Source organism: Nocardiopsis sp. NRRL B-16309, assembly GCF_001279585.1.
Lineage (GTDB): Bacteria > Actinomycetota > Actinomycetes > Streptosporangiales > Streptosporangiaceae > Nocardiopsis.
On sequence record NZ_LGEC01000038.1, the window covers coordinates 1 to 57671 of the forward strand.

The 57671-nt window shown below is 68.5% G+C and carries 33 protein-coding genes and 2 pseudogenes (1 of these 35 running past the window's edge); 21 read left to right on the forward strand and 14 right to left on the reverse strand.

Features of this window, described 5'->3' with window-relative positions; translation table 11 throughout:
- Positions 1–15 precede the first annotated feature (15 nt).
- The 4 genes from ADL05_RS05600 to ADL05_RS05615 all read left to right on the forward strand — a co-directional run bounded on the left by ADL05_RS05600 (position 16) and on the right by ADL05_RS05615 (position 6221).
- Positions 16–1293, forward strand: coding sequence for a VWA domain-containing protein (locus ADL05_RS05600; RefSeq protein ID WP_053615794.1), 1278 nt, complete (start codon positions 16–18; stop codon positions 1291–1293).
- 6 nt (positions 1294–1299) lie between these two features.
- Entirely contained in the window at positions 1300–3006 is a 1707-nt protein-coding gene (locus ADL05_RS05605; RefSeq protein WP_053615795.1) for a hypothetical protein, read from the forward strand.
- Positions 3007–3020: 14 nt separating this feature from the next.
- On the forward strand, positions 3021–4373 hold the full coding sequence (locus tag ADL05_RS05610) for an MFS transporter (RefSeq protein ID WP_082376128.1): 1353 nt from the start codon (positions 3021–3023) through the stop codon (positions 4371–4373).
- Positions 4374–4499: 126 nt separating this feature from the next.
- Positions 4500–6221 (forward strand): hypothetical protein, encoded by a 1722-nt coding sequence (locus ADL05_RS05615; protein ID WP_053615796.1) that lies wholly within the window; start codon positions 4500–4502, stop codon positions 6219–6221.
- Positions 6222–6355: 134 nt separating this feature from the next.
- Here ADL05_RS05615 and ADL05_RS05620 read toward each other — a convergent pair whose 3' ends face one another.
- A complete protein-coding gene (locus ADL05_RS05620; protein ID WP_053615797.1) occupies positions 6356–6724 on the reverse strand; it encodes a helix-turn-helix domain-containing protein in 369 nt (122 codons plus the stop codon).
- Positions 6725–6821: 97 nt separating this feature from the next.
- Between ADL05_RS05620 and ADL05_RS05625 the strand changes: the two genes are divergently transcribed.
- Complete coding sequence (locus tag ADL05_RS05625) at positions 6822–7223, forward strand: nuclear transport factor 2 family protein (protein WP_053615798.1); 402 nt, start codon at positions 6822–6824, stop codon at positions 7221–7223.
- A gap of 157 nt (positions 7224–7380) precedes the next feature.
- On the opposite strand, the gene ADL05_RS05630 is transcribed toward ADL05_RS05625, so the two are convergent.
- Positions 7381–7953: a helix-turn-helix domain-containing protein gene (locus ADL05_RS05630; protein ID WP_053615864.1), complete on the reverse strand. Its 573-nt coding sequence runs from the start codon at positions 7951–7953 to the stop codon at positions 7381–7383.
- A gap of 191 nt (positions 7954–8144) precedes the next feature.
- Between ADL05_RS05630 and ADL05_RS05635 the strand changes: the two genes are divergently transcribed.
- The 3 genes from ADL05_RS05635 to ADL05_RS05645 all read left to right on the forward strand — a co-directional run bounded on the left by ADL05_RS05635 (position 8145) and on the right by ADL05_RS05645 (position 13422).
- Complete coding sequence (locus ADL05_RS05635; protein ID WP_053615865.1) at positions 8145–8777, forward strand: cyclopropane-fatty-acyl-phospholipid synthase family protein; 633 nt, start codon at positions 8145–8147, stop codon at positions 8775–8777.
- Positions 8778–8947: 170 nt separating this feature from the next.
- Complete coding sequence (locus ADL05_RS05640; RefSeq protein WP_231640616.1) at positions 8948–12661, forward strand: DEAD/DEAH box helicase; 3714 nt, start codon at positions 8948–8950, stop codon at positions 12659–12661.
- Positions 12658–13422 (forward strand): SWIM zinc finger family protein, encoded by a 765-nt coding sequence (locus tag ADL05_RS05645; protein WP_053615800.1) that lies wholly within the window; start codon positions 12658–12660, stop codon positions 13420–13422. Before ADL05_RS05640 ends, ADL05_RS05645 begins: the two co-directional genes overlap by 4 nt.
- A gap of 219 nt (positions 13423–13641) precedes the next feature.
- Here the strand turns inward: ADL05_RS05645 and ADL05_RS05650 are convergent, their stop codons facing one another.
- Together ADL05_RS05650 and ADL05_RS05655 are read right to left on the reverse strand one after the other, a co-directional pair.
- Entirely contained in the window at positions 13642–14787 is a 1146-nt protein-coding gene (locus tag ADL05_RS05650; protein WP_053615801.1) for a hypothetical protein, read from the reverse strand.
- 273 nt (positions 14788–15060) lie between these two features.
- Positions 15061–15612 carry a hypothetical protein gene (locus tag ADL05_RS05655; protein ID WP_053615802.1) on the reverse strand — a complete coding sequence of 184 codons (552 nt, stop codon included), beginning with the start codon at positions 15610–15612 and terminating at the stop codon, positions 15061–15063.
- Positions 15613–16108: 496 nt separating this feature from the next.
- Here ADL05_RS05655 and ADL05_RS05660 point away from each other — a divergent pair, with 496 nt between their 5' ends.
- From ADL05_RS05660 to ADL05_RS32240, 3 genes are all read left to right on the forward strand, one after another.
- Positions 16109–16519, forward strand: coding sequence for a hypothetical protein (locus ADL05_RS05660; RefSeq protein ID WP_053615866.1), 411 nt, complete (start codon positions 16109–16111; stop codon positions 16517–16519).
- Positions 16520–16691: 172 nt separating this feature from the next.
- Entirely contained in the window at positions 16692–17711 is a 1020-nt protein-coding gene (locus tag ADL05_RS05665) for an SEC-C metal-binding domain-containing protein (protein WP_053615803.1), read from the forward strand.
- A 491-nt stretch (positions 17712–18202) separates the two neighbouring features.
- Positions 18203–20725: an alpha-L-arabinofuranosidase C-terminal domain-containing protein gene (locus tag ADL05_RS32240; RefSeq protein WP_053615804.1), complete on the forward strand. Its 2523-nt coding sequence runs from the start codon at positions 18203–18205 to the stop codon at positions 20723–20725.
- Between the two features lie 258 nt (positions 20726–20983).
- On the opposite strand, the gene ADL05_RS05675 is transcribed toward ADL05_RS32240, so the two are convergent.
- Positions 20984–23083, reverse strand: a complete 2100-nt coding sequence (locus tag ADL05_RS05675) for a DUF262 and DUF1524 domain-containing protein (protein WP_053615805.1) — start codon at positions 23081–23083, stop codon at positions 20984–20986.
- A gap of 144 nt (positions 23084–23227) precedes the next feature.
- Positions 23228–23988, reverse strand: a pseudogene (locus tag ADL05_RS29390) (transposase family protein).
- A gap of 421 nt (positions 23989–24409) precedes the next feature.
- On the opposite strand from ADL05_RS29390, the gene ADL05_RS05685 reads away from it, so the two are divergent.
- Genes ADL05_RS05685 through ADL05_RS05695 form a run of 3 tightly spaced genes read left to right on the forward strand, consistent with a single transcriptional unit; the run spans position 24410 to position 29863 of the window.
- On the forward strand, positions 24410–26530 hold the full coding sequence (locus tag ADL05_RS05685) for an ATP-dependent endonuclease (RefSeq protein ID WP_197285697.1): 2121 nt from the start codon (positions 24410–24412) through the stop codon (positions 26528–26530).
- Complete coding sequence (locus ADL05_RS05690; protein ID WP_053615807.1) at positions 26527–28473, forward strand: UvrD-helicase domain-containing protein; 1947 nt, start codon at positions 26527–26529, stop codon at positions 28471–28473. Before ADL05_RS05685 ends, ADL05_RS05690 begins: the two co-directional genes overlap by 4 nt.
- A 4-nt stretch (positions 28474–28477) precedes the next feature.
- Positions 28478–29863 carry a Wadjet anti-phage system protein JetD domain-containing protein gene (locus ADL05_RS05695; RefSeq protein WP_197285699.1) on the forward strand — a complete coding sequence of 462 codons (1386 nt, stop codon included), beginning with the start codon at positions 28478–28480 and terminating at the stop codon, positions 29861–29863.
- Here ADL05_RS05695 and ADL05_RS05700 read toward each other — a convergent pair.
- From ADL05_RS05700 to ADL05_RS05725, 6 genes are all read right to left on the reverse strand, one after another.
- On the reverse strand, positions 29837–32914 hold the full coding sequence (locus tag ADL05_RS05700; RefSeq protein ID WP_053615809.1) for a hypothetical protein: 3078 nt from the start codon (positions 32912–32914) through the stop codon (positions 29837–29839). The genes ADL05_RS05695 and ADL05_RS05700 overlap by 27 nt on opposite strands.
- Positions 32911–33672 carry a GntR family transcriptional regulator gene (locus ADL05_RS05705; protein WP_053615810.1) on the reverse strand — a complete coding sequence of 254 codons (762 nt, stop codon included), beginning with the start codon at positions 33670–33672 and terminating at the stop codon, positions 32911–32913. The genes ADL05_RS05700 and ADL05_RS05705 overlap by 4 nt, the downstream gene beginning before the upstream one ends.
- On the reverse strand, positions 33669–34241 hold the full coding sequence (locus ADL05_RS05710; RefSeq protein ID WP_053615811.1) for a hypothetical protein: 573 nt from the start codon (positions 34239–34241) through the stop codon (positions 33669–33671). Before ADL05_RS05710 ends, ADL05_RS05705 begins: the two co-directional genes overlap by 4 nt.
- Positions 34238–35524 carry a hypothetical protein gene (locus ADL05_RS05715; protein ID WP_156365729.1) on the reverse strand — a complete coding sequence of 429 codons (1287 nt, stop codon included), beginning with the start codon at positions 35522–35524 and terminating at the stop codon, positions 34238–34240. The genes ADL05_RS05710 and ADL05_RS05715 overlap by 4 nt, the downstream gene beginning before the upstream one ends.
- 188 nt (positions 35525–35712) lie before the next feature.
- Positions 35713–35892, reverse strand: a complete 180-nt coding sequence (locus ADL05_RS05720) for a DUF397 domain-containing protein (protein ID WP_053615813.1) — start codon at positions 35890–35892, stop codon at positions 35713–35715.
- Positions 35889–36752, reverse strand: coding sequence for a helix-turn-helix transcriptional regulator (locus ADL05_RS05725; protein WP_053615814.1), 864 nt, complete (start codon positions 36750–36752; stop codon positions 35889–35891). The genes ADL05_RS05720 and ADL05_RS05725 overlap by 4 nt, the downstream gene beginning before the upstream one ends.
- 225 nt (positions 36753–36977) lie before the next feature.
- Here ADL05_RS05725 and ADL05_RS05730 point away from each other — a divergent pair.
- Together ADL05_RS05730 and ADL05_RS05735 are read left to right on the forward strand one after the other, a co-directional pair.
- Positions 36978–37539 (forward strand): annotated as a pseudogene (locus ADL05_RS05730) (ATP-binding protein).
- Between the two features lie 168 nt (positions 37540–37707).
- Positions 37708–38019, forward strand: a complete 312-nt coding sequence (locus ADL05_RS05735) for a hypothetical protein (protein WP_231640617.1) — start codon at positions 37708–37710, stop codon at positions 38017–38019.
- Positions 38020–38122: 103 nt separating this feature from the next.
- Here the strand turns inward: ADL05_RS05735 and ADL05_RS05740 are convergent, their stop codons facing one another.
- Complete coding sequence (locus ADL05_RS05740; RefSeq protein ID WP_082376133.1) at positions 38123–38551, reverse strand: hypothetical protein; 429 nt, start codon at positions 38549–38551, stop codon at positions 38123–38125.
- 220 nt (positions 38552–38771) lie between these two features.
- Here ADL05_RS05740 and ADL05_RS05745 point away from each other — a divergent pair, with 220 nt between their 5' ends.
- From ADL05_RS05745 to ADL05_RS05765, 5 genes are all read left to right on the forward strand, one after another.
- Positions 38772–39827 (forward strand): serine/threonine-protein kinase, encoded by a 1056-nt coding sequence (locus ADL05_RS05745; RefSeq protein WP_197285700.1) that lies wholly within the window; start codon positions 38772–38774, stop codon positions 39825–39827.
- Between the two features lie 243 nt (positions 39828–40070).
- A complete protein-coding gene (locus ADL05_RS05750; RefSeq protein ID WP_053615818.1) occupies positions 40071–42911 on the forward strand; it encodes a DEAD/DEAH box helicase in 2841 nt (946 codons plus the stop codon).
- Entirely contained in the window at positions 42911–47827 is a 4917-nt protein-coding gene (locus ADL05_RS05755) for a hypothetical protein (RefSeq protein ID WP_053615819.1), read from the forward strand. Before ADL05_RS05750 ends, ADL05_RS05755 begins: the two co-directional genes overlap by 1 nt.
- A gap of 2 nt (positions 47828–47829) precedes the next feature.
- Positions 47830–54501 carry a DEAD/DEAH box helicase gene (locus ADL05_RS32100; RefSeq protein WP_053615820.1) on the forward strand — a complete coding sequence of 2224 codons (6672 nt, stop codon included), beginning with the start codon at positions 47830–47832 and terminating at the stop codon, positions 54499–54501.
- Positions 54498–56894, forward strand: a complete 2397-nt coding sequence (locus ADL05_RS05765) for a UvrD-helicase domain-containing protein (protein WP_053615821.1) — start codon at positions 54498–54500, stop codon at positions 56892–56894. Before ADL05_RS32100 ends, ADL05_RS05765 begins: the two co-directional genes overlap by 4 nt.
- A gap of 380 nt (positions 56895–57274) precedes the next feature.
- Here the strand turns inward: ADL05_RS05765 and ADL05_RS05770 are convergent, their stop codons facing one another.
- On the reverse strand, positions 57275–57671 hold the end of the coding sequence (locus ADL05_RS05770) for an HNH endonuclease (RefSeq protein WP_053615868.1). Its footprint extends 575 nt past the window's final position; the window shows 397 of its 972 coding nt (coding positions 576–972); the start codon falls outside the window, past its right edge; the stop codon is at positions 57275–57277.

The window sequence follows — 57671 nt, forward strand, 5'->3', positions numbered from 1 at the left end:
CCCCCAAGGAGACGTATGTCCGCCGCCCCGCCCCCACCCGTCAGCCGTCTGGAGGTCCACCAGAACCCCTGTCTCCCCGAGGGCGCCCAGGACGTGCACGCCATCGCCACGGTCACCGTCGACGCACCGGCACCCGCCGCCTCCTCCCCGGCACAGGTCATCGTCATCGACCGTTCCTACTCCATGAACGGCGACAAGATCGCCCGCGCCCGCGAGGCCGCCGTGGCCGCCGTCGACGCCCTGCGCGACGGCAGCCGGTTCGCGGTGATCGCGGGCAACGGCCGAGCCGAGCAGATCTACCCGCTCCGGCCCGCCGCCCTGGCCGAGGCCACCACGTCCAGCCGGGACGCGGCCCGCGAGGCGATCCTGGCACTCAAACCCGACGGCGGCACCAACCTCGTTCCCTGGCTTGAGCTGGCCTCCGCCCTGCTCGCCACCGTCGGGCCCGGCGACGTCCGGCACACGACGATCCTCACCGACGGCCAGGGCAACCTCACCGACGCCGTCCTGCGCAGGTGCGCCGGGGCGTTCACCTGCGACTGCGTGGGCATCGGCGAGGACTGGAGCCCCGAGCAGCTGCGCCGGATCACCACCGCGCTCTCGGGCACCCGCCACTTCGTGGAGGACCTCGACGACCTGCCCGGCTTCTTCCGCCGCCAGGCCGAACAGACGCAGGACCGGGGCATGGCCGACCTGGCGCTGCTGGTCAGGGCGCCCGGCCAGGTCCGCGTCCGCAAGGTCACCCAGGTCTATCCGACCGAGCGCGAGCTGACCGCGCGGGACGGTGGCGGCGGCCCCGTCCATGAGTATCCGCTCGGATCGTGGGGCTCGGAGACCAGGGACTACCAGCTGTGGTTCCGTGTGCCGCCCCGGCAGCCCGGAGCCGAGATCCGCGTCGCGCAGGTCGTGCTCGTCTCGGGGGAGGGGCGGGAGCTGGCCCGGGGGCGCGTCCTCGCGCAGTGGACCGCCGACCTGGCGCAGGCCACGGCCGTGGACCCCAAGGTGGAGCACTACACCGGGCAGCTGGAGCAGAACGGGCTCATCAGGGAGGGCCTGGCCGCCCTGGAGACCGGACGGACCCGGGAGGCCACGGCCAAGCTGGGCCGGGCGCGCGAACTCGCGGTGGAGTCCGGGCGCGACGACCTGGTCACCGCCCTGGAGCGCGTCGTCGACCAGGACCCGGTGACGGGGACCGTCCGGCTGCGCTCGCGGATGAGCCGGGCCGACACGCTCAACCTCGACGTCGGCACGGACCGAACGACGCGGGAGATGACGCCGAGGAGAGGGGAGTAGGCCTCCATGGCGGCGATCTGCCCCGACGGGCACCCGACCGAGGACACCGAGTACTGCGAGGAATGCGGCCTGCGCGTCCCGACGCCGTCCGGAGCCCGGCCTCCCGGCGGTCCCGGAGACGGCCGCGTCCGCGGTTCGACCACGGGATCCGCCGGGGGCGAGAGGAGTGCGGGCGGCTCGGTGGGACCCGGGCCACGGCTCGGCCCCACACCGGCGGCCCCCGGGCCCGGACACGGGCCCGGCGGAGGAACGGCCGGTGGCCCGGTCCGGGCCGCCGAGGTCGCCGCTCTGATCGGCGACGCGCCCACCTCCGCCCACGTCGCCGCTCCGCGTGCCGGAGCCGGGCACGCCGGAGCCGCGCCCGCGCCGGCCGGCTCCCGCGCCGACCGCTCCGGAGCCGAGCACGTCCCCCCGCCCGGGGGAGCCCCCGCGGCGAACGCGGTCCCGCCCGACGACGACCCGGCCGACCTGCTCGAACCGCCCGCGCCCACCCTGCTGCTCACCCCGGGTCGCCGCCCGCGCCTGCGCGGCCCGTCCACGGTCGGCCGCCTGCGCCTGTTGGCCGCGGTGACCGTCGCGGCGCTCGTCCTGGCCTTCGGCGCGCTCGCCGTGGGCACCCGGGCCGCCCAGACCGCGATCGACGACACCGGCCAGGACATCGGCCCCCGGATCATCGCGACCGCCGACCTGCCCCGTGCGCTCGCCGAGACCGACGCCCACCTGGCGGCACTCGTCCTGCTCGGCGACGACCCCGACCACGCCGACGAGCGCGCCGCCGAACTGGAGGCCTACCAGGACAGCGGCGGAGCCGCCGCCGACCTCGTGCTGGGCGCCCACGACCTGGCCGTCGACGTCGAGGGCAGGCCCGAGCCCACGGCAGCGGCCACCGATCCCGCCGCGGCGGCGATCGAGGGCGAAGCGGCGGCACAGGACCCGGCGGACGCCCCCACGCCCACCGCAACACCCGAGGACGCGCACGGGGCCACCGCGCAGGCGATCGACCTCGCCCAGGCCTACGCCCGCTACCGGGAACTGGCCGGCCGGGCCCTGGCACTGTCGGAGTCCGCCACCTATCCGGCGGGCGAGGTCCCCTCCGACGTGGCCGCGGCCCGCGCCGAGGCCGCACGACACCTGCGCGAGGAGGTCCTGCCGTTGGCCGAGGCCGTCAGCCTCGACGCCACCCGCACCGCCTTCCACCGCACGAAGGACGCCCACGACACCGTCGCCACCGCGCGCGTGGCCGTCGCATTCGGCAGCGCGGCGGCCCTGGCCGCCCTGATCGCACTCCAGGTGTTCCTGGCCCGCCGCTTCCACCGCACCTTCAGCCCCGCCCTGCTCGTGGCCACCGCGGTCACCGCCATCTACACCTACACCGGGGTCACCGTCATGGCCACACAGACCGACGTCCTGACGCGGATGACCGCCGACGGGTTGGTCCCGGTGGCGACGCAGGCCGCCCTCCGCACCGAGGACACCGTCGAGGCCGCCGACAGCACCGACGCCCGCACCGGCGCGAGCGTGGGCGCCGGCTCGCTCGACCCGTACCAGGACGACCCGGCCGAGGCCGAGGAGGCCGCGGCCGTGTTCACCGCCTCGGTCGCCGCCGGGGACGCCGCCATCGGCGGCCTGGGCTTCCTCATCCCCGTCTCCATGCTGTCCATCGCCGTCGTGGTCGTCGTCGGCACCGCCCCCCGCCTGGCCGAGTACCGCTGAACCGGAGGACACCCATGAGCACCGACACCGGAACCCGCCGGGCCGGACGGCTGGGCCGATGGTTCAGCGGCCCCCGCCGCGCGATCATCGTCAGTTCGATCGGCACCTCCCTGGAGTGGTACGACTACTTCCTCTACGGCACGGCCGCCGTGTTCGTCTTCGGGCCGCTGTTCTTCCCCGAGTCCGACCCGGCCACCGGGCTGCTGCTGTCGCTGGCCACCTTCGGCGTCGGCTTCGCCTCCCGACCGGTCGGCGCGGTGCTGTTCGGGCACTTCGGCGACCGGATCGGCCGCCGGGACGTCCTGGCGGCGACCTTCCTCGTGATGGGCACCTCCACGTTCCTCATCGGGCTGCTGCCGGGGTACGCGAGCATCGGCGTGGTCGCGCCCGTCCTCCTGGTCCTGCTGCGCGTGGTCCAGGGGCTGAGCCTGGGCGGGCAGTGGGGCGGCGCCGTCCTCATGGCGATGGAACACGGCCCGCGGGAGCGGCGGGGCGTCACCTCCAGCTGGGTGCAGGTCGGGGTCCCCGTCGGCAACATCCTCTCGACCGGGCTGCTGGCGCTGGCCGCCGTCCTGCTGCCGAACGAGGCCTTCCTGGAGTGGGGATGGCGGATCCCGTTCCTGCTCTCGGGCGGGCTCGCCCTGATGGGCCTGTGGATCCGGCGCGGGCTGACCGAGTCCCCGGAGTTCGAGGCGATGGGCCGTCCGTCCCGCTCGCCGCTGCTGGAGGTCCTGCGCACCCACCCCCGCGCGCTCGGATCGGCCTTCCTGGCGCGCATCGGCAGCGACGTGGTGTTCTACGTCTTCACCTTCTACCTGCTCGCCTACCTCGACACGCAGCTCGGCATGGACCGCGGCGTGGGGTTGGCGGTCGTCGTGATCGCCTCGGCGGTACAGCTGCCGCTGCTGGTCCTCTACGGCCGCCTCTCCGACCGGTGGGGCAGGCGCCGCGTGTACGCGTTCGGCGCCATCGGCTCCGGCGTGTGGGTGTTCGTCTTCTTCCCGCTGCTGGACACCGGCGTGTTCTGGATCATCACCGCGGCCGTGGTCGGCGGGATCGTCTTCGAGGCCGCCATGTACGGACCGCAGGCCGCGTTCATCGCCGAACTCTTCGCGCCCCGCGTCCGCTACAGCGGTACCGGGCTGGGCTACCAGGTGGCGGGCGTCCCCAGCGGCGCGCTGGCGCCCATCGTGGCGATCGCGCTGTTCGACTGGTTCGGCACCGCCCAGGCCGTGGCCTGGTACGTCGCGGCGTCCGTGCTGGTGAGCCTGGTGGGCCTGGCCCTGTCACCGGGGCCCTGGCGGGGAACGCGGGCGCCCGCGGAGGAGGCTTCCGCACGGGGGCCGCTGACCGGGGCGGCGCCGTGACGCGCGGGCGGCGACGCGCCGTGACGGGACGCCGGTAGGCCGCCCCGCGTGGGGGTCCGCGCGATGACGGGGCGGAGGATCGCGCGATCCGCTGTGCACACGGGGTGACGGCCCTAGGGTGGTGCCATGGACCGTGTGGAAGCGCTGGACGCCCACCTGCGGAGCATGTCGACGGAGCGGGTCGCGCGTCTGGTCGCCACCCTGCCCGACACCGCGATCGACCTGCACTGCTGGAGCGCCGTCCTGGAGCGGATCGCCATCCTGGCCTACCGGCCGACCGTGGTCGAGCAGCTCAACCTGGCACAACAGCAGCTGCTCTACGCGATCGCCACCGTCGCCGAGGACCAGAACGGGCTCAGACGGCCCGCGCCGAACCCGGACCCGGGAGCGGGCACGGTCGAACTGGGGCCGGTCTCCCTGGACGCGGTCCTGGACCGGGTCGGGGCGAGGTCGCCCGGCCGGGTACGGGAGCGGGCCGAAGCCGAGCTCGACCGGCTGTCCGACCTGGCGATCATCTGGCCGGACGGCCGCGACCGCTTCCACCTGGCCGACGACTTCGCCGCGCAGTTCGGGTCCGAGCGCACCCCGCCGGACCTGCGCACGGTCGCCGAGGGGCTCGACACGGCCGACCTGCACCGCATGGCCAAGGCCCTGGGCCTGGACTCCGGCGCGGACCGGCACGTGCTGACCGCCGACATCGCGTCCCTGCTCACCGACGAGGCACGGGTCGACCTCCTGTTCGAAGAGGCACCCGCTGAGACGGCGCGCTTCGCGCACTTCCACGCCCTGCACAGCATGGTCGTGCGCGCTCCGGCGCCGGGGCACCGGCACGTGGACTGGCTGACCGAACGCGGCCTGATGGTCCCCGTCGGCGACCACGGCGTCATGGTCCCGCGCGAGGTCGCCCTCGTGCTCAGGGCGCGCTACCCGGCGCCGTTCTCCCCGGAGCCGCCGGTCCTGGTGGGCCAGGTGTCCGACCGGGAGTTCGAGCGGGGATCCGAACCGGGGGCCGCGGCCGGTGCGCGAGCGGTGGCGGCGCGGTCCCAGGAGGCGCTGGTGGCGCTGCTGGACGCCGACGACCACCTGGTGGCCGCCCTCCAGGTGTGGCCGCTCGTCCTGGGCGCCGACGGCGTCCAGGACCACCCCGCGCTGCGCAAGGAGCTGACGGCCGTCGGCACCCACCCGGACGTGGTCCGGGTGTGGGTCGAGGCGGGCGCCATCACCGGACTGCTCAGTGCGCGCAGCGGCGAGGTCGGCCTGTCCGCGCAGGCCGCCACCTGGGCGGTCCTGCCGCCGGAGTCGCGGATCGCGGCGCTGCTCCAGGCGTGGACACGGATGCCCGACACGGCGCTGTGGTGGCCCTCGCCCGAGGAGCCGCTGCCGAAGAAGCGCGCGGCCAGCGTCCGGCGGGCCCTCGCGCTGGCCCTGGGGGACGCGCCGGAGGGCGTGAGCCTGGGCGCGGTGTCGGAGAACCCGCAGTACCGGCGGGTGCTGGGCTGGGAGCCGCACGGGGCGCAGCGGTGGCTGGTGGACACCGTGCAGTGGCACCAGCCCTTCATCGGTGCGGACACCGACGCCACCGACCGCGTGCTCCGGGCGCTGCACGAGGCGGAACGGCTGGGATTGGTCGCCTACGGGACGCCGACGCTGCTCGGGCGCGCCCTGTCGGCGTGGTGCCGGGGCGCGGGGACCGAGGACGTGGCGGACGCGGCCTGGGCGGCGCTGCTCGGACGCGACCGTGTCGAGGAACCGCGGCCGAACGAGGAGAACGGCGCGGTGATGCAGGGGCCCGCCGAGTGCCGGGAGAGGGTCCTGGCCATGGAGGTCCACGCCCTACTGGGCACCTGAGCGGACCCGGCGGGCGTGAGCACCCGGTCGGGGCACCGGCCGCGGTGGGTTCGTAGGGCGTGTGCGTCGGCAGGGGTCCCACCGTCGGTGCGCCTGTCCGCGGCTACGGCCGGGTGTGTCCGCGGGCAGCGGAGTCAGCGACGGGCGTCGTAGGACTCGCGCGCCGTGAGGACCTCTTCGATGTGCTGCTCGGCCCAGTGCCCCAGCGCCCGCAGGGGCGACTGGAGCGTGTGTCCCAGCTCGGTCAGCTCGTATTCGACCCTGGGGGGCACCTCGGCGTAGGCGTACCGCGAGACGAGCCCGTCGCGTTCCAGGTCCCGCAGGGTGTCGGTGAGGACCTTCCCGCTGATTCCGTCGACCTTGGCGCGCAGGTCGCCGAAGCGCATTCTGCCTGCGCTGAGCGCGATCACCACCATGGCCGTCCACTTGTTGGCGATGCGGGCCAACGACGTGCGGGAGGGGCAGGTCGCCGTGAGCACATCGAAGGTCCGATCTTGTGACATGCGACACATCCGCCCATTGGTTACGTTGAGGTAACTGGTTACCAATGGTGAGTATAGGCGTCAGCAGGGAGAACTTCGACGCAGAGGAAGACCGACCATGGAATCCACCACACCGCTCGCCGTCGTCCGCCGGTACTTCGACGCCTTGGCAGCCCAGGACTTCGCCACGGTCGCCGCCGTGTTCGCCGACGACATCGTCTGGCACCAGCCCGGTGACAACCGGTTCTCCGGCACCCACCGCGGCAGCGCCGCGGTCAACGAGATGATCGGCGGCATGATGACCGCCAGCGAGGGGACGTTCGAGCTCTCGGTGACCGGGGAGCCCATGGCCAACGGCGCGCTGGTCGCGGCCCCCGTCCACTTCACGGGTAGGCGTGAGCACGCCCGGATGGCGATGGACGGCACCGACCTGCTGAGGATCGAGGGTGACAGGATCGCGGAGGTGTGGCTGTTCTCCGCCGACCCGCGGGCCGAGGACGCCTTCTGGGGCGTCAGCTGACCACTGACCCGCGCGGTCGTTGTCGCCCGTGACCAGGGAGCACGGGCGACAACGACCGCCACTGATGACGGCACGGCCGTGCTCGGCAGGTGCCGCCTTCGCCGGTCGGGCGGCCAGCCGTGTTCCTGCGAGCCGCGTCCCGTTGCGGGGGAGGGTGTCAGGTGGTGCGGGCCTTGAGATGGGCCCGTTCCCCCTGGCGCCCGAACAGGACGAGGAGTTCCACGGTCCGCTCGTCGTCCGGGCCGAGCCAGTGCGGCACGTGGGTGTCGAACTCGGCGGCCTCGCCGGGTTTCAGGACCACGGTCCGCTCGCCCAACAGCAGGCGCAGCCGGCCGGCGAGGACGTAGACCCACTCGAAACCCTCGTGGGTCTTGAGGTGGGGCTCGGCCTCGGGGCGGGGCGGAATGAGGAGCTTGTGGGCCTGGACGCCGCCGGGGCGGCTGAGCGGCACATAGGTCATGCCGTCGCGGGCGACCGGCTTGAGGTGGATGCGCGGATCCCCGGTGCGGGGTGCGCCGACCAGCTCGTCCAGGGGGACGGCGTAGACCTCGGCGAGGGGCAGCAGGACCTCCAGGGTCGGCTTGCGTGTGCCCCCTTCGAGCCGGGAGAGCGTGCTCTCGTTGATCCCGATGCGCTCGGCGAGGTCGGCCAGCGTCAGGCCGTGGCGGTGGCGCAGCTGCCGCAGACGCGGTCCGACCGCGGCGAGCCTGTCCTGCTTGTCGGTGCTCATGGGCACCAGCATGCTGAAACAGCATGAAGCTTTGCAAGTCCGGCAGTGGATGACGCAGGGTCGAACCAGCGGCCCGGGCTCGGGAGACACCGGCGTCCTCGTCCAGGGCCGCCGCGTCGACGCCGACGACTGGGCAGATGCCCGCACAGGCGCCGACGCCCTCCGACCACTCGCATCCGAAGGGCCCGACCATGGACAGCGCCAACGACTCCGCGACCTTCTGGGAGAAGCACTACGCCGGAACGGACGCGCGGTGGGGCACGAGACCCAACGTCGTCCTGACCGATCTGCTCGCCGACCTGGCCCCCGCCCCGGGAACAGCCCTGGATCTGGGCTGCGGACACGGCGGCGACGCACTCTGGCTCGCCGCCCAGGGCTGGGAGGTCACCGCGGTCGACGTGTCGCGGACGGCCCTCGACCGGGTGGACGCGGGCGCCGCGGCCACCGGCGTCACCGACCGGGTGCGCACCGAGCGGCACGACCTCGCCGCGACCTTCCCCGACGGCACCTACACGCTGGTCGCCGCCACCTACTTCCACACCCCGCTCACCATCCCCCGCGACCAGGTCCTGCGCCGGGCCGCCGCGGCGGTGGCCCCCGGCGGGCTGCTGACCGTGATCGAACACGCCTCCGTGGCCCCCTGGTCCTGGGAGGCCGGGAAGGACGTCCGATTCCCCACGCCCGACGGGGTCATCGCCTCGCTGGAATTGACCGGCGACTGGCACGTCGAGCGAGGCGAGGCGCCCCAGCGCACCGCGACCGGTCCTGGCGGGCGGACCGCGACCGTCACCGACAACGTCATCGCCGTCCGACGCATCCGCTGACAGGGCGCGGGGGAGGACGACCCGGCGGGGAGTGGCGGCGCCCTGGGCCGGTGGGTGCCGCGCGGAGCCGGATCGGGTCCTCGCGGACGCGGGGGGAGCGGGTGTCGGTGGCGGGGCGGGAGACCGGGGAACGGCCGCGCCGGTACCGGGGAGTCGGCACACTGGAGGGCGTGACTCAACGACGCCTGGTCGAGGGGTTCTGGTCCGGTGGCCGGCTCGTCCTGTGGGGCATGGACACCGCTCCGCCGGTGGCGGACCCCGATGCCGCCGCCCCGCCAGAACACCCCGGCCCGAAGGCCCGCCCCCACCCCTTCGCCCTGTCGGCCGACGACGTCCTGGCGCTCGCCGGTGTTCCCCGGGACGGAGCGGACGTGTCGGAGGCCGTCCTGCGGCTGCCGGGCGGCGGCGACCGCCCGGACCCGCCACCGGCTCTGTGTGCGCCGACGAGAGAACCGGACGCGTCGGAAGCGGCCGGTGATTCGGACGAGCCGACCGGGGCCGGGGAGCCGGACGAGCCGACGAACGGCAGGAACTCGGCCGGACCCGGGGTACAGGCACCGGGCGGGTTGGAAACGACCGCTGAGTCGGATGTGCCGGGACAGCTGTCGGGTGGGCCGGTGGCCGCGCCGAACGTGTCCGAGGAGCAGGAGCCGGGTCGACCGCGCGGAACCAGCGAGCCGGGCGGGTGTGAGCAAGAGGAGATGAGCGGGCCGCCTGAGGCCAGGCAGCCGGACGGGCCGACCGAGGCGCAGGCGGGGCAGGCCGAACCCGAGGCTCGGCCGGACATCGCCCTCCTGGGTTCCTGGACCGTTCCCACCGTGCGGCTGAACGGCGCCCAGGCCCTGGCGGTCCTGCGCCGGGCCCGGGACGCGCCGTGGGCGGGCCCCGGACTCACGGCCACGGTCCCCCTGCTGCGCGCGGCCGAGGGGTACGCGACCGCCGGGCGGGTCGTTCCCCAGACCGTGGAGGAGGCCGAGTGCCCGTCCGCGCCTCGCGGCGGTGCCGCCGCCCACGCCCGGTGGCGGCCGGTGCTGTCCCCAGACGGGGCCGCCTGGCTGCGGTCGTACGTGCGGAGCCTGCCCGCGTCGGCACGCGCCCACCACACGCCCGAGACCAGCGCGCGGTGGACGGGTGAGGCCGCCGCCACCGACATCCTCGGGGGACTGCGCCTGCTGGTCGACGCGCTCTGCCGCGAACGCCTCTCCGTCCGGGGCGCGGACGTCCCGGACGGGCACGGGATCCATCACCAGTGGTTGACCGCGCTGACCGCCGGGGCGTGCCTGTGCGGGGCGACGGGCACCGCGGGCCTGCACCGGCTCGACCGCTCGCTCCGCACCTGGTTCTCTCGGGTGGAGGAACACGTCGGCGGCCTGCATCTGGCGTTCCGCCTGGTCGAACCACCACCCGACCTGTTCGCCCACACGGCGGTCGACGTCTCGGATCGCGAAGAGGACACCGCCACCGACGAGGTCGCGCGGGCCCTGCCGCCCCGGTCGGCGCAAGTCCCGTACCCGGTGGAGCGGACCGGCGCCGACGTCGATGCGGGCCTCGACCCGGGCCTTGGCCCGGGTCACGATCCGGGCGTCGAGCCCGCCTATGAACCTGGCCTCGATCCGGTCCGCGATCCCGGTGTCGATCCTGAGTCCGAGCCTGCCTGGTGCCTGCACGTGTGGGTGCGCTCCACCGGCGATCCCTCCCTCATGCTGCCCCTGGACGAGGCACTGGCGGGTACCGAGATCCCTTGGCTGCCGCACGACGCCGCCTCCGTCATCGCCGCCGAACTCGACCGGGCCGCCCGCATCCACCCCGTCCTCAGCGGGCTGCGCGCCGGGACGCCGCCCGCACGCCTGGACATCTCCTTCGAGGACGTGCCCGCGTTCCTCACCCGGGGCGCGCCCGCCCTCGAAGGCGCCGGATTCCGCGTCCTGCTTCCGTCCTGGCTGGGCAAGGCCGAGATCAGCACGGCGGTCCGGCTGAGCGAACGCCACGGCGACCATCCGCATCCGGACCCGACCACCGACGGGGGCCTCACCCGCTCACTCGTCGACTTCGACCACCGGGTCGCCATCGGCGGCACGGAACTGACCCGTGAGGAACTCGACGCGCTGGTCCGGCTGAAGTCCCCGCTGGTGCGGATGCGGGGCGAATGGGTGCACGTGGACCCCGCGCGGCTGCGCCGTGCCGCCGAATGGGCACTCGCCCGTGGCGCCGGGACGGTACCGGTGGAGGAGGCCATGCGCATGCTCCTGCACCTGGGGGCCGACGCATCCGACACGGCCGGGACCACCGGCCCCACCGGCCCCTCCACCACCGATGCCCTCCTCGGCGCGACGCCCGCCGTCCACGCCGACGGCGACCTCGGCGCACTCCTCCAGGGACGGGCCGAAGAGGCCTTCACCCCCATGGCCGAACCGCCCGGACTCACGGCCCGACTGCGCCCCTACCAACGACGTGGTGCCGCCTGGCTGCGCTACCTCGACCGGCTCGGACTGGGCGCGGTCCTGGCCGACGACATGGGCCTGGGCAAGACCGTGCAGCTCCTGGCCCTGCTCGCCGACGAACGCGCGGAGGTCGGCCCCGACGGACAGCGGCCCGCACCGACCCTCCTCGTCTGCCCCACGACCCTGGTCGGCAACTGGCACAAGGAGGCCGAGCGCTTCACTCCCAAGCTCCGTGTGCACGTTCACCACGGCACCGCCCGCCCGCGCGGCGAAGCCCTCCGCGACCTCCTGGAGACCACCGACCTGGTCGTCACCACCTACGGTGTGGTCCGGCGCGACCGCGACGACCTCGCCGCCCAGACCTGGCGGCGGGTCGTGTGCGACGAGGCCCAGGCGATCAAGAACGCCCGCACCGACCAGTCCAGAGCCGTCCGCGCCATCCCCGCCACCGGACGCGTCGCCCTGACCGGCACCCCGGTGGAGAACCACCTCGGTGAACTCTGGTCGGTCATGGAGTTCGCCAACCCCGGCCTGCTCGGCCCGCGCGAGGCGTTCACCAGCGGAATCGCCGTGCACATCCAGACCCGCCCCGACTCCGAGCAGGGCCGTTCCGCCGCCGCTCGCCTGCGCAGGGTCACCGCGCCCTTCCTGCTGCGCCGGCTCAAGACCGACCCCGCCGTCATCACCGATCTGCCCGACAAGCAGGAGATGAAGGTGTGGTGCACGCTCACCCCCGAACAGGCGGCCCTGTACCGCGCCGTCGTCGAGGAGATGACCCGCAGCATCGGCGAAGCGACAGGCATCCAGCGCAAGGACCTGGTCCTCAAGACCATGACCCGGCTCAAACAGGTGTGCAACCACCCGGCCCACCTCCTCGGTGACGGCTCCCGCCTGCGCGGACGCTCCGGCAAGCTCACCCAGCTCGAACACCTGCTCGGCGAGATGGTTGGCGAGGGCGACAAGGCCCTGTGCTTCACCCAGTACACCGAGTTCGGCGAACGGCTCGCCCCCTACCTGCGCGAACGCCTGGACACCGAGGTCCTGTGGCTGCACGGAGGCGTGTCCCGGCGCCGACGCGGGGAACTCGTCGAGCGCTTCCAGGACTCCGACGAACCCGCGGTGTTCCTGCTCTCCCTCAAGGCCGCCGGGACCGGCCTCAACCTCACCGCCGCCAACCAGGTCGTCCACGTCGACCGCTGGTGGAACCCGGCCGTGGAGGACCAGGCCACCGACCGCGCCCACCGCATCGGGCAGCGGCGCACCGTCCAGGTCCGCAAGATGATCTGCATGGGGACCCTGGAGGAACGCGTCGACGCGATGATCGAACGCAAGAAGCAGCTCAGCGAGAGCGTCGTCGGCAGCGGAGAGCAGTGGCTCGGCGAACTCGGCATCGAGGAGCTGCGCGAGGTCATCCGGCTCGCGCCCGAGGCGGTCACCGGATGAGCGCCCACGACTGGATCGACGGCCGCGGGTGGGACCGGCGCTTCCTGGATCCGCTGCGCGAGACCGGCGACGGGACCCGGTTCGCGCGCGGGCGGGTCTACGCCGGCCAGGGGCGCGTCACGGCGGTGACGATCACCCCGGGCGCGGTGCGCGCCGTCGTGGGCGGAACACGGCCGTACACGGTGACCGTCCACCAGCCCACCGTGTCCCCGGAGGTCCTCGTGCGCGCCATGCGCGCGATCGGCGCCGACCCGTACCTGCGGGAGACGCTCCTGGCGGGCGAACCCGAGCACGAAGTGGAGGACATCCTCGACGTCCACGGCGTTGCCCTCTTCCCCGACCACCTCCACGACCTACGGATTCGGTGCACCTGCCCGGACCACGGCGACCCGTGCAAGCACGTCGCCGCGGTCCTGTTCACCCTGGCCGACACCTTCGGCCGAGACCCGCTCGCCCTGCTCAACTGGCGGGGCGCCGACGACCACGTCCTCGCCGCCCTGGCGGTCGACTCCGGGGACTCCGCCGACCCCGACGGCGCGGAACCAGGGGAGCCGGGTCCGCTGTCGGTGGACCTGGAACCGCTGGTGGAACTGTCCGCCGACTTCTGGACCGGGACAGCGCCGCCCCCGGTCCCGTCGGCCGCCGCCTACGATCCGCTCCCGCACTGGGACGCCGGCCCGCCCCCGGTCGTCGCCGCCCTGAGCCGCCTGTACACGGCGCTGGGGGAGGACCCGGATCCGCCGGGGGAGACGGGCTCGTAGGGAGCGGGCCGGTTCCGTCCAGAAGGGGGCGCGGGTCCGTTCGGGACCTGAAGGACCGCACGGGGCGACCCCGCGGGCAGCCCCGGTTCCGCCCAGGAGGGGCCGCGGGCCGGGGCATGAAGGACCGCACGGACCGATCTCGCGGGGCGAGCCGGATGCCCGGGGGAGACGGCGCTTCCCGGAACCCCGCGGGTGGACACCGGCCCGTCGGGCGGTACCTCAGGCCTGGGCTGACCCCCGACGCAGCCCGAACGGGACACCGAAGCCGGTCAGCCAGCCGCCCTCCTCCAACATCCGCAGCGCCTCCTGCGTGACCTCGTGGTCGGGCGCCGCCCGCGGCGGCCAACCGAAGTGCTCGGACACCATGCCCCAGCTCGGCCCGTGGCCGTGCTCGTCGCGGAAGGCGCCCACCCAGTCGGCGATCTTGGCCTCGCGGCCCTCCACCAGGGCCCGCGCGCGTTCGAGCACCGGCACGTCCTGCGGTGTGGTGGCGGGGGCGGTCATCGGAGGCGTGGGCGGCGGCACGGGCACGTGCGCCAGGGGGCGGGTGAGTTCGGTCAGGCGCGCGACGACGTTCCCGTCCGTCATCCGGAAGTCCTCGATCCAGCCCAGCTCCTCCCAACGCACCAGCAGGGACGTGAGTTCGTCCGTCCCCGAGATGCGGACCGCCGAGACGACCTTCTCCGCGGGCACGCTGATGTCGCCCTCGGGTGTGGCGTGGGCCGCGACGTACACGGCCGTCATCCGCATGCCGTTGGGCTTCTTGCGCATCTTCTTGTGGGACAGCGTGCGGCTCACCCAGCCCGAGGCACCCGAGCGGATGCCCTGGCCGACGCCCCACGGGTTGCCCTGGATGGTGGGCAGACCGCACTGGGCCGGTGCCATGGCCTGGGCCTCGACCGCCTCCTCCGGCGTGGTCCGCAACCACCCGGGCTCGACCAGCCGCCGGACGGAGTCGTGCGGATCCTCCAGACGCAGAATGCGGAAGTCCTGGGCGGTGAGGTTCGCGTACCCCCGGATCGCGCCGCGCAGCGCACACGTCAGCGCGAGCAGCCGACTGTCCGGTTCGTCGCCTGCGCCGTCGGCCGTCACCTTGTCCCAGATCCGGTGCAGTAGCTGCCATTGCAGGAAGGTGAACGGCGGAGTGCGGCGCTTCTTCGGTGCGTCGTCCTGGTCGGCCTCCTCCCGCGTTGCGCGATCGGCCTTCTTCTGCCCCCATCCGGGCGGGATGGAGATGCCCTGCTCCTTGCAGCGCGTGCACGCCATGGCCGCAGCCAGATCCTCGCCGGGCTTGTGGAACTGCAAAGGGGGGAGCGACGAGGACCGAGGGGCGGTCACATCGTCGGCTACGGAGTGTTGCGTCATGTCTTGGAGGATAGCGACGGCCGCCCCCGCCTGTCCGGAGTCCGGGCAATCCGTTCCGCGCACGATCGGAGGCGGGACCGACGCCGCGATCCATCATCCGGACCGTCGCGACGCCGCTCGCCCGAGCCGTGAGGGCGCTCCTGATCATGACCGGTTCGATGCCCGTGCTGGCCGACGCAGGGGCGGCTGCGGTCTCGGGTCGGCCGGCGGTGAGCTGGCACGAGCCACCACCATCGACGTCGGGCCGCGGGTCGGCGTCCTTCGCAGGCCAGGTCACCGGTCCTCCACCTCCACGGGTGTGACGAGCGAAGCGTGCACGAGCCGCACACGATCGCGGTCCCGGCCCGTCGCGATCCGGTAGGCGACCGCCACCCGAGTGCGGCCCAGCTTCGTGACCACGCCGGTGTAGCGACGCCGCTTGTACGGAAAGCTCACCCGCTGCCCCACCCACAACTCCCTGATCGCTTCACGTGACTCCACTCCCGGCACCGGCCCGCGTTCTCTTCCGTCCTCCTGGTTGCGGTTCCCCTCCGCCGACGCGGTCTGCGCAGCGTCGTCTCGCGCCTGCCGGGAGACGTGCTGCCCGCACTCCTCGGCCGACCGAGGAATCGTGAGGGCCTCATTCGCCGCACGGTGGCGCGCAGCGCTCGGATCATGGCCGTCGTCGGTGCCCGCATGGCGCGGGTCGTCCACGACCGGCCCGTCCAACGGAATCGGCCCGTCGTCGAACAAACCTCTTTCCAGTGCCAGCGTCCGCGCGTGCTCACGCGCCGAACGCTCCAGCCGGTCGCGGCGGGGATCGAAGGGAAAGGACGTGGTGATCACAGGCGCCTCCCAGCGGTCGCGTGACGACTTCCACTTCCATATTCCGTCAATCCCGCCGATCCTGCAGAGGGCCTGTGGACAACTCTGAACCGGACCGAACTTGTGCCCGGTCCGACTGCCCACGGACGTCCGGGATACCTCCATACCCCTGTGCACGCATGAGGACCTCTGCCGTCCTGGTACCGATGTCGATGTTGAAAATAAGGCAGTATGAGAGGAAAACGCATCTAGCGATGATCAGTCATGGCTAGATATATTGTGGGCGTTGCGGATGGATTTGTGGTGATCAAATAAGGTCGGTAGATCGACTTGTTCAGGTCTTGCCGCCAGGCGTGCGGTTCTTCTGGAAGAAGGCAATCTGCAGGTCGTTCGGAAGGGAGCCCAAGGTTCCCGAACGGGTTTGTCTCCACACTTGAGCGGCCTGGCCTGGTTCGGTCAACGGCGGGGGAAAGATGTCCCTTGTCGGAAGGAAGACGCGCGGGCGATCATGGCGGATATGGCTTCCAAGAAGAACACCAAGAGCCTTGCACGCTACTGGGGCCTGGCCATCATTCTGTTCGCCTTGTTCGGATGGTTCCTCCCCGAGGTGGGGCCGATGTGGATCGCCGTCGCCTCGGTGGTCTCCGTTCTCTACGTCTGTTTCCAGATGCCGTTGCCGTGCGGTGCCTGGAACCGTGACCGGACCCGTTGCCGCAACAACTCCTCCGGTTTCCTCCCCGGATGCCGAATCGAACAGCACCGGTGGCAGACGGCGAAACTGATGCTGGCCTCGGGCGGGTGGGAGGAGTTGCGCGCGAAGACTCTGGCCAGTTGGAAGAGAGCCCTGCCCGCCGTCGTCGCGGGGGCCACGATCGTCTCCGGGATAGCCGCGGTCGCCCAACTCGCTTTCGCCGTCGCGATCGCCTGAGCCGCGAGGCAGCGTCCTCGAGGTGAGTCGGCCTCTCCACCTGTGCCGGGTGGAGAGCCCGCCTGTGCTTCTTGGTCCGGGGCCGCCCTTGGCCCACCGCCTGAGATCCGTGTCTCGGTGGGGGATTCACCGAACGGCTCCCGGACAGGTGGGCGAGATCTAACCTGGGGCCATGAACGACCGCGACACCGCCCTGGCCCCGGGCCCGGACGACGCTGCCATGCTGTCCGCGCTTCGGGAGCTGAACCTGCCCGACCAGCTGCTGCAGGATCTGCTGGCCCAGGCGCCGGACCACGCGGGTGAGGCCCTCCTGGACTACGTCGGCGATCTCACGAGGGCGGGGCGCATCGACCAGGCCCGTCGAGTTCTGGAGGTTCTGCGGGCGTACCCGCCGGCCCCGGATGACCGTCAGTACGCATCGATCGAACTTGTCCGACTGCTACATCACAGCGGTGAGGAACAAGCGGTCGCCGAAGTGGAACGGATCACCGCCGAACTGCTCAGCCCAGGCGGATTGGGCGCGGGTCCGGCGGAGCTGCTCGCCGAGGATCTTGAGGCGAGGGGCGAGCTGGCCGATGCGCTGCGGTGTCTCAACCTCGCCTCCCGCGACCTCCTCGCCGAACCGCCGGAGGACCTGGAAGGCCTCGAAGCCCGATACCTCACCGCGCTCATCCGACGGTCGCGCGTGCGCGCGCAACTGGGCATGGAACTCGACGCACACGACGAGGTGGCCGTGGCATCGGCACGTCGGCTTCTCGCGGAGACGTACGGCGACGTCGGGGAGGGCGAGACCCGGACGGAGGGCTCTGAGCCGGACCGGTACGTGGAAGTGCTCTTCTCCCGGCAGGCCTTCGACGACGCCCGCACCAGGGGACTACTCCCTCACGAGGCCGCCGAACACGGCGCTGACGCCTACTATCGCGCAGCAGAACGAAACCTGCGCAAGCAGAGCAGCGAGCGTCCTGAGACACGGTGGAGCGTGGTGCTCCACGGCGTGGCGGAGATTGAGGCCTTCGCGGAACAAACGGGGATGGACACGGGGGACCGTGCCACCGCGTTGAGCTGGAGCGAAGCCGAGATCGCCGCGCACGACCCGCGACTCATGCCGTGGCCGCCCCAGCGCAACGAGGCATGCTGGTGCGGGTCGACCCGCAAGTACAAGAAGTGCTGCGGATCGCCGTCCAACCGCTGACCTTCTTCCCGGAGACGGACCGCATCACCAGCACCTAGAAGTCCTCCTCTGGAAAGACAGGCTTCACATCAGGTAGGGGGCAAGGTGTCCCGGACCCGTTGGAGGGTCGCTCCACTCCACTCCTCGCCCAACAGGCGCATTGCCGGAATCGAGTCCCCTTCGCCGGTGGTGATTCCCGCGCAGCCTAGTGCTTGCCCGGTGTCCGGCGCTGGCCGCAATCGGGTCCGTGCTTTCCGCAGAACACCCCTTGACACCCTCACGGCCGCGGGCTATATCTAGAAAAATGCCGCATCAGACCGAGACACATCCTCTTCGACGCAATATGTTAGCGCTAACATAACAATAAGGAATGCCAGTCAAGGGCCGCGCCATGTATGTGCCGGGTCCTCGACGAATGACGTCTCATTCCGCCAGTACCCCCTGTCCCCGCGACTCCACGCATCCCGCGACCGCCGACCGGACCCCGTCGGCGGCACACCCCCGGAGGAACATTGCGCGCGAACCGAAGGAGACCGGCACGTACCCTGTGCGCGCTGGTCACCGGCCTGCTGTGCGTCGTGACCACGGCGTCTCCCGCGTCGGCGGCGACCGACTACAGCATTGACATCGACCTCTCCGCGGACGGCCCGCGGATCAGCGACCAGATGTACGGCATCTTCATGGAGGACATCAACCACGCGGCCGACGGCGGCCTGTACGCCGAACTGGTGCAGAACCGCTCCTTCGAATACAGCACCGCGGACAACGAGAACTACACGTCCATGACCGCCTGGGAGGAGACCGGCTCCGGAAACACCAACGGTCAGGTGAGCGTGGTGAACAACGCCGGTCGGCTCAACGAGCGAAACCGCAACTACCTCCGGGTCGTTCTGCCCCGCGACGGCAGCGAATACGGTGTCGTGAACAGCGGTTATTCCACCGGAATTCCCGTCACGGAGGGGGAGGAGTACGACTTCTCGGTGTGGGTGAAGGCCCCGGGGCGCCCGGACCCGGTGACGGTGCGGCTGCACGACACCGCGGGCGAGCCACTGGCCGAGCCGCTGTCCCTGGACGTCCGGGGCGACTGGGCAGAGTACACCGGCACGCTGACCGCGACCGGCTCCAGCACCACCGGCCGACTCTCGGTCACCGGAAGCGGTGGCGGCGTGCTGGACCTGGACATGGTCTCCCTCTTTCCGCGCGAGACCTTCAACGGTCACGAGAACGGCCTGCGCGCGGACATCGCCGAGCAGATCGCCGCGCTGGAACCCGGCTTCGTCCGCTTCCCCGGCGGCTGCCTGGTCAACACCGGCAGCCACGAGGCCTACGAGGCGCCCGACTGGCCCCGCGAACGCTCCTTCCAGTGGAAGGACACGGTCGGACCGGTCGAGGAGCGCGCGACCAACCACAACTTCTGGGGCTACAACCAGTCCTACGGACTCGGCTACTACGAGTACTTCCAGTTCGCCGAGGACCTCGGCGCCATGCCGCTGCCGGTCGTGCCCGCCCTCGTCACCGGCTGCGGGGAGAACCGGGCCACCGACGATCCCGAGCTGCTGGAGCGCCACGTCCAGGACACCCTGGACCTCATCGAGTTCGCCAACGGTCCGGCCGACTCCGAGTGGGGCGGTGTGCGCGCCGAGATGGGCCACCCCGATCCGTTTGGTCTGACCCACGTCCAGGTCGGCAACGAGGAGAACCTGCCCGACGCCTTCTTCGAGCGGTTCCTGGAGTTCCGCGAGGCCATCGAGGCCGAGTACCCCGACATCACCGTGGTGAGCAACTCCGGCCCGGCCTCCGGCGGCACCGTCTTCGAGCGCGCCTGGGAGCTCAACCGCGAGCACGGCGTCGACATGGTCGACGAGCACTACTACAACTCACCCGCCTGGTTCCTGGCCAACAACGAGCGCTACGACTCCTACGACCGCGAGGGCCCCGACGTCTACCTGGGCGAGTTCGCCTCACAGGGCAACCAGTTCTCCAACGCCCTGGCCGAAGCCGCCTTCATGACGGGGCTGGAGCGCAACGCCGACGTGGTGCGGATGGCCTCCTACGCCCCGCTGCTGGCCGCGGACTGGTCCACCCAGTGGACCCCCGACATGATCTGGTTCGACAACAGCACCAGCTGGGGCTCGGCCAACTACGAGGTGCAGCGGCTCTTCTCGGCCAACACCGGTGACCAGGTCGTGCCCAGCACCGCCTCCGGCACCCCCGGCGTCGGCGGGCCGATCGCCGGCGCGGTGGGACTGTCCACCTGGAACACCAGCGCCGAGTACGACGACGTCCGCGTGACCTCCGCCGACGGCGAGACGCTGCTTCACGACGACTTCTCCTCCGGCGCCGACCAGTGGACCCACGTCACCGACGCCGGCAACTGGATCGTCGAGGACGGCGCCTACGTGCAGACCGACGTCTCCGGTGAGAACACCATGGTCACCGCCGGCGACCCGAAGTGGACCGACTACGATCTGGAGGTGACCGCCACCAAGCGGGAGGGCGCCGAGGGCTTCCTCGTCGGGTTCGGGGTCCAGGGCACCGGCGACTACTACTGGTGGAACCTGGGCGGGTGGAACAACACCCAGTCCGCGGTCGAGCGCGCCTCCGACGGCGCCAAGAGCACCATCGTCTCCGACGGCACGACCGTGGAGTCCGGCCGCGCCTACGACGTCCGCGTCCAGGTGCGCGACCGCGACGTCACCCTCTACCTCGACGACGAGGAATGGGGCCGCTTCACCGCACCGGAGCCCGAACCGTTCCGCCAGGTCGTCACCCGCGACGAGCAGACCGGCGAGCTCATCGTCAAGGTCGTCAACGCCCAGGACGAGGCGGCCCACACGTCGATCGACCTCGGCTCGACCCGGGTGGAGCCCACCGCCGAGCTGACCGTCCTGCAGGCCGACCCGGAAGCGGTGAACACCGCGACCGACCGGCCCGTCAGCCCGGAGACCTCCACCATCGACGGCGTGGGCAGTACGTTCGCCCACACCTTCCCGGCGCACTCGGTCACCTTCATGCGCCTCACGCCAGAGGAGTAGCCCGCGACGGCACCCCGCCCGCCGGGCGGCTGCACGAACGGGGTTGGCTCAGGTCCCACGCGGTCTCCAGGGCCTCTTCGATACTGTGCAGCCTGACCTTCTTCAGGAACCAGTCCGCGATGTGGCCGCTCCCGGGAACCTCTCGGGGAGCGGCCACACGAAGAGGGGGCACCTGCTCAGTCGAGAGGTTCGGGGGCCCCTGCCAGAGCCACGCCAGGGCGCTGGCCTCGGTCTCTGCGGCCTCGTGCCCCTCGTGTGCTATTCGCCGGTCTGGAACTCGTACGCCTGCCGCACCAGCCCCATGACCTGACCGAGATCGGTGTCCTCGTCCAGGTCGATCTGAACACTGCCGTTCCCCCACTTGCCCTTGCCTGTCACGTCCGTGGCCAGGCCCCGGTCATCGTGGAGCGTCTCGAAGGGCATGTTCAGGATCAGCCGCAACCGTTCGGTCTGAGGGATCACGTCGACGAAGTTGGTCTCGGTCTTGTAGGCGACGTAGTTCTTCAGGAACGTCTCACTGACAGCCTCATCGAGAGCGAGGACCTCACCCCTGAACTTCTCGAACAGGGCCTGTGGGGCGGGCCGGGAGAGGTTCGGGTGGTCATTGATCGTGTACGCCGACTCGGGGCGGGGCTCTGGCTGATTGAAGCCCGAGGGCAGTACGGGGCGAGGCCAGATCTCCAGCGCTCGGGCTGCCAACCGCTCGGCCCGCTGGACGATCGTTTCCTCGTTCCAGGTCTCCAGAGTCCCCAGCCCCTGGTTCAGCCGGAGCGGGCTCTCCCGGAAGCCGCCCTTCAAGTCTCGTTTCTTGGTGAACGGCAGGTCACCGTACTCGGAGTTGTAGCCGGTCAGCGTCAGATTGCCCAGGGTGTGCAGGCGGCGCGCCCGGACATTGGCCCAGTCGGGGCCGAGGTCGTCACGCCACCGCTGGGAGAGGTTCTCGTTCTGCGGCAGGATGTGCTCGATCGTGTAGTCCTCGACCGACACCTGTTCCTTGCGTCCGAAGTTCTCCAACCTCCGCAGGAGGTACGAGCGCCGCTTGAAGTTGTACATGTTGTCGCCGATCAGAGCGTCGGTGAACTGCTGGTCGGTGGGGAACAACCGGTAGCTCTTCAACCCCACCAGGTGTGCCTGGACGCTCTCGACGTACCTGGTCTTGTCGATCGACTTCGTGAATGTACTGAACGTTCTGTTGAGGGAGTTCGTCGGAATCCGGCAGGTGGCCCGGCGGAAGATGTAGGAGGTGACCATGTCGATGATGGAAAGCAGGCCCTCACGGTCCAGCCTGTCGTTCTTGTAGTCACCGTAGAGTTCCAGCAGCAGGGGGTAGACCACGTCCGCCTTGATCTCCCGCAGGTCCTGGAAGGCCTCGGCGAGTTCCTTGTCGCTCTCATGGCCCAGGGCCACGGCGCAGTACCACGACGCGTAGGATCGGAGCTCCTTGACAAGCGATTCGATCGTCTCGCCCTGCTCGCGCCGATTCCGTGAGTGTTCTTTGAAGGCCCCGTACACGTCTCCGAATCGGGGGATCTCCCCGGTCGCGACCGTGAGGTAGTGCCGGACGAAATCGTCGAACTGCTTCTCGTATGCGGCCTGGCCGAAGTCCGTCTCCATGGGACGCCAGTAGTTGTTGTACAGCATCTTCTGGGAGTTGGTCGGTAGCCCCATGAGCACGTAGTTGCGGATGAGGTCCGCCTGGGTCAGCTGCCGACCGGTCGAGTTCATGGACTCGAAGATCAGCTGTGGGTTGTCGTACGCGCGGTCCAAACGGATGTCGACGACCACCAGTTTGGCCAGCCCTCGGCAGACCGCCGCCAGGTCCTTGCCGGGTTTGGCCAGCTCCTGGCGGAACCTCGCGAAGTTCTGCTGAACCCTCTCCGAGGCATCGGTCGGCAGCTCGGTTCGACTGACGATGGCCCTCAGCGTCGTTTCGTCCTTCTTGCTGAGCAGGAGCTTGAAGTACTCGTCACTGCCTTCCTCCTCCTCGCTGTTCACGAGGTACCGGTGGCGCAGCTTCTTCGGTGAGAACTCCTTCCACGGTTCGCGTTCCCCTGCCGGGTACCCGTCCAGTACGTCGGCCAGCGCGGCGATCAGGAGGGTCACCGTCGTCAGCCGCTGCTGTCCGTCGATGACCAGGTTGGGCTCCTGCGTGGTCAGATTGGAGAGCCCCTTCTCCACGTGCACGATCGACCCGGTGAAATGGGAGTTCAGTTCCGCATCACGGCCCGCTCGTTCGATGTCGCCCATCAGCTGGTCGCACTCGTTTTCGGTCCAGGAGTAGGCGCGCTGGTAGATGGGGATCACGAACTGGCTGCCCTTCTCGAGCAGTCTGAGCAGCTGGGTCTCGGAGGCCTTCACAGCGTAGGGTGCCCTTCTGGTCGCTATCGGGTGGGATCCGCCTTCACTCTGCCACGGCCATGAGCGATACGGGAGGTGTATCAGAGTGCGAGCAGACCTGAAGGAGAAGCCTTCAAGATGGGGGAGTCGCGCACCGAGCCTTTTTCATCCTGTCTCGCGCAGCTGGAGTACGAGTACGGCCCCGGTGATCACGCCGGCGCGTTGTGGGCAACAGCGGAGCTTGCGCAGGAGGCGCCAGTTCTTCAGCTGAGCAATGGCCCTCTCGCCGGGGCTGCGGAACCGGGCGTGCTCGGAGTTGGCGTCCTTCTTCCATTGCGGCTTGCCCCGGCCCTTGAACGGGCAGAACACGATCTCGCTCAGACCGAGGTAGCCCTTGTCGGCCAACGCCACCCGGTCGGCGGCGGCGATGCGCTCGGCGACCCTCCACACGCGGGCGGCTCTGACATCGTGCACCGCGCCGGGCAGGGACCACGAGGTCCACAGCAGCGACCCGTCGGAAGCGGCCACGAACGTTCATTCCGTGGTGCCTGTGCTTGCCCGAGTAGAAGGGCCGGTCCGCAGCCAGCCGGTCGCACGCGATGAGCGTGCCGTCCAGGACCACGAAGGCGTGCCCGGCCCTGCGTGCCCGGGCGCAGCGCCTGTTGGAGGGCGGGTGCGCGGCGTGCGAGCAGGCCAGTGGTCTCGTGTACGTACCGCCAAGCGGTGGCTGTACCGACACCGAAGCCCGCCGCGACCTGATCGAACGTCTCGCCCTTGAACAGGTGCACCAGCACCAGGAGGGCCTGTTGGGCGGGGGAGAGCCTGCGCCAGGCGGAGCCGATCGCCATGCGGTGGCGGCGGATCACTCCGGCGGTGTAGTTCAGGGTTCGGCGTGACAGGGGCAGCGCAGCACGGTAGAACAGCATCAGAGCCCTTGGTGTGGCAGGTTTTCTTGGTCGTTAACCCACCTACCAGGGGCTTCTTGCTGTCAGGGGAGGTTCCGGATAGCTGGTGTGAGCCTGTGACCTGCGCCTTCAGGATGAAAAAGGCTCAGCGACCAGCTCGGCATGGAAGTTATGATCTGCTGCTCCCTGAATCTTTCGGCCGCTCGAGCGGCGGCCTCATGCGGGTCCGGAATTCGCTTAGGGTCGACGCTTGAGGTGGCCCATTGGTTTACTGGGGATGCTGAGAAATCTTGCTTTCAGGGATTTCCGAGATTGGTCGTGTGCTGATGAGGTCTGGGGTACGATCCTTGCCGACGGACCTGCGATCTTCTTTCCTTATTTGCCGCTCTCACGGCTGTGCTTCTTGTCTTGCTTGTCTTCGGTCTTCTCAGCAAGGATGCGTATGCGAATCAAGTCAGTTCGTGTAGAAAACTTCCGGAGGCTGCGTTCGGTCAAGGTGGATCTTGATCCCGATTCGACGGTCTTTGTTGGTGCGAACAACAGTGGGAAAACATCGATGACCCACGTTTTTCGTTTCTTCTTCGAGCGCCGGAAGAGTGACTTCACGTTCTACGACTTCAACTCCGGTTGCTGGGATCAGTTTCAGGGGGTGAAGGAGCTCGGCCAGGGCGAGGCGGAGAAGCTGCCGAAGATCCGCCTCGACCTTCTTTTGGAGGTCGACAGGCAGGATTGGTATCGAGTTGTCGAGTTGATGTCCTTCCATGACCTGTCCGAGGACATCGGCCGGGTGGCGCTCCGGTTGGAGTTCGCGCCGAGGCAGGACCTCGCCGAACGGTTTATGGTAGCTCGGAAGAACGCCCGGAAGGCCAGGGAACAGCAGCCCGAGAAGGAGAGGGCGCTCTTCGCTCCTTGGCCGGAGGATCTGCGTGATTATCTGGATCGGGAGCTGAATTCCGCTTACGAGTTCCGCTACCACGTGCTTGACCCAGATTCGTTCGACCGGGAGGGTTCGGTCTGTGCGGGATCCGATGCCACGGGAAGACTGGCTGACTCTTCGGCAGCGGCCAGGGAATTCGTTGACAGCCTGATCCATGTGGACATGGTTGATGCCCAGCGGTTCCTCTCTGATGATGAGACGTCCAAAGGTCGGGATCTGTCCCGGCATGTTCGCCGGTTCCTCGACTACTCGGCTTCGGAAGATATCGACCACGCCGCGCACCAGGCCCTGAAGGCTTCGGAGCAGCAGGCGGAGTCCTATCTCGTGGGCAAGTTCGCCACCACCTTCGCCCGGCTGAACAAAGTCGCCGGGCCGGGGATCCGCAATCCGAGGCTGAGCGTACGGAGCCGACAGAGCGGTGATGCCCTGCTCGCTGAGAGCGCATGGGTGTACTACCAGTTCGCTCCGGGGGAGGAAGACGCTCAGCGGCAGCTTCCCGAGCGATTCAACGGTCTCGGTTACAAGAACTTCCTCTTCATGCTCATCGAGATCCACGAGATGCACCGCCGTTGGGCGGCGGGTGTGGGGGTGCGACCGCTCATCCACCTCGTGGTGATCGAGGAGCCCGAGGCCCACATGCATCCTCAACTCCAACAGGCGTTCCTGAAGATCGCACGGGAGTTCGTTGATGAGGACGAGTCCGAGGTGTTCCATACCCAACTCGTAGTGACCACGCACTCTCCCCACATTATCTACGACACCTCCTTCGACCCGATCAGGTACTTCCGCCGCCTGTCGGAACCGGACGGGACCCCTGCCTGCGAAGTCAGGGATCTGTCCAAACTCGATACAGACGACCCCAGGTTCCTGCGCCGTTTCCTCAAGCTCACCAACTGCCATCTCTTCTTCGCTGACGCGGTGATCCTTGTGGAGGGTGACGCCGAGCGTGTGCTGCTGCCGTTGATGATCGATACCGATCCGGGCAGGCTCCCGCAGCTGGTGAGCTCGCACATCTCCCTGCTCGAGGTGGGTGGATCCCATGCTCTTCGTTTCAAGCCGTTGGTGCGGTTCCTCGGTTTGCCCGCACTGGTCATCACCGACCTGGACAGTGTCGCGATGCCCAAGGGCGGAACGCGAAGGAAGGCCTGTCTGGTGGACACAGCCGGAGCGGTGACCTCCAATCAGACGCTCATCCAGTGGATTCCGGGAAAAAAGGATATTGAGGAGCTTCTGAAGACCCAGCGTGAGGGCAAACAGGACAAGAATCGAGAGGGCGTGTCCCCTTCCTGGGTACGTGTTTCCTATCAGACCCGCCAAACTTTTAGTTGGGGCGGAAAGACCCATCATTCCGCGGGGCGAACTTTCGAGGAAAGCATGCTCCTCGAAAACCTTGAGTGGATGCGCGAAAACGGTAAGAAAGTAGGTTTCGAGCTGGACGAGGGGCTCTCTCCAGAACAGCTCGTTCAGGAGGTCTTCGATTTCGTGCGCAACCCTCCGGAAGGAAAAACCAACCTTGCGTTGACTCTCTTTGATCTCTTCGAAGAATCACCTTGGGAAACCCCTCATTACATCCAGGAGGGCCTGAGCTGGCTGAACAACGAGCTTGACCGGGAGGCGGACCTGTGAGCTCCGTGTCTGTGCGCCAGCCGACCAAGGCGGACGAGCAGATCCGCGAGGTCCTCGAAGCCTCCACCAAGCGCGGGTTCGTCGTGATCGCCGGAGCAGGTTCGGGGAAGACGACGTCGCTGGTGGAAGCCCTCCGCAACATCGGTCGAGCTGAAGGAACAGCCCTGCTGGGCCAGCGCCGCCAGATCGCCTGCATCACGTACACGAATGTCGCGGTGGAGGAGATCAAGGATCGGCTTGCCGCCAACCCGCTTTTTCATGTCTCCACGATCCACAGCTTCCTCTGGAAAGTGGTTCAACCCTTCCAGCACATGATCCGTGAATGGGTGCGTGCGGACATTCGCCGTCTCATTGCGGAGCGTGACGATACCAGGGGGGCGAAGTACGTTGAGGCGCTGGAAGGCCTGGACGATCCGGACCTGCGCTTCAACTACCAGTCCGGTCGTAACTACAAGAAAGGGATCCTCGGGCACAACGATGTCCTACGTATGGTTCCCGAACTCATGAAGCAGGAGAAGCGCCTCGCCACGATCGTCGCCCAACGCTTTCCCTACGTCCTGGTCGACGAGAGTCAGGACACGGACCCGCGGGTGGTCGAAGCCCTACAGGCCATCGAGGAACAGGAACGCGGAAATTTCTGCGTCGGCTTCTTCGGTGATCCGATGCAGCGGATCTTCCCGACCGGAGCCGGTCTCATCGAAGCAGACAAGAGTTGGGTGACCATCCGTAAGAAGGAGAACTGGCGCTGCCCTCAGCGGGTACTCGATGTGATCAACAAGATCAGGAGGGTGTCTCCACACGACGGAAACCTGACTCAGGTCCAGGGAAAACGAGAGGGAGCGGAGGAAGCGAGGACGGGTGACGCGGACCTCTTCGTGCTCTCCTCGGAAGGCGACAGTGACTCCTGGTTGGACCGGGTACGCGACCACCTGGCGGTTCGGCAGAACGACCTGCTGTGGAGCCAGGGAGTGGAGGGGAAGAACCTCAAGATCCTGGTGCTGGAGCATCAACTGGCCGCCCGTCGACTGGGCTTCACGGATGTGGACAAGGCCTTTCGTCAAACCGGAAGCGGGTATGCCAGGCAGTTGCGGGAGGAGTACACCACAGGGTTGCACTGGAGCCTGCGACCCTTCCTAGACCGGCTCGTCCCCCTCGTGGAGGCGATCGAACAGAAAGACGGGATCACCGCGCTCGGGATGCTGCGCAGGCTCTCCCCACGGCTCGGTTCCTTCCGTGACGGTCAGGCCACCGCGGAACTACTTCCGCAGTTGAAGGCCGATGGCGATCACCTCGCCAAGATCCTCGCCAGGGACAGCACCGCGGCCGTCGCGGACGTGCTTCGGCACGCTCTCAAGGCCGGACTCATCCGGCTGGACCCCCGGTTGAAGGCACAGCTTCTCAAACATGAGGGCTTCTCGTTCGTGGAACAGCTGCCAGTCGAAGAAGGCGAGACGACAGAAGACCCCGGAGAGCAGACCGAGGAGAGTCGCGAAGACGAGCGCAGGGTCCTCCAGAAGGCGATGACCGCCTACCTGGCCTGTCCTGCGGCGCAGATACGGATCTACCACGACTACGTTCGGGGGCGGTTGCCCTACCAGACCCAGCACGGGGTCAAGGGCGCCGAGTTCGAGCGGGTCCTGGTACTGCTGGAGGACGACCGCAGTAACTGGAACCAGTACTCCTACGAGAAACTCCTTGGTCTCGAGGACCTGAGCGCTTCTGACATCAGGAACATCCGAGACGAAAAAGACCATACCCCCGAGCGCACACGCCGTCTCTTCTATGTCAGTTGCTCTCGGGCCACCCGGTCGCTCGCCGTGGTGCTCTTCACCGACGACCCGGCCGGCGCGTTGCAAGGGCTGCGGGAAGACGCCGACTGTCCTTTCCCCGCCGACAGGGTGCACGGGGTCGACGATCTGGAGGGACAGCCCGCTCGTGCCTGATGAAGTGCACCTGGTCGACGTACAGGACCTCATCGCCAGCCCGGTGCCCGACGGGGTGCGGGTCGTGGTCCGCTGTCCCGAGGGCAAGGGAGCGCCTCAGAAGTTCGGGACCCTGGACTTCTCCACGGTGTTCCTGGTCGCGGAGAACCCTCCTGATGAATTCGCCAACCCTGATGGTCTTGAGTCCAGGGACCTGGCCTGGGTGCTGGAGAAACCCTCGCGCAAGCTGAAGACCGTCCAGGATCGGTGGGGTTCCCGAGCCAACGATGTGCTCAATGAGCTGATCCGCTCTGGCGCGGTCATGGTGAAGGCACGCGTCAATATGCGGGACCTGCGGATCAAGCGGTATCTCCAGATCATTCGTACCCCGCTGTGGTCGGAGCGGGCCGACGAACGAAGGCGGGAACTCCTCGGTCGGATCGACCCGGGGCAGGCCCGCACGGGACTCCTCGACCTGATGCAAGGCATCAGCGAACTCGAGACCGAGCGCGATTTGTTGCTGAACTCCGAACCCGGCGCGGTCCCCGAGGGTTCCGCGACGAGGGCGGGGCATTGGGACACCTACGACTTCGCGGTGCGTGTCGCGTGCCGGTGGTACAAGCACGGGGGCGACCGCCATCCCACCCGGCGTGAGGTGTCCTCCCGCTCGCATGCGCACACCTCCGGTACGAAGACACGCTGGACCGACGCCCGCATCCACGCGGTGGAGAACCTGCTCAGGAAGTACATCTCCGAGCTGTTCGACTTCCCCGACCACGAGATCCGTGTGAAGGGTCCTCTGCGCTGGTACAAGGATGACGTTCCGGCAGTGGACGCTGTCACAGCTGAACCCTGGGCCGGCCTTCCTTCCAACGGCGTGCGCGAGACCGGCACCCTGGAACAGGTGAAGGGGATCCGTGGCGTCCTCGTCCTGGAGAACCAGGACACCTTCTACCGGTCCTGTCAGATCCCCGCGATCACCGAGGGCTGGGTCTGCGTCTGGGGAGCCGGGTACGCCAGCGACGGACTCGTGGGGTTCCTCAGGATGCTGGCGCCCTTGCCGATCGCAGTGTGGGGAGACCTCGACGCGCACGGCATCGCGATCATCGCCAACCTGCGCGACCGGGTGGAGCGGGATGTGTACCCGGTCGCGATGACCGCGGAGGCCTGGCTTGGGGGGCCGCACCGGCCGCAGCCCCCGGAGCGGCGGGAGCAGGACGCGAAGAAGGCGGCAGGGCTCCTCGACCAGGCCCCGGACGCGCTGCGGCCGGTGGCCGCGCTCATCGCCGACCATCCGGAGCTGGCCGGGCTGGGCGTGGAGCAGGAGGCCCAGCACACTGAGGTGTTGCCGGGCCTGGCCGACCTGCTCGCTGGCGTGCTCGACTCAGTCCACAGCCCGTCCGGAGCGTAGCCAGAAGGCCAGATGCTCGACGTGACGACCGTTCTCGTCGGACCCCCACGACCGGGTGGGGCGGTTGTAGACCTCACTGTTGGACACATGGTTGAACCACAGGACCTGGCCGCAGTGCCGCACGGCGTCGTGGATGACACTGTCCTGACAGGTGCCGAGGATGGTCACCTGCTGTTTGACCGCGACTTTCTGCAACTCCCGCAACACGTCTCGCCGGTTCTCGTCGCCCAGACTGTTGCCGAGTTCGTCCAGCACGAGAACCCGGCCGGGCACGTCGCTGTCGGCCAGGAGCGAGGCCAACACCAGTTGGATCGCGAACACCTTGACCTGCGCCCCGTTCGCGATTTTCTGATAGGAAACGTACGCCCCCTGTGGGGAGCGCTGCCACCGGGGGACGACGTTCACCTTCCACCGGGAGCCGGTCGCGGAGGGGTCCAGCACCTCGTAGTCGAGGCGGGCACCGTAACCGCCGTCCCGTTCCCGGTCCAACTCGTCGAACTGGTCACTGATCCTGGCCAGGATCAGTTTGATGGACCTGGCCACGGTGGCACGGATGATCTCCAACGACTCGATCTGCCGGTTCACCTCCCGCCGAGCGGTGGTGAGGTTGCGTTCGCGCTCCTCCTGTTCGGTGGCGATGAGCGTCTTATTGGTCGAGTCCGGTATCTCGCACTCCTCCAACAGCTCGTCGAGCGGTTGGAGGGCGGTGCCAAGCGCTTCCTTGGCCCGGCCCGGTTCGGGGACGCTTCGCGCTGCGGTGTCGATGAGTTTGACCAGAGCGTGAGGAAAGGTGTCCCGGTCCTGGCGGATCACCGTCAGCGCCTCCAGGAAGGAGGAGGAAGCGTGGTTCCACCAGTCCTGCGCCGTGCGCCTACGCTCGGTACGGTCCTTGACCCGGGCGATGTGCTTCTTCGCGGAGTCCGAGTCACCACCCCAGGCCAGGAGCCACTTCTCGTGCTGGACCCTTTCGACCTTCTCGTTGGCGCTCTGAAGAGCACGGCGCAGCCGGCCGAACTCGACCTCCGCGGCTCGTAGCTCCCGTTGAGCGGATTCGACGAGGAGCTCATGGTTGCCCAGCGCGATCCGGGCTGCCGTGTACTGACGGTCCGCTGCCGTCCAGAGCGTCTGGAGGTGGTCCGCCGCCGTGACAGCCTCAGCATGCTCGGCCTCGGCGACCCGCAACTCTTCCCGGCACGCCTCCAGCCGTTCGGCCGCTGTCGCGATGTCCAGGAGTTCCTGCTGGCGCTGGAGGGCGCGCCGGGCGTTCGTCAACGTGCGCCCCGATTGCCTTTCGGCCCGTACCGCGGCTCGCAGCTCCGACTCGGCCACGGAGATCCGGGCCTCACGACCCGTCACCGGCTCGGGGAACCCGGACAGCATCCATTCGTCCAGGTCGGGGTCGTGCGATCGGTCCAGGCCGTGGGCGAACGCGTACCGGGAACGGACCGCCTCCAGGAACGCGCCGAAGGCCGGAGGAGCGGTCACCCCCTCCAGGAGCATGGTGGCCGCACCGTCCGGAGAGCCGTCCACACGGATGATCGACACGCCGGGGAAGTCCTGGAGCGAACGCAGCGCGAACTCCGCGTCCCCTGCCGCCACCGCGACGGAGTTCCGGAAGCGCCACAGGTGGGCCTCCCACTCCGGGCGTGCGTCCTGGTCGAGCACGACGGAGTCCAGCAGACCCCTGGCTCGGACTCCCAGTTCGCGCAGCCTTCGCACGGCCTCACCAGCGGTGCCGTCCTCACCGGCACGGACCTGCTCCAGGTGATGTTCGGCTTCCTCGCGCCGGGCCACGGAGCGCCTGTGCAGGAACACGGTGGAGTCCAGTCGTTCCCGCATCCGTTCGAACTCAGCCTGGCGCTGGTCCACGCCGATCCCGTCGAAGCGATCGGTCACGCGGAGCAGGCGCTTGCGCTCTTCGGTCAGCTGCTTCACGTCGCTGTGGAGCTCCCCGACGATCTCCGTCTGTCGCGTCCTCACACGGTGGAGGCGTTCGCGCTCCTCCTCCGCTGCTTGGGCTGCTTTCCGCGAGCCGGTGTCCTCACGCAGGCGATTCAGGTGTGCTTTGGCCTCGCGGGTGCGTTCTTTGGCCTGCTCCACGTCCTCTTGGGCCTGTTCGCGTTCGGCTGCCGCCGCCGTGAGCTCCTCCTCCCTCTCCCCGAGGCCGACGGCCAGGTGGAGCTCCCACGATCGGTTCGCGGCCGTCAGTGCCTGCCGGGCGAGGTCGCGGCGGTCGATGGCTGCGAGCTGTGCGGCCTCGGCGATGCGCCTGTTCTGGTCGTTGACCTCCTGAACCCGCAGTTCCTGGGCCGCCTCGTCGTACTTGACGCGGCCCTTCTGTTCCTTGACCAACAGGCGGGACTGACCGGTCAGGGCGATGAGCGCGTCACCGATGGCGTCGGGGGCCATCGAGGTCATCTGCTGGGAGAGGAGGGACGCCACCATCGGTCGCATCGAGGTGTCCAGGTAGGCCAGACATCGCGGGGCGTCCCCGTACAGGAATTCGCCCATGCTCTGGGCGCCGTTGCTCGACTTCGCGGGTAGCTGTCCCCACAGTGAGTCGGCCTGATCGGAACGCTCCTGGTCGGTGTCGGCGACGGCCACGTGCAGGTCTCTGACCCACCGCATCTGAAGGTAGGGCGTCTGGCTGGAGATGCGCAGCCACACTGTCAAGAGCTTCTTGCCCTCCTCATCGGAGAACACCCCCACGATGTAGCCACGTCGGGCCCCGCCCCCCTCTCCCGACCCTGCGGACTCCGGGCTGAACAACAGCCCTCTGGCGAACCCGCCATCGCGTTTGAGGCGCCACTGCGGGTCCGCGAGGAGGAGGGAGACCGCGCTGAGGAAGGTGGTCTTGCCGGACCCGTTGGAGTCACCCTTGGGCCCTTCCCCGGAGACGGCGACGAAGGACGACGGGACGATCGGAACCGGGTGGGTGGTGAGGCGGCCGATATCGAAGGTCTGCACCGCGACCAGCTTCCGGGACCCGACCAGCCCTGTGCTGCCGGTGTCCTGGAGGTGCTCGGTCGCCTGTTCGGGCAGGAGGCTCATGGTGTGCCCTCTTCTGGTTCTGTGCGGCTGTCGCGGCTGTCGCGGCTGTCGCGGCTGTCGCGGGTGGTGGGGCGGTGACTCGCGTCTTCGCTCGGGGCCAGCAGACGGGGGCGGGTGTTCACCGCGGCCAGATCGCGCCGGTGGTGCTGGCGGAGCTTGTCGGTGAGGCCTTCGTCGGTGGTGGTGATCAGGGTGATCTGCTCGCGTAGACGTTGGGACGCGGCGTCGGTGAGCCGGTTGAGCTGTGGTCCGGGCCCGACCAGACCGCCCCCTTGACCGCTGAAGCAGACCAGCCCGCGGGCCGCCAAGCGTCGCAGGGACTCGCGCACGACCCCCTTCGGAACCATGGACTCTTCGAGCAGATCTCGGCGCACGGGAAGGGCATCCAGCAGACTGTCCCGTTGAACCCTGCCTTCAGCCTGCGGAATCGCCACGCAGTGCAGCAGGACCAGGGCGAGTACCGCCCGTTCCTCGGGGGGAAGGGCCCCGGACCGCTCCGCCACCAGCGCGTCCGTGATGTGGTCGGCGTAGCCGGAGGTGTAGGCGGCTCCGATCGGGAGCAGGACCCGCCCCGCCTCGCTGAGACACCTCTTGACGCAATTGCGCAGTTCAGGATCCAGGAGGGCCTGGAAGTGCGCGGCGAGAACCGGGGAACGGGACGACTCCACCGCCGCGATGGCGTCCAGGACCGCGGACTGCTCATCCGGGGTGAGGGTGTTCAGAACGGGCCACCTGGCGTCCGTGGTGGCTTCTGTCATCGGAGCTTCTCCACGGGCTGGTGCTCGGGGAGCCGGGGGAGGAGGTCGAACACTTCACGCAGTTCCGCGGTCTGGCCGCGGGTCCAGGTAGCGGTGCGCGGCCCCAGCCGGATCCCGGTGCCCGAGAGCTCGACCCACAGGGAGCGGTCCAGTCGCGCGAGCGCTCTCCGGTAGCTGCCGAGAGCTCGGGGACTGTCGTCCTCCTTCGCCCAAGTGAGGGCCTCCAGCACCTCCTGCCGCTCACACGGATCCCCGGGCCAGGGCTCCGCGTGACGATCACGCCAGCAGCAACCCAGGCATGCGGCGAAGACCTCCAGCTCATTTCGGGGGTGCTGCGGGTGGTGCAGCCCGATCCCTTCCTCCTGGGAGGGTTCATGGCCCTCCACCCACCCCAGGATGTGCGCGGGTTCCTCCCGTCGGACGATGTCCAGAACGGATCGACCCGCCTGGAGGGCTTCATCGACGATGACGGCATCAGGGAGGTCGGGACGGATCGGCGCGGCACCCAGGGCACGCATTCGGGCCAGGGCCAGAGGCCTGGGATCGGTCACGCTCTTGGTCTCGGTCACGAGATGTCGTTCCCCTCGTCCGGTTCGGGCAGTGGGTGGTACTCGGCGGCGTCCGGCCCCCACTTGGGGTTGCGGTGTAGCCTCACCTGGGACAGGTAGGTCATTTCTTCGGCCGGGTGGACGAAGAACCCGTCCGTCATCTTCACCTCGTAGGGGGCGTCCGGCCCGGAGACGCTGATCAGGTCGGTCAGGAGCCGCATGCCTCCCGGCCAGCCGAGGTCCCGCAGGAGATCGGTGATGTCGATGCTGTCGTGTTCGCCAAGGATCAGTTCGGCCTGTTCCAGCATCTGGCGGCGGCGTTCCTGTCCCTTGCGGGCGATGTCCCGCAGCGGGTTGTCCTGGGGAGCGTCCCGCTCGGGCCGAGGGGGAGGGGCTCCTGGGAGCGGGCCCGTGGGGCTGAGCGCCTCGACGGCTTCGATGAGTGCGGCGGGAGAGATCCCGAGGTCGGGCGGGTCCGCGACCACGTGGGTGAACACGGCCGCCAGCTCTTCCATGCTCCGCTTCTTCGCCGCGTCCCTGTACTGCTCCGGGTGGAAGAGGTCGAATCCCCGATTGAGAGCTCCGGCGTCGATGAGTCGATCGATGAAGTCCGATGTCGCGCCGGCATAGTCCTGAGCGCTTTCCAGTGCCTCCCGTGCGGGACGCTCCAGGTCCTGGAACCGCGCGACCACCAGTTTCTGGAGCTCCCCGACCTGTTGCACGAGCCCCGGGTCGCGGTAGCGCTCCTGCTCGACGATGAGCTCTCTCAGTGGGCGTGACCGCAGCATCGAAAGCAGGTGATCGGTGAAGACGATCAGCGTCTGCCGGGTGCGCAGCAGGGCCCGGTGGACGTCTGCCCTGCTGGCCTGGTTCCGCTCGATCGCGGAGCGTGTGCTGTCCAGGAGAACCAGGACCTCGGTGATCCCGCCTTGGCGGTTGATCCGTTCGAGGAACAGCAGGAAGACCATGCTGAGGGGGTCGAGGATGTAGCGGTGCTCGTGGGGCCGGGGAAAGGAGGGGAGCAGCATCTCCGAGGCGAGAAAGGTATTGAAGCGCTGCTCGAAGTCGTGAACTTCGGCTACTCCGCCGCAGGCGTCCCGAAGCTCGCCCCGAGTGAAGCCGCCGCTCCTCGGTGACCCGGTGGTGTAGGCGTGGAAGACCGCCATGGCCACGTCAAGCAGCCTCGGGTCCTCGATGACCGAGTCGCTGTGCTTGGCGATCGGTGCGGCGAGCGTCTTCAACTGCGCGGCAAGCAGGCCCTGAGGGCGGTTGCGCTCAGGCGGGGGTGGATCTGTTGATGGCATGACTGGCGGACTGCCCTGTCCGTGGGTGGGGTCGCCTCTGAGAGGAAGAAGCGAGGGGATGAAGGGCAGTCAACCAGAGGTCACAAGATCATTTCAGGACAATCGTGAGATTGGTCCTGAGGTGCCGCCGGGGCGGGGTGGGCGCTGAGCCTGTACAGGTACCCCGGCCCCGGTTCACGGGTGTTGCATCAGTGTTGTTCGCGGGCGGAGTGGAGGAAGGCGGTCCACTCGGCAGAGGGGAAGGGGAAGTGGCCCCTGGAGGGGTTCTTCGAGTCCCGGACGGCCGCGCCGCAGGGCAGGTCGGCGACCTCGACGCAGTCCTGATCTTGGCCGCTGTAGCTACTCTTCCGGAATACGAGGTCTGTCACGTGTCGCTCTCTTGGATTGCGGCCACCTCTTTGATGAAGGCAGCGGACCGGGCTGTACTCAGAGAGGACCCTTGGACGTCGCCGAAGGTGGCGCTGTACTGCGTGACATCGTCGGCTTCCTCGATGAAGAGGGCGTCGGTGACGGTTCCGACGTAAACGATCGGTGTGTCCAGAGGGTCCCGGAACTCCAAGATAGTGAACGGCGCGGCGAGCGCGGCATGGGCACCAGCGGAGAACGGCAGCACCTGGATGTCGATGTTCGGTAGCTGTGCCATGTAGAGCAGGTGGCCGAGCTGCTCGCACATCGTCTTCGTGTCACCGATCTGCCGACGGAGTGCAGCCTCGTCGATGACAGCTCGGAGCTGGACGGGGCGGAACCTGGTCAGGATCTCCCGTCGCTCCATACGGAACTCCAGGCGACGTCGGATCTCCTCTGGGCTCACATACCTTCCGCCTTGGAAGATGGCTTCGGCGTACCCGGGCGTCTGGAGCAATCCAGGAATCGTTTGAGTCGTGAAGGTCCGGATGACTGAAGCCTCGGCTTCGAAGTCGGGGAGTGCACGGTCCCCGAACACATCCTTGTACTTGGACCACCACCCTCTGAGCTTTGCATCCTTGGCCAGAGCATGCATCGCCTCCCGTGCTTGGGAGTCGTTGACCTCGTAGAGGTCCAACATTTTGTCAATATCACCGCTGGTGATGCGCTTTGTCTCAGTCTTCTCGATCTTGCTCAGCTTGCCCGCGCTCCACTGGAGCTTCTTCGCAGCTTGAGAGCCGGTCAGGTTGGCTTGTTCACGGGCACGGCGTAGCTCGGCGGCGAGGCGACGCAGGCGTAGGGAGGGGCTTCGTTCGATGGTCATGGCAGGATCCTAGGACTCTAACTCTCAAATTTCTAGTTATCCGTTGACTGTAGTGAGATTGAGAGTATGGTGTTGAGCGTAGCCAGTGACCGGAGTCTCACGCAGAGTCGCTGATGATCAGGCTACGCCGTGCCCCCTTCCCGCTGTTCGGGAATCGTGAAGGTCCCACCTTGCGGGCACACCGAACCATCCGCTCGCTCCCACACGCCAAGGAGTCTGTTCGTCATGCCCGCAATCGCGCCCATGCCCGTACTGCCAGAGGTGACCATCTCCCTCAGTGAGCTGGTCCCGCTGCGCTGCCGCCACTACTTCTCCGGCCGTGCCGACCGCGCCCACTACCGGAACCGACGCTACGACTTCGGGTCTTCCCGCCAGTTCATGCCGCTGGTCCGCGTTCCTGGACACCTGTGCCGCCGAACGCGACCGCGATTACCGCTACCTGTTCACCCTGCTCGGATCGGAGCTGGCGAGTAACGCGCTACGGCACTCCAGGTCGGGAGAGCCCTTCGGGGTCTACACCCTCAACTGCCAACGCCACCGCGACGGGCTCCGACTCACCTTCCGTGACCAGGGCAAGCGGGAGGGGGCGGGACCGCGATCGGCCTGGGATGAGCACCTGGCCCCGAACCCCGATGGGCTCAACCTCGACACTGAGTCCGGGCGGGGGCTGGCCATGATCGACGCTCTGGCCACCGACTGGGGCGACAACGGGGTCGCCGGCAACCGCCAGGTCTGGTTCTTCCTGGCCTACGACCTGTCCGACAGCCTCTGGAACATCCAGCCGTAAGAACACCACGCCGCAGGTATCAGTGCCCTTGTACTGAAACGGGCCCAGGAGAGCGTTGCCGCGCTCTTCCCGGGCCCTGGCAATCCCGAAATCCGCACACTCTCACATGTTCAGAAAGCAGGATCAGTGACGCATCCTATCCCCGCGCCCCGACCCTCCAGTGACCCGTTGTACCGGACCCGCCCGCTGCTGCCTCGCCGCGACCCGCTGGTGGGCCCCTACTGCCCGTCCTGCCAGCACCCCTCCTGCCGCCGACGCCGTGCCGAGCGCCTGCCCCGCCTGGGCGGCCACCTGGCCGAATACCACAGCGAGCACACCCTCGCCGCCGCCGTCCAGGCCCGCAACCTGCACCTGATCGTCTGGTACGGGGAGAGGACGGGCTCCTACTGGGTCGCCTCCTCCACCGGCCTGGCCGAGGTCCCCGACTGCCAGACCCTGAACCGTCTCCTGAGCCCGGTACCCGCCTGCCGCCCACTCTGACGGTGTCCTCGGTGGCGGCCGATTCCTATGGCCGGAACGGTCGCCACCACGTCGTTCTCTCGGGCGTACACGGGTACTGGGCCCGCTGCCCGGTGGCGCAGGGTCAGGAGCGTTGGTCTGCGGGCTTTGCGGTGCGCAGCGTCTCGATCTTCTCCCCTGTTGCGGCCACCCTCCAGAAGACCCAGCCGTTGCGCGAGGTACTCACCCTCTCCCCACGGGGAAGTAGAGAGTTGGCCCGTTCCACCACCGCACCGGCCGCAGGACTGGGGTCGTCGAACACATGGCCGTCCCACGGAGGCGAGACGATACCGAGCCTGCGCGTCGCCGGGTCGAACCACCCCTCGACACGCTGCTTCTTGTAGCGGGCGTACACGGGGACTCTCGCATCCTCGTTCGCGGACCCCGAGGGCTCCTCCGCCACGGTGAGTCTGGTCAGGAGCCGGGCGATGACCTCGCCCTTGCTGCTTTTCTCCCAACGGGCGAGGAGCGCGAGCTGGCGGTCCGTGTCCTGTGACACCTCGACGTAAGGCATGCGCCCAAGGTCCCAGACGCCGGCCCTCCTCATGAACCGTTTCGCCGTGTTCCACGTATGCCGCTTCCTTGGGTGTATCAACAGTGGCCGTATGTGGCCAGAGTTCCGAAAGGGACTTTGGTCCTGGGGCAGTGCGCAGGTCAGCGGCGATAACCTGGGTCCGCAGACCGTGTGCTCCCTCGACTCACGCGCGACCCCCGAGGTATTGGCAGGACCCCCAGTGCAGCCACTGACCCCCGCAGACCCCCGCGTGCTCGGCGGGATCGAGATCTTGGGCAGACTCGGCAGAGGTGGAATGGGTGTGGTCTACGCGGGCCGCACCGATGACGACACTCTGGTCGCGGTCAAGACCCTGCACGTCGGCGGCCTCGAACAGAGCGATCTGCGCGAGCGCTTCGAGCGTGAGGCCATTGCCCTGGGCATGGTTCAGGGGCCGGGTGTGGCCGCGCTGGTGGAGTCGGGACAGGACGCCGACGAGACCCCCTGGCTCGCCTTGGAGTACGTCCCCGGGCTCGACCTGGCCACCTATCTCAAACGGCACGACCCCCTGGACGTAGTGACCGGGACGGCGTTGGGGCTCGTCCTGGCCAACGCGCTCACCGACATCCACACCGCGGGCCTACTCCACCGGGACCTCAAGCCCGCCAACGTCATGCTCGGCCCCGACGGCCCCAAGGTGGTGGACTTCGGGTTGGTCGCCATCGGCGGCGCGGGCGGCGACCTGACCCACACCAATCTCCGCCTGGGTACCCCCCGGTTCATGGCACCGGAGCAGTTCACCGCCCCGACCTCGGTGGGCGCCGCAGCGGATGTGTACGCCCTCGGCGCGCTGCTGGCCTACGCCACCTCCGGTCAGTACCCATACGAGGGGGCAACCCCGGACGCTCTGGGCTTCGCCGCGGTCAACCCGGACATCGCACCGAACCTGTCCGGGGTCCCCGCCGGGCTGGTTCCGCTGGTCACCGCTCTGATGGCGGTCAAGCCGCAGGACCGGCCGGACCTGGCGGACGTGCGCGCGCAGCTCACCGAGCGGCTCGCCGCCGCTGGGCTGTCAGCCGCGGCGGCCCGTGCGCACCTCACGGAGCGTACGTACGTCCCGGGCACCGGGATCACCGACGAGGTCCCGCCGGCCAAGCGCCACGCACCCGTCACCCGGGTGGAGACGGTCGACCACTCCCGCACGGCCGGGACCGGGACCAGAACAGGTAAGCGGGGCGGTCTCGCGGCACGTACGGCCGAGCGGTTGCGTAAGGCCTATGCGCGCCCCGCCGCCTGACAGCTCGGCGCATCCCGGCAAGCAAGCGCTTCCTGGCAGTAGCTCCCGGCCAGGGGCCCCGTCACCGGCTGATGGACACGCGGTAACAAGGTGCTCCCGACCGCCGTGCCGGCGGCGTATGTGTCAACCGGGACAGCCCGTGGTGCGTGACCTCTCAAGGCTCCACGGGTCACAGACAACACAGGTCGGATCGCAGAGCCGATCCGGACATCTCGATTCGCAGCGGACAGTGAGGGTCGTTCAGTGACCGAAGGCGCAGGCGCGACGCAGACGAGCCCGTTCGCCCCCGGGGCCCGGGTGGAGGTACGTGACGCGGAGTGGATGGTGCGCACCTGTACCCCGGCCGCCTCGGCGGTGGACGGGCACATGGTCAGGGCCGTCGGGGTCTCGGAGTTCGTCCGCGGTGAGGACGCGGTGTTCTTCACCGGCATCGAGGAGGTCACCGCCCTGGACCCCGAGCGGACCAGGCTGGTGCACGACGACTCCTCCGGGTACGCCCGCAGTCGCCTCTACCTGGAGTCGGTGCTGCGCCGCACCCCGCTGCCCCAGTCCGAGAGGCGCCTGGCGATGCCGGACAAGTTCCTCCTCAAGGACCTCGTCTACCAGCGCCGTCCCGCCGAACTCGCCCTCCGGGAGCTGCGCCCGCGCGTGCTCATCGCCGACGTGGTGGGCCTGGGCAAGACCCTGGAGATCGGCCTGATCCTCGCCGAGCTCATCCGCCGGGGCCGGGGCGAGCGCATCCTCGTCGTCACCCCGCAGCAGGTTCTTGAACAGTTCCAGCAGGAGCTGTGGACCCGCTTCGCCATCCCGCTGGTCCGCCTGGACTCGGTGGGCCTGGAGCGCGTCCAGCGCGACATCCCCGCGGGCCGCAACCCCTTCCTGTACTTCAAGCGCGCCATCATCTCCGTGGACACTCTCAAGAACCAGGGCAAGTACGGCCAGCACCTGCGCAGCATGCACTGGGACGCGGTGGTGATCGACGAGTCGCACAACCTCATCAACGAGGGCAACCTCCGTAACCAGCTCGCCCGGCTGCTGGCGGCCCAAACCGACGCCCTGCTGCTGGCCTCCGCAACCCCGCACAACGGCAACTCCGAGTCCTTCGCCGAGCTGATCCGCCTGCTCGACCCGGCCGCCATCGCCGACCCGAAGGACTACTCCGCCAAGGACATCGAGCACCTCTACATCCGCCGCACCAAGGTGCACCCCGAGGTGCGCGCGGAGATGGGCGACGACTGGCCCGAGCGCGGCCCCTCGGTGTCGGTGCGCTGCGCCGCGACACCCGCCGAGGAGAAGGTCTTCGCCGAACTCACCCAGACGTGGCTGGCGGGCGAGGAGCGCGAGGGCGGCCCGGTGGTCCGCAGGGAACGCCGCCTGTTCCCGTACACCCTGCTCAAGGCCTTCCTCTCCTCGCACGTCGCCCTGGCCACCACGGTCGAGAACCGGCTGAAGACCATCACCTACAGCGGCACTGGCGGGCTCAAGGACGGCGAGGACAAGCGCGAACACCAGGCCCTGATCAACCTTCGCGACCTGGCAGGGGAGATCGGTGACGCCGACTCCGCCAAGCTCCAGGGTCTGGTGAAGGAGCTCAAGGAGATCGGGGTCGGAGCGAAGAGCCCCACCCGGGCCGTGGTCTTCTCCGAGTCCGTGCCCACCCTGGAGTGGCTGAACAAGACCCTGCCCAAGCAGCTCGGGCTCAAGCCCGAGCAGGTGGCGCTCATGCACGGCGGCCTCTCCGACACCGAGCAGCAGCGCATCATCGGCGACTTCGCCCTGGAGACCAGCAAGGTCCGCATCCTGGTCACCGGCGATGTCGCCTCCGAGGGCGTCAACCTGCACCGCCAGTGCCACCACATCGTCCACTACGACCTGCCGTGGTCCTTGATCCGCATCGAACAGCGCAACGGCCGCATCGACCGCTTCGGGCAGAAGCACCACCCCCAGTTCCGCGCCCTCGTCCTCACCTCTGCCGTCGAAGGGGCCAAGGACGATACCGACGTCGCCGAGAAGCTCCTCGACCGCGAGGAGAAGGCCCACCGGGCCATGGGGACCGCCGAAACGGTTACCGGCCTGTTCAGCGCCAAGAAGGAGGAGGACCGGCTCATCCAGGACCTCCTCAAGGGCCGCACCGTGGACGAGTCCCTGGACGCCGCGCACCAACAGCAGGAAGAGGGGTCGGCCTGGGCCGGAGACGTGCTCTTCGGTGACGTGGGCGTGCCCGAGGGGGAGGCCGCACCGGAGCGGGCCCCCGAGCCCCAGCTCTTCGGCTCCACCGAGGAGTTCGTCCGTGCCGCGCTTGGCACGGTCGCCGGCGAGGTCTCCGTCGACGAGGACGAGCGCATCCTCGCCTTCGAACCGCCTCGGGACCTGGCACACCGCCTCAGCGCACTGCCCGTCGACTACCTGCGCGAACTCAAGGTCAAGGAGCGGCTGCGCGTCACCTTCGACCGCGAGCACGCCCAGAAGCGGCTCGACGAGGCCCGCGCCACCAAGACCACCTGGCCGGACACCAGCTACGTCAGCGACCTGCACCCGCTGGTGGAGTGGCTGGTGGACAAGGTCCAGGTCCAGACCCACCGCAACGAGGCCCCGGTGATCCAGGCAGACGTGGACGCCTCCGTCTTCCTTGTCCAGGGCACCTACTCCAACGAGCTGGGCCAGCCCACGGTGGTGGAGTGGATGGCCGTCACCGGCCTGCCCGGTGAGCCCCGGGTGGAGGACATGTTCGAGGCCGTCCACCGGGCGGGGGTGGGCACCGGCATGGTCAACACCGGCCGGTCCGGGTACCTGACCGAACTCCAGCAGCTGGTCCCTGCGGCCGTCCGTGTCGCCCGGGCCCACCTGGAGGAGCGCAGTGCCGAGTACGACGCCCGGATCAGGGAGGACCTGGCCCGGCCACAGCAGCGATTGGAGCAGTGGCAGCAGCTCAGCCTGGAGGGCCTGGGTGAGGACCTGCGCGGCCAGCGGAAGAAGGAACGGGTGCACGACACCTACGCCGAACAGCAGCGTCTGATGCGCAGGATGAGCACCGCGGGCGAACCGCTGCTGCGCGTCCTCGCCGTGCTGAAGGGGGAGAACTGATGGGTTACGACTCGCTGGCCAACCGGGGAGAGTACTTCTCCGCCCACTACCTGGCCGAGGTGCTGCCCAAACAGCTCAAGGGCAAGGACGGCCCCTTCAAGGACTGGACCGAGCTGGAGAAGCAGGAGAACGCCCGGGTCCGGGACGAGAAGAGGAGCCCCGAACCCGTCACCCCGCGCCTGGGCCTGCGTCAGCTCAAGGCGCGGTACTTCAAGGTCCGCCCGGCACTGGCCGACCACGTCGAACAGATGCGTGAGGGAGCCGAGCCCAGTGAGGCCGGGGTCCAGGCCCACCACCGGCTCCTGCACGCCCTGCACCGCGACGTGCTCACCGCGCTCGGCTTCAGTCCGAAGGACGAGCCGCTGGAGCTGCCCTTCTCCCATGGCGACGACCTGGTCCCGGTGCGGCTGGCACTGTACGAGGGCACCGTCGCCGCCGTCGAGTGCGGTTGGGCCCCCGACCCCGACGCCGCTTTGGACGAGAACGGCGCGGGATGGCTCATCGACCCTGTGGAACTGGGCGGCCGCGAGCAGATCACCCTCGGCACCAAGCTGGTCTCCTGGTTGTTCGCCCGGGACGAGAACCTGCGCTACGTGCTGATCCTGTCCGGGGGCGTGGTGGTCCTCGCCGACCGCTCGGTGTGGGGCGAGGGCCGCTACCTCGCGGCCAGCCTGGACACCGCGCTCGGACGCAACGACACCGACGAACTCGGCACCATCGGAGCGCTCTTCGGCGCCCAGGCGCTCCTGCCCTCGGAGGAGGGCGGCACCGAACCCATCGCGACGCTCGTCGACGCCTCCCGCCAGCACGCCGTGGGTGTGTCCAAGGAGCTGCGGGAGGGGCTGCGGGACTCGGTCGAGATCATCGCCAACGAGGTCCTGGCCCGGCTACGGGATCAGGGTGTGGACCCCGAGCGGATCGACACCAAGTCGAACCGCACCTTCGCCGACGAACTGGCCCGCCAGTCCCTGCGCTACCTGTACCGGATCCTCTTCCTGCTGTACGCGGAGGCCCGGCCCGAGCTGGGCGTGGTACCCGCCGACGACGAGGCCTACGTCCAGGGCTACAGTATGGCGCGGCTCGGTGACCTGGTCGCGGGCGATCTGGTGGGCGAGGAGGCCCGGCGCAGCACGCACCTGTACCAGTCGTTGGACCTGCTGTTCCGGATGGTCAACGAGGGCCACAACCCGCGCGGGCGCCAGCTCTCCGAGGAGGAGGCGGCGCGGCTCTCGGAGGGGGACGGGCTACGGTTCGAGCCGCTCAAGGCCGACCTGTTCGACCCCGAGCGCACCCGGTTGATCGGTACCCGGCTGCCGCACCCGGACGACGACCCGGACGAGCCGGGCGTGCGGATGCTGGACACCCGGCTGCGCAACGAGGCGCTGTACCAGGTGCTGCGCAAGCTGATGATCTCGCGCGGTAGCCGTAAGGGCCGGGGTGGATTCATCTCCTACGCCCAGCTCGGCATCAACCAGCTGGGCGCGGTGTACGAGGGACTGATGTCCTACACCGGTTTCATCGCCCAGGAGGAGCTGTACGAGGCCGCCAAGAACGGTGACTCGTCGGGTGGCTCGTGGATGATTCCGGCGTCCAAGGTCGATGACTACGGCGACGACGTGTGGGTGCGGGTCAAGGACGAGAACGGCAAGTCCAGCAAGGACCGCCCGATCGTGGTCTACAAGCCCGGATCGTTCGTGTATCGCCTGGCCGGGCGCGACCGGGAGACCAGCGCTTCCTACTACACACCGGAGTCGCTGACTCAGTTGACCGTCCAGCTCACCCTGCGGGAACGGCTCGACCAGAACGGCGAGACGACTCCTGCGAGGGAGCTGCTGGAGTGGACCATCTGCGAGCCCGCTCTGGGTTCGGGCGCCTTCCTCAACGAGGCGATCAACCAGGTGGCTGCCGAGTACCTCAAGCGGGCTACGGCCGAGCGCGGGGAGGAGTTGGATCCCGAGCGCTACGCCGTGGAATTGCAGAAGGTCAAGGCCTACATTGCCCTGCACCGGGCGTACGGGGTCGACCTCAACGGGACCGCGGTGGAGCTGGCCGAGGTTTCGCTCTGGCTGAACGTGATGTATCCGGGCTTGCAGGCGCCGTGGTTCGGTCTGCACTTGAGGCGCGGTAATTCGCTGATCGGGGCCGGAAGGAGGTTGTACGACCCCGAGACAGTGAAGAAGGGCGAGTGGCTCAAGTCCGCGCCGGAGGACCAGCCGTTCCGGGACGGGGACATCAAGGCCGGATACATTCACCACTTCCTGTTGCCCGCCCAGGGCTGGGGGAGTGTCGCTGCGGAGAAGGAAGCGAAGAACCTCGCTCCGGAGGACACCGCCAAGCTGAACGTTTGGCGCAAGGCGATGCGTAGGAAGCCGAAGACGACGGGGAAGAATTCCCAGTTCCGGCGCTTGCAGGCCTTGTCGAAGCGGGCGGAGTTCCTGTGGAGGCTGGTGATTCGGCGCCTGGATCTGTCCGAGCGCGAGATTAGCCGGAGCATTGCGGTCTACGGTGCGGAGTGGATTGATCAGCCCGAGGACGTTATCCCACGGGAAGTGGTGCTCGACAATCTGACGGAGAAGGGCACCCCGTACTGGCGCCTCAAGACTCTGATGGACGCCTGGTGCGCGCTATGGTTCTGGCCGGTGCAGAAGGCTGCCCTGCTGGACGGCAGTGACGAGGTCTACGAACGCCTTGGGCACACCCTGGAGCTGAGCAGTGCCGGGGGAAAGGGTTCACTCTTCGGTGAAGCTCGCGAGACACTGCCTCTGTCCGAGGTCGAGAACTGGCTCACGTTCGCCGAGGCACTGTTGGGAAGCCACGACATCCCGGCTGATTCCCTGTTCGGGGAAATCGAAAGCCTCTCTGAACTCGACAATGCTGAGGACTCCCTTCCTGGCCTTATGGGAATGAAGGACGAGTTCCGTCTGGGTGAGGCCTTCCCCTGGCTTCGCGAGGTAGAAGGTCTCGCAGAGCGTCATGGCTTCTTCCATTGGGAGCTCCAGTTTGCGCATTTGTTTAATAATCGAGGCGGGTTCGATATTCAAGTGGGAAACCCGCCGTGGGTGCGGCCCACCTGGGATGAAGATAGTGTTCTAGCTGAGCATGATCCTTGGTTCAAATTGACTGATAAGCCATCGGTTGAGCTCAAATATGAGCGGAAAAACGATCAGTTGAAAGGCTATGCATCTCGGGAATACCTCCTTGGAGAGCTCTCAGGTACCGCTGGAGTTAGTGAATTTTTGTCAGATGAGGCGACGTATTCTCTGCTTTCTGGTACGCAGCCGGACCTATACCGTGCCTTCATGTGTCGTGTTTGGAAGAGCACGACGGACAAGGGATGCTCTGGGCTTGTTCACCCAGACACGCATTTTGGCGGAATGAAAGAAGGGTCGCTGCGGCGCGCGTCCTATGAGCGCCTCAGGATTCACGTGCATTTTTCCAATGCCTTGCGGTTGTTTGATATTAAAGATAGTCGTGAATTTGGATTGAACGTTTATGTGAGTCCTGGGGTGATTGATTTTATCCATGCTAGCTGGGTCCTTCATCCTTCGGTTGTGATTGGCTCTCTGGCGCATGATGGAATTGGAGAGTTTCCGGGGCTGAAATATTGTGGGTCGTGGGACCTTCGGCCTCATAGGGGGCGTATATCCCGGGTTAATCAAGAGGTGCTTGCGAGTTGGCAGCGTTTGGTTGGGATTGGCGGTGCTCCAACTGAAGAAACCCCTCTTATTTACCCGATTACTTCCGCTGAGGCTGGGGCTATTGATGCTATTTCTGATTACTCGCATCGCCTTGGGGTCGATGCTCCTAGGATTAGTCCAGGTTATCATGAGAAGATGGCGAAGGAGGAGGGGGTAATTCTATGGGAAACCCGGAATCCGGATTCCTTGGATGAAGTCATTCTTCAGGGTCCACATTTTTCCATATCTACTCCACTGAGCAAGAATCCCAATATTCCGTGCACGGGCAGTCAAGATTACACGCCATTGAATCTTGAGGATATTTCTGTCGATGCGGTTCCTGTCACAAACTATCAACGTGCAGTTGGCCTGGAGTCGTACCTCTCGGCTCAAGATATCTGGGATCACTCCCGGTATTCTAAATATTATCGCCTTGCTTGGAGGCGTAGGATTGACACTAAGAGCACGGAGCGATCGCTGTTTGCTGCTCTAATTCCACCCGGGCCCACTCATGTTGATGCTGTCCATTCGATGTGGGTACGTGACAATCGAACGACAGTTTTGAATGTTGGTTTTTGGTCTGCAATTCCGCTTGATTATCTTTTGCGAATTTATGGGCGATCCGATCTGCGTAACGCAGAAGTTTACAAAATGCCTGCTCCCTCCTCTGGGCACCCGCTGGAAATCGCTTTGCTTGTGCGCGCGATGCGGCTTAACTGCCTTACTAATTATTATGCTCCTCTTTGGTTGGAGCTTCACGACGACTCGTGGCAGCAGGAAGCATGGGCAGTGAGTTGGCCAGGCCTATCGCCTCTTGGTGGTATTGGCCCGAAGTGGGAGTACTCTTCGCCTCTACGCACCGAGCGCGAACGTCGTGCTGCCCTTGTTGAAATTGATGCTTTGGTAGCTGTTTGGCTCGGAATATCTGATGAGCAGCTTGCTGCTATTTATAAATCTCGATATCCAGTTCTCTCTGACCGTGAGACTGGAATGTGGTTTGATGTGGCGGGTCGGAAGGTGGCTGATAATTCCCACACTTACGGCTTCGGTCAAACGAAGGAAGACTTCCTCCAGCTTCAGAAATACATGGAGGACAAAAACCCTGCCGACATCCCCGAGGGCTATTCCGCACCCTTCTACAAGGCTGACCGCGAACGCGAGTACCGCGAGGCCCACGCACACTTCACCGAGATCGTCGAACGCGCCAAGCGTGACGGCACCTGGGACGGGGAGGTCTGACCATGCAGCCCACGCTCGCCGCCGCAGAGGTCAAGCGGAACATCACCCAGTACCTCTCCACCACTTTCGCGCTCGCTGACGAACCAGTCCGGGAGAGCCTCGAAGCCTTCTTCACCGACCCCGTCCAGGGCATCTTCCGGGGGCCCTACCTTCGGGTCCGTACGCCCTTCCGGGCCTCGGACGACTCCTGGCAGAACCACCTCGAATGGCACCCGCCCGGCTTTAGCCCGTTCCTCCACCAAGCCAAGGCCTGGGAGCGCCTCTCCACGCTCAACAGTCTCGCCGAGCCCACCCTCATCACCACGGGCACCGGTTCCGGTAAGACCGAGTCCTTCTTGATCCCCCTCCTGGACCACTGCCGTCGTGAGCGCGCCAACGGCAACAACGGCATCAAGGCCGTCCTGCTCTACCCGATGAACGCGCTCGCCACCGACCAGGCGCAGCGGCTCAACGGTCTTCTGCTCGACCCCGCGCTCTCCCAGGTCACCGCCGGCCTCTACATCGGCGACACCCCGGAGACCGGGTACCGGCGGGTGAGCACCGCCAGGGCCCAGATCCGCCGTCAGCGCCCCGACATCCTCATCACCAACTACAAGATGCTCGACCTGCTCCTCCAGCGCGAGCAGGACCTTCCGCTCTGGAAGGACTCCGCCCTCACCTACGTCGTGGTGGACGAGTTCCACACCTACGACGGCGCGCAGGGCACCGACGTCGCCATGCTGCTCCGCCGTCTGGCCGCCGCCACCGGCAACTCCCGCCCGGGCCGCCCGCTCGGTGACATCTGCCCGGTGGCCACCAGCGCCACCCTCGGCCAGGACGGGCCCGACACCCTCGGACCCCCCAACGCCTCCGGAACCCCCGCCGCCAAGGACCACGACCCCACCGAGCGCATCCGCGCGGTCGCCTCCACCGTCTTCGGGACCGAGTTCGGCCCGGACTCCGTCGTGGGCGAGGACCGCCTGGCCATCGACGAGTTCATGGGCAAGCTCGAATACGAGCTCCCGGTGCCCGACCCGGTCAAGGTCGCCACCATCCGCGACCCGCACGGTGACCCCACCGCCATGGGGCGGATCATGGCCGAGTTCACCGGCCGCGACGACCTCAGCCCGCGCGAGCTCGGCGCCCTCCTGCGCAAGCACATCCTCACCAAGGCCGTGCTCAGCACCCTCGACGGCACCGTCGCCCCCATGGCCCAGGTCCTGGACGAGCTCCCCGAACGCGGCGCCTACGCCTGGGGACGCGCGCTGGGCAGCACCCCCGAACTCACCGCCGAGGCCCTGGCCCGCTACATCGCGCTGCTCTCCACCGCCCGCCACCCGGACACCCCCGAGGGCGAGAAGGACCGCCCCCTGGTGACCATCGAGACCCACCTGTGGGTCCGCTCGGTCTCCCGGCTCCTGCGCGTGGTCGCCGACAAACCCTCCTTCGCCTGGCACGGCGAGACCCCGCCCGCCCTCGGCTCGGAGACCACCACCTCCGACCTGGGCCGGGTCAGCCTGCCCGCCGTGTACTGCCGCCACTGCGGCCGCTCCGGCTGGGCCGGGATCTCCCAGGAGTCCGCACCCGCCGACCTGGTCACCGACCCGGACAAGGTGTACCGGGGCGCGATTGCCAGCAAAAAGTTCGTGCGCCCCCTCATCCGGGCCAGCCGCGCCGAGGCCGCGCAGAACCCCGCCGCCACCCTGGTGCTGCGCTCCGCCGGAAACCACGTGCGTCCGGTGGACCCCGCCACCGACCTCGCCAAGCACGAGGCCGGTCAGCTCGACGGCGTGTTCGTCCTCGCCGACATCGCGCACACCAAGGAGTCCTTCCGGGCGGCCGAGAACGACCGCTGCCCGGCCTGCGCCGCCGACCAGGGCACCCGCTTCCTCGGTTCGGGCCTGGCCGCGCTCGCCTCGGTCTCCGTCACCGAGCTCTTCACCGGCGGCCAGCTCGCCCACGACGGTCAGACCCCCAAGACGCTGATGTTCAGCGACTCGGTGCAGGACGCCGCTCACCGGGCCGGGTTCGTCTCCAACCGCTCCTACACCTTCTCCGCCCGCGCTCTGCTCGCCGCCCGGCTGCGCGAACACCACGAGGCGACCGGCGGCGCGCCGCTGGACCTCAACGACCTCATCGCCGACACCGTCGCCCGCGCCGAGGACCCCGCCTACCTGGCCTGCGTGGTCCCCCCGGACATGCACGACCTGCCCGGCATGGACCGCCTCCTCGCGGGAGAGAGTGCCGGCGGCACCCGGGAGTGGGACCTGGTGGGGGAACGGTTGGCCTTCACCTCCGTGCTGGAGTTCGGGCTGCGCTCCCGGCAGGGCCGCACCCTCGAACTCACCCGGACCGCCGCCGCCCAGGTCCGGCTGGACGAACCCGACCGGATCGCCGCCCTGGCCGCCGACCTGCTCCAGCACAGCGGAGACCAGATCGAGGGCCGCCGCCCCTCCCCGGCGGTCTTCCGCGGCTACGTGCGCGGGCTCCTCGAACGCCTGCGCACCCGGGGCGGGATCAGCCACCGGTGGCTCGACCCCTGGATCAAGAACGTCGGGGCCAAACGCTTCGGCACCATCTGGGGCAAGCGCCCCGACGGCATGCCCGCCTTCCCCAGAGGGCTGCCCGCCCCGCGCTTCCTCACCGACGACCGCAAGGAACGCAGCGAGTTCGACTCGGTCGCCGGGCGCGGAACCTGGTACCAGGACTGGACCACCCGCTGCCTCAAACTCCCGCCGGAGGCCGCGCCCCGCTACCTGCGCCGCCTCCTGGAACTCCTCCACGACGAGGGCGTGCTCACCCGGACCGCGACCGATGCGGGCGTCAACGTCTACGGCCTCACCCCCGGGCACGTCCAGGTCCGGCTCCTGGACGACGAGCAGGTGGTCACCGGCGGGCTGCGCTGCCACGTGTGCAACTGGCGCCAGAGCGCCCACCCCGACCAGACCGGCGACTGGGCCGCCGTGGCTTGCCCGCGCTACCGGTGCACCGGCCACCTCACCGTGGACGAGGACCGCCGCTTCCGCCACGACTACTACCGACGCCTGTACCGGGAGGCCCAGCCCTTCCGGATCACCACCGCCGAACACACCGGACAGCTCACCCGCGCCCAGCGCGAACGGGTCGAGGAGTCGTTCAAACGCGGCAGCCGCTACACCGACCCCAACGTCCTCTCCGCCACCCCCACCCTCGAACTCGGCATCGACATCGGCCAGCTGGACGCCGTGGTCCTGGGCTCCCTGCCCACCGGGCCGGCCAACTACGTGCAGCGCGCCGGCCGCGCCGGACGCCGCTCCGGCAACGCCTTCCTGCTCACCCTGGTCGGCCGCCGCGCCCGCGAGCGCTACTACCTGGAGGAGCCGCTCGACATGATCGCGGGGCAGATCGCCCCGCCCGGCAGCTTCCCCTCCGCGGTGGAGATCCTGCGCCGCCAGTACGCCGCGCACCTGCTCGACCTCGCCGCCCGCGGCGACCTGCCCGGGGTCGCGCCGCTGCCCGGCCGCGCCGCCGACCTCTTCGGTGACCTCGGCTGGCTGCCGGGGTTCACCGAGAGCGCCCTCGCCCACGGCGACCGCCTCGTCTCCGGGTTCCTCGACCTGTTCACCGGGGCTGGGCAGGACGTGGACGACGTCGCCGCGGGGCAGCTCCGCCACTACGCCACCGTCGGCCTCAAGGAGACCGTCACCCGGGCCGAGGAGGTCTGGGCGGCCCGCCTGGCCGACCTGCGCGAGCGGGTGGAGACCGTCGGCCGCTCCATCGACTCCCTCATCGAGTCCGACCCCGAGCAGAAGCGCCGCAAACGCGCACTTCAGGCCGAACGCAACGCCGTGCGCAGGCGCATCGGCGAGATCGGCCGCACCAGCGCGCACGGGGCCCTGGTCGACCTCGGCGTGCTGCCCAACTACTCCCTCGTGGACAGCGCCACCGAACTGGAGGCCACCCTCACCTGGGAGGAGCGCGACGCCGACAGCGACTCCAGGTTCCACACCGAGGTCCGCGAGTACAAGCGCCCCACCGCCCGGGCCCTCACCGAACTCGCCCCCGGCAACCACTACTACGTGCGCGGCTACCGGCACACCGTCGACGGCCTCGACATCGGTTCGATGAACCGGCCCGCCTGGCGGGACTGGCGGGTCTGCCCCGCCTGCGGTTACGTCCGCACCCACGACGCCGTTACGAACACCGAGCCCTGCCCCCGGTGCTCCAGCGCCGTCATCGCCGACCGCGGCAGCCTGTACCGGGTCCTGGAACCCACCCGGGTGTACGCGCGCGACCGCCGCGACGACGCCCTCATCCGGGACGAGCACGACGAACGCCAGCGCGTCTTCTACGAAACCGCCACCGCCGTGGACATCCCCGAGGAGTCCATCGCCCCCGGAGCCTGGCGCCACACCGGCCGGGTGTTCGGCGTGGAGTTCACCCGGGAGGCGGTCATCCGCCGGTTCAACCTTGGCGCCCTGCGGATGAACCGGCCCGCCACCGTCACCTTCGCCGGCAACGAGGTCACCCCGACCCCGTTCCAGGTGTGCCGGGCCTGCGGGGGCGCCACCCTGGACGAACCCGTCAACGCCGTCAGCAACGTCCTCGGCAGCTCCTACGACTCCGGCCGCAGCTACCACCGGCCCTGGTGCCCGCAGCGCCGCGGTGACCAGGTCGAGCACGAGAGAATCGTGCTCGCGCACTCGCTGCGCACCGAGGCCCTGCGCATCCTGCTGCCCGTGGCCACCGTGCACACCGCCGAGCGCATCATCAGCTTCAAGGCCGCGCTCATGGCCGGACTCGCCCGCGTCTACGGCGGGGCCCTGGACCACCTGGCCGCCACCGTCGCGGCCATGCCCGACCACGAGACCGGCCACCAGCGCCGCTACCTGGTCATCCACGACACCCTGCCCGGCGGCAGCGGATACCTGAACCCCCGCTCCGGGGCCGAGGGCATCCGGGAGATCCTCACCGCCGCCCGCGAGGTCGTCGCGCACTGCCGCTGCCAGGCCGACGAGGCCCGGGCCGCCTGCCACCGCTGCCTGCTCGCCCACGTCAGCGACCGCGAGTTCCCGCACGCGGACCGAGCGCTGGCCGAGGAGATGCTCACGGACCTGCTGGAGGACTGGGACACCGACAGCATCGCCCGCACCGACGACATCTCCCTGTGGGACCAGGTCGAGAGCGAACTGGAGGCCCGCTTCCTCCAGGCCCTCCAGCGCTGGGCCAAGACCCCCGACTCCGGCCGCTCGTTCGAACTGGGCGGCAAGGTCAACGGCCGACGCAGCGCCGTCCTGCGCCTCATCGGCGAAGACGAGAAGGTCGTCGGCTGGGAGGTGCTGTTCCAGAACAGCATCAAGGGCACCCGCCCCGACGTGGTCTTCCGCCGCCTGGACACCAGCCGCCAGCAGGTCGCCCTCTACCTGGACGGCTACTCCTACCACGCCTCCGACAAGCACAACCGGATCGCCGACGACGCCGACAAACGCGCCCGGCTGCGCGCCCACGGCATCACCGTCTTCCAGCTCAACTGGGACGACCTCGACCACCTGGACGGCAAGAAGGTCCCGCACCCCGCCTGGTTGCCCTATGGGCCCAACGGGCGCATGCAGGCCCAACAGGCCTATGGGCAACAGGGAGGGGACCCCAAGGAGCTCGACACGACGGTCTGGAACAGCCCCGCCGAAACCCTGTTCGCCTACCTCGGTGACCCCGAGCCGACGCGCTGGGCCCAGCGGTCCCAGGCGGCCGTCACCGGGATCATGCGCACCGCCGGGGCTGAGAAGACCGGCGGCGGAGCCGTCGAACTCGCACCGCACCTCACCTCCGCCCTGCGCGGAGATCGACTGCCCGGACCGGTCGGGGGCGCGGGCTGCGTCCTGATCCGCGGCGCCGACGACGCCGGGTGCCGAGTGGTCATCGTCGCCAATCAGGCGGAACGCACGGTCAGCGCGTTCACGGTGCTCGACGACAGCGATGAGACCGTGGCGGCAGGCGGCGACGACCACAAACGCCGCTGGAAGGCGTGGCTGTACTGGGGCAACCTGCTCCAGTTCCTCACACACGAGGGCGGTGACGCCGGCCAGTTCGCGCTCAGCGCCCTGAACGCCCTGGACGTGTCCGTGCTGACCGCGGTGGGCGGCGACGGCCTCGACAGCACCCTGGCCCTGGAAGCGATGGATCCGGCCGAGGCGACGGAGCTCTTCGGGGACACCCTCGCCAGCACCCGGGTGCTCACCAGCGACCTCGAACGAGGGCTGGTCACCCTGCTCGACACCATGGCCGCCGAGCAGGCTCCCGCCGGACCGGAGCACCCCGAACACACCCTGGACGTCACCGTCGACCCCGCGTGGGTTCAAGTGTGGGAGCTGATGGACCCGGACGAGCCCGGGCTGGAGACGCTGGCCGGGGAGCTCCAACGGCGCGGTACCCCCGCCCCCGAGGTCGGCTACGAACTGGGGACGGGCATGTGGCCCGCCGAACTCGCCTGGCCCGGCCACAAAGTGGCCGTCGTGCTCTCGGCCGAGCTCCTCGGCAACGCCGAGGACAAGGCCAGGGGCGAGGCAGCCTACACCGAAGCGGGCTGGCACGTTCGGGAGGCCGACCAGTGGGAGGTGTCCGAGCTGGCGCGGATCCTGACCACGGGTGGGCGGACCGCGGCCGACGGGCACGATCCTGTCGGCGGCGATGACGACACGACGATCGCGAAGGGATGAGCATGCAGGACAAGGCCACACTGCGGCTGTTGGACAAGGCCGACAAGGAGATCCGCAAGCTCCCCCGCAACGTCAAGGGGGCGCTGTACGACTTCCAGTACAAGTTCCGGGAGAACCCTACCAACCCCACGAACGGGTTCAAGCAGCTCAAGGGTGAGCGCCTGTTCTCCGCGCGGGTGGGGGAGTACCGCGCGATCCTCTTCCACGTCGGCAACCAGGACTACATCCTGGTCGCCCTTCGCCCGCGCGGGCAGGTGTACGAGCACCTGGAGCGGTACCGCTTCGACATCAACCAGGTGACCGGTGCCCTGGAGATCTTCGACGTGGTGGCCTCCGAGGAGGCGACCACATCGCAGCTTGCCGACCCGGCCTCGGCGCCCGAAGCGGAGCCGCTTCCCACCCAGCCCGCACCCGCTGAGACCGGGCCTTCGGAATCCGTACCCGAGTCTGCCCGCCCCCTCCTCGCCGACTACACCGAGGACCAGCTGCGCGAGCTCGGCGTGGCCGACGGGCTGGTCTCCCTCGCCCTGACCATCACCACCGAGAGCAGGCTCCTCGGCCTGGTCGAATACGCCCCTCGGCACACCGAGGAGGTCCTCCTCGCCCTCGCTGACGGGCGCGGGTTCGACGAGGTCATGGAGGAGGTCACCCGCCCGGTCGCCGTCTCCGAACCCGTCGACACCACCGACTACGACACCGCCTTCACCCGCCCCGCCACCCGTGTCACCACCGCCGACACCGACCTCCAGCAGGTCCTCGAGGACGACTTCGCGGCGTGGAAGGTGTTCCTGCACCCCACCCAGCGCAAGCTCGTCAACCGCAGGTACAAGGGTCCGGCCCGGGTCAGTGGCGGCCCCGGCACCGGCAAGACCATCGTCGCCCTGCACCGGGTGAAGTACCTGGTGGGCCGGCTGGGCCCCGGCTACACCAAACCCGTGCTGCTCACCACCTTCAACAAGAACCTCGCCGCGGACCTGCGTCGCCGCCTGCTCGACCTCGGCGGGCAACAACTCCTGGACCGGGTCGACGTCGTCAACATCGACCAGCTCGCCTCCCGCATCGTCAGTGAGAGCGACCAGGGCCGCCAGCGCCGCCGCACCATCAACGACCAGCAGGCCGCGCGGGAATGGCAGGACATGCTCACCGAACTCGGTGAGAGCACCTGGGACGCGGACTTCCTCAACGCCGAGTGGAGCCAGGTCATCCTGGGCCAGAGCGTGCGCACCCGCGCCGAGTACTACCGCGCGCGCAGGGCCGGGCGCGGGCAGCGGGTGAGCCGCGCCCAGCGGGCCGAGATCTGGCAGCTGGTGGAGCGGTTCACCATGCGTCTGGAGGAGAGGGGGGTCTGGACCTTCCGCCAGGTCGCCGAGGCAGCGGCCCGAGTGGAGGGCGACCGCGCCGCCAAGATCGCCGCCAACCGCGCGCGCGAGGCCACGGCCGGCGGGCAGATGCTGCAGCACCAGGACCAGTCCTACGCCAGCCTGCGGTTCCGGTACGAGCACGTGATCGTGGATGAGGCCCAGGACCTCAACCCCGCCCACTGGACCCTCCTGCGCGCGATGGTCGACCATACCGACAACGACATCTTCCTCGTGGGGGACACCCACCAGCGCATCTACGGCAACCAGGTCTCCCTGGGCAGCCTCGGCATCAACATCGTCGGCCGCTCCGCACGCCTCACACTCAGCTACCGCACCACACGAGAGATCCTCGGCTCCGCTCTGGGTCTGCTGGGCGAGGAGAGCTGGGACGACCTCGACGAGGGCACCGACACGCTCCGCGGCTACCGTTCGGTGCTACGCGGGCCTCGGCCGTTCTTCCACGGCACCGACACCTGGGAGGCCGAGATCGATGCTCTGGTCGCCCGGATCGGAGCGATCAGGGAACAGGCCCAGGCCGAGGGGAAGTTCGCGTCCGTCGCGGTAGCGGTCCCGACCCGGGACATGGTCGGCGAGGTCGAGCGTGAACTCGTCCGTGCCGGGATCAGCGCCGCGACTCTGGGCCCCGAAGGGCCGCCCTCCGGCCACGAGGAGTCCGTCCACGTGGGAACCCTGCACCGGTACAAGGGGCTGGAGTACCAGCACATGATCGTCGCCGGTGCCGCCGACGGCCTGGTGCCAAACGCCAACGTATACCGGTACGAGGGCAGCGATCCGGCTCGGTACCGCCGCGAACTTCAGATGGCCCGTTCACTGCTCTTCGTCGCGGCCACCCGCGCCCGGGACTCCCTGGTGGTGTCCTGGCACGGTGACCCAAGCCCCTTGCTGCCGAATAAGCTCATGCAGTCGGTGGTGCCGCCGGCCGGTGCGGCGGAATCCGCGACTACGACGGAATCCGAAGAGGAGCGTTTCGAGGACGGAGGCCTTTTCAAGCCCCCGAACACCCTGCTGTAGGGCCTCGCCCGAACGACGACCGGCCCCGACCTTCGTGCGAAGGTCGGGGCCGGTCGTCGTTGAAGAGACGTCATCGGTGGTGCCGTACCGACAGCTCCATGCCCTTGGCAAGGGCCTGGAGTCCTCATGGTTTGTCGGGAAAGGAACGAACGCCGGAGCTGATGGACCACCTGGCCACAATCATCGACCCTCGCCACCCACACGACTGCTGCCCCGGACGCGTAGGCGGAGGAGGTTCCTGCGGCCTGAATGGTGCCGCGCTCAGTGGATGTCCATGCCCCGGCCACCTCGGTCCTGGCCATCGACGGGACGGTTCTGAGGTACCGATCGGGTACGCCAGAGCCGGACCGACTTTGTTGTCGCCGGGTCTCTCAGACCGGTCACTCTTCTTGAAAGACCTCGCTCTGGTGCCAGGCCAGGGCTTCGGGGCTGGGCTGATCGGCCTTCCTCTCGGGGAGACGGATCCGGACGCCGTCGAGGTCCGCGTACTGCTGTGCGTCTGGGAAGTCCTTGTACAACCGAGGGCTGACCCGCACCGTTAGATCTGGGGACACGGTCAGATACCCGAGGTCGAACAATCGGTGCACGTCCGATCGCAGGAGCAACCCGTTGTCGAGCCGGTGCAGCCCACCTCTGGTCACGGGATGGATGTGGGCGGCTTCCAGGACGGGACGCACGCGCTGGCCGGTGACGGCACAGCTCTCCTCGTAGGCCTCCAGAAGGGCGAGTTTGAACGCCCCCTGCCCCAGCCGCCGTCGGGTGTGTCCTGCCTCGCCG

Coding starts and splice junctions, on each gene's coding strand:
- ADL05_RS05625 (WP_053615798.1), top strand. CDS start 6,822: ATGGAATCCACCACACCGCTCGCCGTCGTCCGCCGGTACTTCGACGCC.
- ADL05_RS05630 (WP_053615864.1), bottom strand. CDS start 7,953: ATGAGCACCGACAAGCAGGACAGGCTCGCCGCGGTCGGACCGCGTCTG.
- ADL05_RS05740 (WP_082376133.1), bottom strand. CDS start 38,551: ATGCCTTACGTCGAGGTGTCACAGGACACGGACCGCCAGCTCGCGCTC.
- ADL05_RS05620 (WP_053615797.1), bottom strand. CDS start 6,724: ATGTCACAAGATCGGACCTTCGATGTGCTCACGGCGACCTGCCCCTCC.
- ADL05_RS05600 (WP_053615794.1), top strand. CDS start 16: ATGTCCGCCGCCCCGCCCCCACCCGTCAGCCGTCTGGAGGTCCACCAG.
- ADL05_RS05665 (WP_053615803.1), top strand. CDS start 16,692: ATGAACGACCGCGACACCGCCCTGGCCCCGGGCCCGGACGACGCTGCC.
- ADL05_RS05705 (WP_053615810.1), bottom strand. CDS start 33,672: ATGACAGAAGCCACCACGGACGCCAGGTGGCCCGTTCTGAACACCCTC.
- ADL05_RS32100 (WP_053615820.1), top strand. CDS start 47,830: ATGCAGCCCACGCTCGCCGCCGCAGAGGTCAAGCGGAACATCACCCAG.
- ADL05_RS05650 (WP_053615801.1), bottom strand. CDS start 14,787: ATGACGCAACACTCCGTAGCCGACGATGTGACCGCCCCTCGGTCCTCG.
- ADL05_RS05715 (WP_156365729.1), bottom strand. CDS start 35,524: ATGCCATCAACAGATCCACCCCCGCCTGAGCGCAACCGCCCTCAGGGC.
- ADL05_RS05685 (WP_197285697.1), top strand. CDS start 24,410: ATGCGAATCAAGTCAGTTCGTGTAGAAAACTTCCGGAGGCTGCGTTCG.
- ADL05_RS05635 (WP_053615865.1), top strand. CDS start 8,145: ATGGACAGCGCCAACGACTCCGCGACCTTCTGGGAGAAGCACTACGCC.
- ADL05_RS05765 (WP_053615821.1), top strand. CDS start 54,498: ATGAGCATGCAGGACAAGGCCACACTGCGGCTGTTGGACAAGGCCGAC.
- ADL05_RS05755 (WP_053615819.1), top strand. CDS start 42,911: ATGGGTTACGACTCGCTGGCCAACCGGGGAGAGTACTTCTCCGCCCAC.
- ADL05_RS05660 (WP_053615866.1), top strand. CDS start 16,109: ATGGCTTCCAAGAAGAACACCAAGAGCCTTGCACGCTACTGGGGCCTG.
- ADL05_RS05645 (WP_053615800.1), top strand. CDS start 12,658: ATGAGCGCCCACGACTGGATCGACGGCCGCGGGTGGGACCGGCGCTTC.
- ADL05_RS05615 (WP_053615796.1), top strand. CDS start 4,500: ATGGACCGTGTGGAAGCGCTGGACGCCCACCTGCGGAGCATGTCGACG.
- ADL05_RS05605 (WP_053615795.1), top strand. CDS start 1,300: ATGGCGGCGATCTGCCCCGACGGGCACCCGACCGAGGACACCGAGTAC.
- ADL05_RS05610 (WP_082376128.1), top strand. CDS start 3,021: ATGAGCACCGACACCGGAACCCGCCGGGCCGGACGGCTGGGCCGATGG.
- ADL05_RS05700 (WP_053615809.1), bottom strand. CDS start 32,914: ATGAGCCTCCTGCCCGAACAGGCGACCGAGCACCTCCAGGACACCGGC.
- ADL05_RS05725 (WP_053615814.1), bottom strand. CDS start 36,752: ATGACCATCGAACGAAGCCCCTCCCTACGCCTGCGTCGCCTCGCCGCC.